General features: G+C 57.2%; 62 protein-coding genes (2 of these 62 only partly in view). 24 read left to right on the top strand and 38 right to left on the bottom strand.

All coding sequences use genetic code 11. The features are described from left to right. The 5 genes from NUH87_RS06435 to NUH87_RS06415 all read left to right on the top strand — a co-directional run. On the top strand, positions 1 to 832 hold the 3' portion of the coding sequence (locus tag NUH87_RS06435) for a LysR family transcriptional regulator (RefSeq protein ID WP_338525275.1). The gene continues 71 nt to the left of window position 1, outside the view; the window shows 832 of its 903 coding nt (coding positions 72-903); the start codon falls outside the window, past its left edge; it ends in the stop codon at positions 830 to 832. Positions 833 to 901: 69 nt separating this feature from the next. Then, positions 902 to 1,453 carry a DUF4174 domain-containing protein gene (locus NUH87_RS06430; RefSeq protein ID WP_338525274.1) on the top strand — a complete coding sequence of 184 codons (552 nt, stop codon included), beginning with the start codon at positions 902 to 904 and terminating at the stop codon, positions 1,451 to 1,453. A gap of 44 nt (positions 1,454 to 1,497) precedes the next feature. Beyond that, positions 1,498 to 2,268: a class I SAM-dependent methyltransferase gene (locus NUH87_RS06425; protein ID WP_338525273.1), complete on the top strand. Its 771-nt coding sequence runs from the start codon at positions 1,498 to 1,500 to the stop codon at positions 2,266 to 2,268. 79 nt (positions 2,269 to 2,347) lie between these two features. Beyond that, positions 2,348 to 2,743, top strand: coding sequence for a GFA family protein (locus tag NUH87_RS06420; RefSeq protein WP_338525272.1), 396 nt, complete (start codon positions 2,348 to 2,350; stop codon positions 2,741 to 2,743). Positions 2,744 to 2,902: 159 nt separating this feature from the next. Continuing rightward, on the top strand, positions 2,903 to 3,688 hold the full coding sequence (locus tag NUH87_RS06415; RefSeq protein WP_040066526.1) for a sulfite exporter TauE/SafE family protein: 786 nt from the start codon (positions 2,903 to 2,905) through the stop codon (positions 3,686 to 3,688). A 3-nt stretch (positions 3,689 to 3,691) separates the two neighbouring features. Here NUH87_RS06415 and NUH87_RS06410 read toward each other — a convergent pair whose 3' ends face one another. Next, positions 3,692 to 4,588 (bottom strand): LysR family transcriptional regulator, encoded by an 897-nt coding sequence (locus NUH87_RS06410; RefSeq protein WP_338525271.1) that lies wholly within the window; start codon positions 4,586 to 4,588, stop codon positions 3,692 to 3,694. A 128-nt stretch (positions 4,589 to 4,716) separates the two neighbouring features. Between NUH87_RS06410 and NUH87_RS06405 the strand changes: the two genes are divergently transcribed. Both NUH87_RS06405 and NUH87_RS06400 read left to right on the top strand, forming a co-directional pair. Continuing rightward, a complete protein-coding gene (locus tag NUH87_RS06405; RefSeq protein WP_338525270.1) occupies positions 4,717 to 5,415 on the top strand; it encodes a pirin family protein in 699 nt (232 codons plus the stop codon). A gap of 2 nt (positions 5,416 to 5,417) precedes the next feature. Then, positions 5,418 to 6,284 carry an SDR family NAD(P)-dependent oxidoreductase gene (locus tag NUH87_RS06400; RefSeq protein WP_338525269.1) on the top strand — a complete coding sequence of 289 codons (867 nt, stop codon included), beginning with the start codon at positions 5,418 to 5,420 and terminating at the stop codon, positions 6,282 to 6,284. Positions 6,285 to 6,380: 96 nt separating this feature from the next. On the opposite strand, the gene NUH87_RS06395 is transcribed toward NUH87_RS06400, so the two are convergent. From NUH87_RS06395 to NUH87_RS06385, 3 genes are all read right to left on the bottom strand, one after another. Further along, positions 6,381 to 6,581: a hypothetical protein gene (locus NUH87_RS06395; protein ID WP_338525268.1), complete on the bottom strand. Its 201-nt coding sequence runs from the start codon at positions 6,579 to 6,581 to the stop codon at positions 6,381 to 6,383. Positions 6,582 to 6,694: 113 nt separating this feature from the next. Beyond that, positions 6,695 to 6,886: a hypothetical protein gene (locus NUH87_RS06390; protein WP_338525267.1), complete on the bottom strand. Its 192-nt coding sequence runs from the start codon at positions 6,884 to 6,886 to the stop codon at positions 6,695 to 6,697. Between the two features lie 223 nt (positions 6,887 to 7,109). Continuing rightward, on the bottom strand, positions 7,110 to 8,114 hold the full coding sequence (locus NUH87_RS06385; protein ID WP_338525266.1) for a GlxA family transcriptional regulator: 1,005 nt from the start codon (positions 8,112 to 8,114) through the stop codon (positions 7,110 to 7,112). A gap of 89 nt (positions 8,115 to 8,203) precedes the next feature. On the opposite strand from NUH87_RS06385, the gene NUH87_RS06380 reads away from it, so the two are divergent. Next, on the top strand, positions 8,204 to 9,313 hold the full coding sequence (locus tag NUH87_RS06380; protein WP_338525265.1) for a DJ-1/PfpI family protein: 1,110 nt from the start codon (positions 8,204 to 8,206) through the stop codon (positions 9,311 to 9,313). 57 nt (positions 9,314 to 9,370) lie between these two features. Here the strand turns inward: NUH87_RS06380 and NUH87_RS06375 are convergent, their stop codons facing one another. The 4 genes from NUH87_RS06375 to NUH87_RS06360 form a co-directional block, all read right to left on the bottom strand. Continuing rightward, on the bottom strand, positions 9,371 to 9,772 hold the full coding sequence (locus NUH87_RS06375; protein ID WP_338525264.1) for a nuclear transport factor 2 family protein: 402 nt from the start codon (positions 9,770 to 9,772) through the stop codon (positions 9,371 to 9,373). A gap of 58 nt (positions 9,773 to 9,830) precedes the next feature. Then, positions 9,831 to 10,589: an SDR family oxidoreductase gene (locus NUH87_RS06370; RefSeq protein WP_338525263.1), complete on the bottom strand. Its 759-nt coding sequence runs from the start codon at positions 10,587 to 10,589 to the stop codon at positions 9,831 to 9,833. A 184-nt stretch (positions 10,590 to 10,773) separates the two neighbouring features. Beyond that, complete coding sequence (locus tag NUH87_RS06365; RefSeq protein WP_338525262.1) at positions 10,774 to 11,679, bottom strand: LysR family transcriptional regulator; 906 nt, start codon at positions 11,677 to 11,679, stop codon at positions 10,774 to 10,776. An 82-nt stretch (positions 11,680 to 11,761) separates the two neighbouring features. Further along, entirely contained in the window at positions 11,762 to 12,859 is a 1,098-nt protein-coding gene (locus NUH87_RS06360; protein ID WP_338525261.1) for an alkene reductase, read from the bottom strand. A 150-nt stretch (positions 12,860 to 13,009) separates the two neighbouring features. On the opposite strand from NUH87_RS06360, the gene NUH87_RS06355 reads away from it, so the two are divergent. Beyond that, positions 13,010 to 13,894 (top strand): LysR family transcriptional regulator, encoded by an 885-nt coding sequence (locus tag NUH87_RS06355; RefSeq protein WP_338525260.1) that lies wholly within the window; start codon positions 13,010 to 13,012, stop codon positions 13,892 to 13,894. A gap of 4 nt (positions 13,895 to 13,898) precedes the next feature. Here the strand turns inward: NUH87_RS06355 and NUH87_RS06350 are convergent, their stop codons facing one another. The 7 genes from NUH87_RS06350 to NUH87_RS06320 form a co-directional block, all read right to left on the bottom strand. Beyond that, positions 13,899 to 14,993, bottom strand: a complete 1,095-nt coding sequence (locus NUH87_RS06350; RefSeq protein WP_338525259.1) for a Gfo/Idh/MocA family oxidoreductase — start codon at positions 14,991 to 14,993, stop codon at positions 13,899 to 13,901. A 19-nt stretch (positions 14,994 to 15,012) separates the two neighbouring features. Further along, a complete protein-coding gene (locus NUH87_RS06345) occupies positions 15,013 to 16,224 on the bottom strand; it encodes an MFS transporter (RefSeq protein WP_338525258.1) in 1,212 nt (403 codons plus the stop codon). 118 nt (positions 16,225 to 16,342) lie between these two features. Then, positions 16,343 to 17,263, bottom strand: a complete 921-nt coding sequence (locus tag NUH87_RS06340; RefSeq protein ID WP_338525257.1) for a LysR family transcriptional regulator — start codon at positions 17,261 to 17,263, stop codon at positions 16,343 to 16,345. A 21-nt stretch (positions 17,264 to 17,284) separates the two neighbouring features. Beyond that, positions 17,285 to 18,037, bottom strand: a complete 753-nt coding sequence (locus tag NUH87_RS06335; protein WP_040066464.1) for a maleate cis-trans isomerase family protein — start codon at positions 18,035 to 18,037, stop codon at positions 17,285 to 17,287. Positions 18,038 to 18,062: 25 nt separating this feature from the next. Further along, the gene (locus NUH87_RS06330) at positions 18,063 to 19,382 is read right to left on the bottom strand and encodes an MFS transporter (RefSeq protein ID WP_338525256.1); all 1,320 of its coding nucleotides are present in this window, start codon (positions 19,380 to 19,382) and stop codon (positions 18,063 to 18,065) included. Between the two features lie 516 nt (positions 19,383 to 19,898). Continuing rightward, positions 19,899 to 20,195 (bottom strand): DUF3144 domain-containing protein, encoded by a 297-nt coding sequence (locus NUH87_RS06325; protein WP_338525255.1) that lies wholly within the window; start codon positions 20,193 to 20,195, stop codon positions 19,899 to 19,901. Positions 20,196 to 20,356: 161 nt separating this feature from the next. Continuing rightward, the gene (locus NUH87_RS06320) at positions 20,357 to 20,824 is read right to left on the bottom strand and encodes a hypothetical protein (RefSeq protein ID WP_338525254.1); all 468 of its coding nucleotides are present in this window, start codon (positions 20,822 to 20,824) and stop codon (positions 20,357 to 20,359) included. A 695-nt stretch (positions 20,825 to 21,519) separates the two neighbouring features. On the opposite strand from NUH87_RS06320, the gene NUH87_RS06315 reads away from it, so the two are divergent. From NUH87_RS06315 to NUH87_RS06305, 3 genes are all read left to right on the top strand, one after another. Continuing rightward, on the top strand, positions 21,520 to 22,512 hold the full coding sequence (locus NUH87_RS06315) for a lipase family protein (RefSeq protein WP_338525253.1): 993 nt from the start codon (positions 21,520 to 21,522) through the stop codon (positions 22,510 to 22,512). Positions 22,513 to 22,790: 278 nt separating this feature from the next. Continuing rightward, a complete protein-coding gene (locus NUH87_RS06310) occupies positions 22,791 to 24,602 on the top strand; it encodes a pentapeptide repeat-containing protein (RefSeq protein WP_338525252.1) in 1,812 nt (603 codons plus the stop codon). Between the two features lie 66 nt (positions 24,603 to 24,668). Next, on the top strand, positions 24,669 to 27,842 hold the full coding sequence (locus NUH87_RS06305; protein WP_338525251.1) for a hypothetical protein: 3,174 nt from the start codon (positions 24,669 to 24,671) through the stop codon (positions 27,840 to 27,842). A gap of 621 nt (positions 27,843 to 28,463) precedes the next feature. Here the strand turns inward: NUH87_RS06305 and NUH87_RS06300 are convergent. The 4 genes from NUH87_RS06300 to NUH87_RS06285 form a co-directional block, all read right to left on the bottom strand. Continuing rightward, positions 28,464 to 28,844, bottom strand: coding sequence for a hypothetical protein (locus NUH87_RS06300; RefSeq protein WP_338525249.1), 381 nt, complete (start codon positions 28,842 to 28,844; stop codon positions 28,464 to 28,466). Between the two features lie 227 nt (positions 28,845 to 29,071). Beyond that, positions 29,072 to 29,776, bottom strand: a complete 705-nt coding sequence (locus NUH87_RS06295; RefSeq protein ID WP_338525248.1) for a hypothetical protein — start codon at positions 29,774 to 29,776, stop codon at positions 29,072 to 29,074. A 346-nt stretch (positions 29,777 to 30,122) separates the two neighbouring features. After that, positions 30,123 to 30,602, bottom strand: a complete 480-nt coding sequence (locus tag NUH87_RS06290) for a DUF6882 domain-containing protein (RefSeq protein ID WP_338525247.1) — start codon at positions 30,600 to 30,602, stop codon at positions 30,123 to 30,125. A 521-nt stretch (positions 30,603 to 31,123) separates the two neighbouring features. Then, entirely contained in the window at positions 31,124 to 31,405 is a 282-nt protein-coding gene (locus NUH87_RS06285; RefSeq protein WP_338525246.1) for a DUF6124 family protein, read from the bottom strand. Here NUH87_RS06285 and NUH87_RS06280 point away from each other — a divergent pair. The 10 genes from NUH87_RS06280 to NUH87_RS06235 all read left to right on the top strand — a co-directional run bounded on the left by NUH87_RS06280 (position 31,310) and on the right by NUH87_RS06235 (position 36,759). Next, a complete protein-coding gene (locus NUH87_RS06280; protein WP_338525245.1) occupies positions 31,310 to 31,747 on the top strand; it encodes a DUF3158 family protein in 438 nt (145 codons plus the stop codon). The genes NUH87_RS06285 and NUH87_RS06280 overlap by 96 nt on opposite strands. A gap of 43 nt (positions 31,748 to 31,790) precedes the next feature. After that, entirely contained in the window at positions 31,791 to 32,162 is a 372-nt protein-coding gene (locus tag NUH87_RS06275; protein ID WP_338525244.1) for a hypothetical protein, read from the top strand. Between the two features lie 53 nt (positions 32,163 to 32,215). Beyond that, positions 32,216 to 32,413 (top strand): DUF1737 domain-containing protein, encoded by a 198-nt coding sequence (locus NUH87_RS06270; RefSeq protein ID WP_338525243.1) that lies wholly within the window; start codon positions 32,216 to 32,218, stop codon positions 32,411 to 32,413. Between the two features lie 228 nt (positions 32,414 to 32,641). Continuing rightward, on the top strand, positions 32,642 to 32,932 hold the full coding sequence (locus tag NUH87_RS06265) for a hypothetical protein (RefSeq protein WP_338526741.1): 291 nt from the start codon (positions 32,642 to 32,644) through the stop codon (positions 32,930 to 32,932). Between the two features lie 355 nt (positions 32,933 to 33,287). Continuing rightward, positions 33,288 to 33,572 (top strand): hypothetical protein, encoded by a 285-nt coding sequence (locus NUH87_RS06260; protein ID WP_338525242.1) that lies wholly within the window; start codon positions 33,288 to 33,290, stop codon positions 33,570 to 33,572. Between the two features lie 174 nt (positions 33,573 to 33,746). Continuing rightward, positions 33,747 to 34,232 carry a hypothetical protein gene (locus tag NUH87_RS06255; RefSeq protein ID WP_338525241.1) on the top strand — a complete coding sequence of 162 codons (486 nt, stop codon included), beginning with the start codon at positions 33,747 to 33,749 and terminating at the stop codon, positions 34,230 to 34,232. Between the two features lie 566 nt (positions 34,233 to 34,798). After that, a complete protein-coding gene (locus NUH87_RS06250; RefSeq protein ID WP_338525240.1) occupies positions 34,799 to 35,419 on the top strand; it encodes a hypothetical protein in 621 nt (206 codons plus the stop codon). Positions 35,420 to 35,621: 202 nt separating this feature from the next. Beyond that, positions 35,622 to 36,035 carry a hypothetical protein gene (locus NUH87_RS06245; RefSeq protein WP_338525239.1) on the top strand — a complete coding sequence of 138 codons (414 nt, stop codon included), beginning with the start codon at positions 35,622 to 35,624 and terminating at the stop codon, positions 36,033 to 36,035. A gap of 78 nt (positions 36,036 to 36,113) precedes the next feature. After that, complete coding sequence (locus NUH87_RS06240; protein ID WP_338525238.1) at positions 36,114 to 36,533, top strand: DUF6896 domain-containing protein; 420 nt, start codon at positions 36,114 to 36,116, stop codon at positions 36,531 to 36,533. Between the two features lie 7 nt (positions 36,534 to 36,540). Further along, positions 36,541 to 36,759 (top strand): hypothetical protein, encoded by a 219-nt coding sequence (locus tag NUH87_RS06235; protein ID WP_338525237.1) that lies wholly within the window; start codon positions 36,541 to 36,543, stop codon positions 36,757 to 36,759. Here the strand turns inward: NUH87_RS06235 and NUH87_RS06230 are convergent. Continuing rightward, positions 36,747 to 37,127, bottom strand: coding sequence for a hypothetical protein (locus tag NUH87_RS06230; RefSeq protein ID WP_338525236.1), 381 nt, complete (start codon positions 37,125 to 37,127; stop codon positions 36,747 to 36,749). The genes NUH87_RS06235 and NUH87_RS06230 overlap by 13 nt on opposite strands. Before the next feature lie 123 nt (positions 37,128 to 37,250). On the opposite strand from NUH87_RS06230, the gene NUH87_RS06225 reads away from it, so the two are divergent. Then, positions 37,251 to 37,490, top strand: coding sequence for a hypothetical protein (locus NUH87_RS06225; RefSeq protein WP_338525235.1), 240 nt, complete (start codon positions 37,251 to 37,253; stop codon positions 37,488 to 37,490). A gap of 121 nt (positions 37,491 to 37,611) precedes the next feature. After that, complete coding sequence (locus NUH87_RS06220) at positions 37,612 to 38,073, top strand: hypothetical protein (RefSeq protein ID WP_338525234.1); 462 nt, start codon at positions 37,612 to 37,614, stop codon at positions 38,071 to 38,073. A gap of 200 nt (positions 38,074 to 38,273) precedes the next feature. Here NUH87_RS06220 and NUH87_RS06215 read toward each other — a convergent pair whose 3' ends face one another. The 18 genes from NUH87_RS06215 to NUH87_RS06135 all read right to left on the bottom strand — a co-directional run. Beyond that, positions 38,274 to 38,603, bottom strand: a complete 330-nt coding sequence (locus NUH87_RS06215; RefSeq protein WP_338525233.1) for a hypothetical protein — start codon at positions 38,601 to 38,603, stop codon at positions 38,274 to 38,276. A gap of 89 nt (positions 38,604 to 38,692) precedes the next feature. Beyond that, positions 38,693 to 39,322 (bottom strand): hypothetical protein, encoded by a 630-nt coding sequence (locus tag NUH87_RS06210; RefSeq protein WP_338525232.1) that lies wholly within the window; start codon positions 39,320 to 39,322, stop codon positions 38,693 to 38,695. A 470-nt stretch (positions 39,323 to 39,792) separates the two neighbouring features. Further along, positions 39,793 to 40,128 (bottom strand): hypothetical protein, encoded by a 336-nt coding sequence (locus tag NUH87_RS06205; RefSeq protein ID WP_338525231.1) that lies wholly within the window; start codon positions 40,126 to 40,128, stop codon positions 39,793 to 39,795. Positions 40,129 to 40,546: 418 nt separating this feature from the next. Then, positions 40,547 to 40,855 (bottom strand): type II toxin-antitoxin system ParD family antitoxin, encoded by a 309-nt coding sequence (locus NUH87_RS06200; protein WP_338526740.1) that lies wholly within the window; start codon positions 40,853 to 40,855, stop codon positions 40,547 to 40,549. Between the two features lie 165 nt (positions 40,856 to 41,020). Next, on the bottom strand, positions 41,021 to 41,305 hold the full coding sequence (locus NUH87_RS06195) for a hypothetical protein (RefSeq protein WP_338525230.1): 285 nt from the start codon (positions 41,303 to 41,305) through the stop codon (positions 41,021 to 41,023). Positions 41,306 to 41,596: 291 nt separating this feature from the next. Then, on the bottom strand, positions 41,597 to 41,836 hold the full coding sequence (locus NUH87_RS06190; RefSeq protein ID WP_338525229.1) for a hypothetical protein: 240 nt from the start codon (positions 41,834 to 41,836) through the stop codon (positions 41,597 to 41,599). 5 nt (positions 41,837 to 41,841) lie between these two features. Continuing rightward, complete coding sequence (locus NUH87_RS06185) at positions 41,842 to 42,159, bottom strand: hypothetical protein (protein ID WP_338525228.1); 318 nt, start codon at positions 42,157 to 42,159, stop codon at positions 41,842 to 41,844. Positions 42,160 to 42,236: 77 nt separating this feature from the next. Continuing rightward, the gene (locus NUH87_RS06180; RefSeq protein ID WP_338525227.1) at positions 42,237 to 42,785 is read right to left on the bottom strand and encodes a hypothetical protein; all 549 of its coding nucleotides are present in this window, start codon (positions 42,783 to 42,785) and stop codon (positions 42,237 to 42,239) included. A gap of 21 nt (positions 42,786 to 42,806) precedes the next feature. Then, positions 42,807 to 43,307: a hypothetical protein gene (locus tag NUH87_RS06175; protein WP_338525226.1), complete on the bottom strand. Its 501-nt coding sequence runs from the start codon at positions 43,305 to 43,307 to the stop codon at positions 42,807 to 42,809. Then, positions 43,304 to 45,238: an RHS repeat-associated core domain-containing protein gene (locus NUH87_RS06170; protein WP_338525225.1), complete on the bottom strand. Its 1,935-nt coding sequence runs from the start codon at positions 45,236 to 45,238 to the stop codon at positions 43,304 to 43,306. The genes NUH87_RS06175 and NUH87_RS06170 overlap by 4 nt, the downstream gene beginning before the upstream one ends. Positions 45,239 to 45,790: 552 nt before the next feature. Continuing rightward, positions 45,791 to 46,363: a hypothetical protein gene (locus NUH87_RS06165; protein WP_338525224.1), complete on the bottom strand. Its 573-nt coding sequence runs from the start codon at positions 46,361 to 46,363 to the stop codon at positions 45,791 to 45,793. Further along, entirely contained in the window at positions 46,320 to 47,495 is a 1,176-nt protein-coding gene (locus NUH87_RS06160; RefSeq protein ID WP_338525223.1) for an RHS repeat-associated core domain-containing protein, read from the bottom strand. The genes NUH87_RS06165 and NUH87_RS06160 overlap by 44 nt, the downstream gene beginning before the upstream one ends. A gap of 241 nt (positions 47,496 to 47,736) precedes the next feature. Then, complete coding sequence (locus tag NUH87_RS06155) at positions 47,737 to 48,588, bottom strand: RHS repeat-associated core domain-containing protein (protein ID WP_338525222.1); 852 nt, start codon at positions 48,586 to 48,588, stop codon at positions 47,737 to 47,739. 452 nt (positions 48,589 to 49,040) lie between these two features. Then, a complete protein-coding gene (locus NUH87_RS06150; protein ID WP_338525221.1) occupies positions 49,041 to 50,135 on the bottom strand; it encodes an RHS repeat-associated core domain-containing protein in 1,095 nt (364 codons plus the stop codon). A gap of 74 nt (positions 50,136 to 50,209) precedes the next feature. Further along, entirely contained in the window at positions 50,210 to 50,623 is a 414-nt protein-coding gene (locus NUH87_RS06145) for a hypothetical protein (protein WP_338525220.1), read from the bottom strand. A gap of 56 nt (positions 50,624 to 50,679) precedes the next feature. Further along, on the bottom strand, positions 50,680 to 54,738 hold the full coding sequence (locus NUH87_RS06140) for an RHS repeat-associated core domain-containing protein (RefSeq protein WP_338525219.1): 4,059 nt from the start codon (positions 54,736 to 54,738) through the stop codon (positions 50,680 to 50,682). After that, entirely contained in the window at positions 54,735 to 55,265 is a 531-nt protein-coding gene (locus tag NUH87_RS31230) for an Ig-like domain-containing protein (RefSeq protein WP_422393926.1), read from the bottom strand. The genes NUH87_RS06140 and NUH87_RS31230 overlap by 4 nt, the downstream gene beginning before the upstream one ends. Before the next feature lie 116 nt (positions 55,266 to 55,381). Continuing rightward, a protein-coding gene (locus NUH87_RS06135; RefSeq protein ID WP_338525218.1) for an Ig-like domain-containing protein crosses the window boundary here: on the bottom strand, positions 55,382 to 55,838 show its 3' portion. It continues 3,251 nt past the right edge of the window; the window shows 457 of its 3,708 coding nt (coding positions 3,252-3,708); the start codon falls outside the window, past its right edge — the gene reads right to left on this strand; it ends in the stop codon at positions 55,382 to 55,384.

Here is a 55,838-nt window from a genome sequence, read left to right as displayed (position 1 = left end):
CCTGTATTTGTCGCAGTCGGCCCTGAGCCTGACGATCAAGGCCCTCGAAGAAGGTTTGGGCGGGCGGCTGTTCAGCCGCAACACCCGCAACGTTGCCCTGACCCCGGAGGGCGAGGTGCTGGTGCCCCTGGCCCGGCGCCTGATCGCCGATTGGGACAATGTCGAGGACGAACTGCGCCAGCGTTTCACCTTGCAGCGCGGCCGCGTGACCCTGGCGGCCATGCCGTCGTTCGCCGGCAACCTGCTGCCGCCGATCCTCAAGACCTTCCGTGCACGCTATCCCCAGGTCAATGTCACGGTCAACGACGTGATCAACGAACAGGTCCTGGAGATGGTGCGTGAGGGCCTGGTGGAGCTGGGCGTGGCCTTCGAACCGCAGCAGGGTTCGTCGCTGGCCTTCACGCCGTTGTATATCGACCGCTTCGTTGCCGTGGTGCCGACGGATTCGCCCTGGGTCGATCAGGCGGAGATCGATTGGCACACCTTGCTCACGCAGCCTTTCATCACCTTGCAGCGTCCGTCCACGGTGCGGGTGATGCTGGAAGAGCACCTGCGGGCCCGGGACATGAGCTTGCCGGTGGAGTTCGAGAGCCATCAATTGGCAACGGTGGGGCGGATGGTCGCCAGCGGGCTGGGGGTGAGTGCGGTGCCGGCGCTGTGTATCGGGCAGATGCGCGAGTTGGGCGCGCGTTGCATCACCTTGCGTGATCCGGTGGTCGAGCGGGCCATCGGCGTGCTGACCAAACCCGGCCATGAGCTGTCGGCGGCGGCCCAGGCGTTGTTCGATGTCTTGCTGGGAGAAAGATCGAGTTACCTGAATTTTGAAAAATAACTGCGTTGCTGGTGGACCTTTTGCTGCGATGCGCAATCATTAGCCCATGGATATCCGAAGGAGGTGTGTATGTTCATCCGGTCTTTGACCCTCGCCGTACTGTCCGTCGTTGCTGCCAGTCCTCTCTGGGCGGCCGATGAGGCGTCTCCGCTGGCCCAGGATCTGGGGAGAAGCCGCGCGTTGATCGTGATCGCGCCGAGTACGGCGGATCCCACGTTGGTCAGCCTGAAGAAGGCCATCGAAGACCCGGCCAACAAGAAAGACGTCGACGAGCGTCAACTGGTGCTCTACGAAGTGGCCCAGACCGTCGGCAAGCGCGCGGGCAAATGGATGGAACAGCCGAGCACCATGGCGCTGATTCGCGGGCTCAAGCTGGGGGTCACGCCGGAGGGCAAGTCCACGGTGATCCTGGTGGGCAAGGATGGCGAGCAGAAGATCCTGGAGCACGATGGGCCGATGGCGCTCAAGGATGTGTTCAGTGCGGTCGATGCCTTGCCGGCCTCGGAGAAAGCCGCCGTTCCACCTCCACCCCCAGCGGTGCCGGAGGCCAAACCGGAGAAGGGCGCGAAAGGCGCCAAGGCCGGCAAGGCGGCAGCGCCGCCCAAGGATCTGGATGACTGAGGCGGGGCGGTATTCATCGGGATCAATCCATGGAGGTCATTGCAATGTCGGGTGTTCACAAGGCTGCACAAGTCGGTTTCAGCGCTGAAGCCAAAACCTATGCCCATGGGCGTCCTGACTATCCTGCCGAACTGCTGCCTTGGCTGCGCGACACCCTGGGTGTCGCGCCGGGCGGGCAGGTTATCGACCTCGGTGCCGGCACCGGCAAGTTCACCCGATTGCTGGCGGAGACCGGAGCCACGGTAACGGCCATCGAACCGGTCGATGCGATGCGTGCCGAGCTGGTCGCGCGGCTGCCGACGGTCCGGGCACTGTCAGGTACGGCCGACGACATACCGCTGGAATCCCAGGTGTGCGACGCGCTGCTGTGTGCCCAGGCCTTTCACTGGTTCGCTTACGAGGCGGCGCTGGCCGAGATGCACCGGGTGCTCAAGCCGGGCGGGCGGCTCGGGCTGGTGTGGAATGTGCGGGATGAGTCGGTCGACTGGGTAGCGGCCATTACCCGGATCATTACCCCCTACGAGGGCGATACGCCGCGTTTTCATACGGGCGCCTGGCGCCAGGCGTTCAACGGCCGCTACTTCTCGGCGCCGGAGCTGAGTCGTTTTGAGTACACACATGTGGGTACGCCCCAGGAAGTCATCATCGACCGCTTTCTGTCGGTCAGCTTCATTGCGGCATTGCCGGCGACCGAGAAGGCAGTGGTCACCGAGCAACTTCAGGCGCTGATTCAAACCCATCCGGCATTGCGCGACCGGCCGACCATCGACTTCCCTTACCGGACCGAGGCCTATCGCTGCATTCGCCTGGACTGATGCCCATTGGCCAGCTTAACTCCCACTACCGAGCAGGTTAGGATGCGGCCCTGAAGTGGGCCACGGCCAAGGAGCGGATATGAAAGGCAGCTGTGCTTGCGGGGCCGTCGAGTATGAAATCGACGGTATCGACATGCCGATCGGGCATTGTCATTGCCATACCTGTCGCAAAACCCATGCGGCGGCGTTTGCCTCCACCGCGGGGGTCAAGCGCGAGCATTTTCGCTGGCTCAAGGGCCAGCAAACACTGGCGACCTACGAGTCCTCGCCGGGCAAGCTGCGCCATTTCTGTTCGCGGTGCGGCTCGCATCTGATGGCCGAGAGGCCGAACCTGCCCCTGGTGATTGTGCGTGTCGCGACCCTGGATGACGATCCGGGCGTGGCGGCCGAGCATCACATCTGGGTCTCCCATGACGTGCCGTGGCTGCAATATGAAGGAATGGCCGAGCATCCGGAATGGCAGCCGGGGCGCTGACTGAATGGCTTTGCACCAATAGGCAAGTGGTTTCCCATACAGCTCGCATACCACGATGAGTTATAACGTTAGATTATAATTATATAAAGAGTCATAACGTTAGGCGCTATGCTGCCCGCCATATTGTTTGTGGTTGTGCTGAATTCGCAGGGTTTGCTAATGGATGTCGCTAATTTCGGTTTTGTCGTCGCGGGCCTGGTGGTCGGCTTTATCGTCGGAATGACCGGCGTGGGTGGCGGTTCGTTGATGACACCGATCCTGCTGTGGTTCGGTATCAACCCGGCCACTGCCGTGGGCACGGACCTGCTCTACGCGGCGATCACCAAGTCCGGTGGCGTGCTCGTGCACCGGAAGAACAGCAATATCGATTGGAAAATTACCGGCTGGCTGACCCTGGGCAGCGTGCCAGCGGTGATGTTGACCTTGTGGTTCCTGCACAGCCTGCACACCGCGCCCGAAGCCTTGAACAGCATCATCAAGCAGTCGCTGGGTTTCGTGCTGTTGCTGACGGCGCTGGCGGTGCTGTTCAAGAACAAGTTGCTGGCGTTTGCCCATCGGCGTGGTGTCGATCACTCGCAGATCAGTGACTCGAAGCTGAACGGGCTGACGCTGGTGACCGGCCTGATCCTCGGCACCATGGTGGCCTTGACCTCCATCGGCGCCGGCGCTCTGGGCACGGTGGCCTTGTTTATCCTGTATCCGTTCCTGCCGACCCGGCGCCTGGTGGGCACGGAAATCGCCCACGCGGTGCCGCTGACCCTGGTCGCGGGCCTGGGGCATGCGAGCATGGGCAACATGAACTGGGAGCTGCTGGGCTTCCTGTTGATGGGCTCGCTGCCGGGGATCTACATCGGCAGCCATCTGGCCGGGCGGGTGTCCGACAGAGTCCTGCGGCCTTGCCTGGCGCTCATGCTGTTTTCCATCGGCTACAAGCTGGTGTTCTGACCGTTACCGGTTGAACCCCGCCAGCAAGGCGTCCAGCACACCGCGCACGGCCGGAACCATGCCTCGCCGGGAGGGGAAGATGGCGTGCAGACTGCCCTCGGGCGATGCCCAGTCGGGCAGGACTTGCTGGAGGCGGCCCTGCAGCAGATCGTCCTGCACCAGGTTGGCCGGTAACCGCGCGACACCTATTCCCTTCAATGCCGCTTCACGCAGGGTCTCCAGATCATCGGTGGCCAGCCTTGGCTGGTGGCTGAACACGACCGGGTGCGGCGCCAGGAAATGCCATTGATGTTTATCGTTGGTGTTGGCCATCGCCAGGGTCGGCATCAGCGCCAGGTCATCCAGATGCGTGAGCGTTGCATGTTGTGCCAACAAGGCCGGGCTCGCGACCAGGATGTGCTGGGACGTCAGCAGGGGCAGCAGGGTCAACTCGGAGTCCTCAAGGGGTGGCATCCGTACGCGCAGGGCGATGTCCAGTCCTTCCTCGATGACATCGACGCGTCGGTTGGTCGCATCGAGCATGATCCGCACTGACGGGTTGTCCACCAGATACTGCGACAGAATGGCCCTGGCGCCCATCTGCAAGACGCCCAATGGACAGCTGATCCGCACCACGCCCTGGGGAGAGGCGCGGGTCTGCTCGATGGCGGTCTTCGCCGCCCGGGCTTCCTCCACCAGGGCCACGCAATGCTGGTAGAACAATCGACCGGCGTCGGTCATGGACACCCGTCGCGTGTTGCGATTGAGCAGGCGTACGCCCAGTTCCGCTTCGAGTGCCCCGACGCGACGGCTGAGCTTGGACGTTTGCAACCCCATCGCCTTCGCCGCCGAGGTAAATCCGCCGTGATCCACCACCTTGGCGAAGAGGTACATATTGTTCAAATCGGTCAGAGGGTCCATGGCCAGTCTCGCGCTGATTCAATCGTTCTATTTTCTACAACGTAGCATTGTTTTTTAGGCCGTTCTTCTTTGTTCGTTTCAAATTTATGCTCTTTACGCGGCAATCGGCCGCTTTTTCAGGAGCTGAAATGTTAGAGCATCGATTAAAGGCCGATCTTGGCGGCGGCGACTATGGCTGGCTCAAGGCCCGTCATCACTTCATGGCCACGGCCGACGGCAATCCCGCCCACCGTCCGCTGGGGGCGCTGGTGGTCTGGAACGACGACGAGATCGCGCCCGGCACCGGTTTCCCGATGCACGGTCATGAAAACATGGAGATCGTTTCCTACGTGCTGGAAGGCGCGGTGAGCCATCGGGACAGTGTCGGCGGGCAAGGCCGCACCGAGGCCGGTGACGTGCAGGCGATGAGTGCCGGGACCGGCATTCGGCATGAAGAGCGCAACGCGGGCAGTGTTCCGTTACGGCTGTTCCAGATCTGGTTGCGGCCGCGGGAAAACGGCGGGCGCCCCAACTGGGGCACGCGTCCTTTTCCCAAGTCTGATCGGGCCGGTCAATGGGTCGTGTTGGCCAGTGGGATGCCTGACGATGAAAACGCCTTGCCGATCCGCGCCAACGCCCGTGTGCTCGGCGCGACGCTCAAGGCCGGGCAGTCCTTGAGCGAGTGTTGTTCGGACACTCGCCAGGGTTATCTGGTGCCGGTGCTCGGCGCGGTGAGGGTCAATGGCGAAAGGGTCGAGGCGGGGGATGGGGTCGCCATGACTCGGGAGTCGATGCTCGTTGTCGAGGCCATCGACGATACCGAAGTGGTACTGGTCGAGGTGTTCTGAGCATGAAGACGATCATCATGACCGGCGGGACTTTCGGGCTGGGGGAGGCGACGGCACAGCAACTGGGTGCTGCCCCTGACACCCGGCTCATCCTGGGGGGGCGAGCCACCCGCTTGCCGCTGGAGCTGGCGAGCCTGGGCAGTGTCAGGCAATTCGCCAGGCAGGTGCTCGACACCTTGGGCAAGACGAAGATCAATGCCCTGGTGCTCAATGCCGGGCTCAGCTTTCCCACGGCGGCGCGTACGGTGGACGGTTACGAGACGACCTTTGCGGTTAATCACCTGGGGCATTATCTGCTGTTGCGTCTGCTGGCGCCTGCGTTGGCCCGCGATGCAATCGTGGTGCTGACCACCAGCAATACCCATGACCCCCAGTTCAGTCCGGTTGCGCCATTTCCATTTGTCGATGCGCAACAACTGGCGCATCTGGAGCTTGGGAAAGGCGCGCAGGGCAATGTGGCATTCGAGTCCGGGTTTCGGGCCTACGCCACCTCGAAGCTGTGCAATCTGCTGACGGCGCGTGCCTTTGCGGCTTCAGCCGAGGTCAAGGTGCGGCGCTTGCGGGTCATCGCCTATAACCCGGGCTATATCCCCGGCACTGGCCTGGGGCGCAATTTGCCTGCCGGCGCGCTCACGGCACCACCCATGGCATTGAGTCCCTATTTCGCGGATGTCATGCGGATACAAGCCGGGGAAGCCCTGGCCGATCTGGCGTTGGGGCGGATTGTCCCGCCGAGAGGGCGACTTTATGCGTCCCTGGTGAGAGGGGAGCTGACTTGGCCGGAACCGTCCGAACTCGCTCGTCGTGATGATGTGGCACAGCAATTGTGGAGTGACAGTGCAGTGTTGACGGGGATGGAGGGCGATTAACCGCAGTGAGAGGCCCCGACTTCCCCCCAGTTACCTTCGGGAAAGAGAAGGTCGAGGCCGGTAATGCTTCAAGGCGCGTTGCACGTTCGTAGACGGTCAGCCCAGGTGCTTCATTAGCGAGACGATGATAAACACGGCCAGCGCCATGCCGGCGCCTAGTCCGAAAGACAACCAAACCTTTCGAGGATCATAGGGGGGCGTGTTTCTTGCTTCTTGGTGGAACGCGGCCACGTCGGCACGCAGTTGTATCAGGTCCTCAGACAGACTGCGGGGCTCTTCGGTACGTGGGGTTTGCATGATGTTTATCCTCATTCAAGGGCGTGGTTGGGGGCATGGTCGTCCGACCGCACAACCCCTCGACTAACGGTGATTTGGCACCGACGAATGCTCAAGTCTTTGACCGCTTTTGCCTACTTGTCCAGAAATGTGAGTAGTGTGACCAAGGCGGTGATCAGGCCTGCTCCAACGACGTAGGGGTAAAGCGCGGTTTCACGCTTTATTTTTTCTTTTTCGGTGTTCAGCTTGCTCATTTCTGCCATGAGCTTGCGGGTCTCGACCGAAAGGTTTTCCAGCTCGAGGTGTTCGCGCTCTTCTCTCAACATGGGGTCATCCATCGTCGGGATGGGGGTATAGGTTTGTGGTGCTGACAGGCGGATTTTGTACCCGTGGCGTCCATTTTTTGAAGCGTGGTGATGTTTCAGCTCGTGACCATCGCCACCTTGCGGTTAGAACCGGTCTGGTTGTCGGCGTGCTGATAGGCCGTTGCTGCCGTGGATCGCAGAGTCGAGTAGAGCTGCTAAAGGACAGGGGGAAGCCTTACACAGATCAGGACGTGCAATCGGAATGCGGCCCAAATCTCTTCCGGTAGAAGCCGGGTGTCGCCCCGACGCGCTTGAGAAAGGCCCTGTGCAACGCATCCATACTGCCGAAACCTGCACGTTCAGCGACGCGTGCAAGCGGCCAGTCGGAAGTTTCTAGCAGTATCTTCGCGCGATCGACACGGGCCGCTTCAATGAAATATCCAGGGGTATGGCCCGTCTCCTTACGGAACACCCGCGACAGTGTCCTCTCGCTCATGCCTGCGCGCTCGGCAAGCGCCGCACCGCTGAGGTCCCCGCTTGGATCGTCGATGATGCTTGCAATCAGAGAACGCAGGCGCGGAGTAGCACTTGCAGGGACTTCCAGCCCGGCGCTGAACTGCGATTGCCCGCCCGGCCGACGCATATAGAGAACCAGTTCGCGCGCGACTGCAAGGGCAACGGCTGAGCCGCAATCGGCCTCCACCAACGACAAACACAAGTCTATTCCGGCGGTGACGCCTGCCGAGGTGTAGAAAGGTGGCTGTGCAATGAAGATCGCGTCGGGCTCAACCTGAATGGCCGGCCTGAGCGCCTGTAGCAATGCGCATGCGTTCCAGTGTGTCGTCGCCCGACGTCCATCGAGAAATCCTCCCGCCGCCAGCACGAAGGCACCGGTGCAGACGCTGGCGATTCGAGGCGTCCGTGTGACACGCGCTCGCAACCACGGCAGGACGCCATCCTCGGAGGCGGCGTGACGCAACGCAGCCTCGCTGCCACCTGCGATGACGATCGTGTCCAGTTCATCAGGGAGGTCGTCGAGTGCGACCGCTCCGGCGAGCCGCAAACCGGCATGGGTGGCAATCTCGCCACCCGTGTGCGAGGCCAGCGTGATCCTGTAAGGCATGACGCCGGCGGGGCTATGGAGATTCGCTACGGCGAACACTTCCATCGGTCCGACGATATCCAGAGACTGAACGCCATCGAAGCCGATCACGGCGATCTCACGTGTCCCACGTTGCAAGTAAGTCATGGCGGAAAATGCGACTAGATTGACCTTTCAGTCATCGCATGATGCGTTTAATTTTCCCGGCAGGCAATTCAGCTAAGAAGAGACCGTTCATGCGGCAGGCTTTCCGGATCACGATCGCAACACTGGCGTTGGCGTTTTTTGCATTGACGGCATGCTCCGTGCAATCGACGCCCGGCACGACGCCCGGCCCCGACAGTCAGGCAGCGAGCGCACTGCGGATCCCGACGCCTAAAGCCGGGCGAACGCGTCCCCTGATCGTCGTGCTGGCTGACAACGCCGGGACTGAAACCACCGATTTCGTGATTCCATATGGAGTCCTCAAGGAGTCGCGGGTAGCGGACGTACTGGCGGTGTCGACCGAACCGGGCACGATAAAACTCATGCCGGCACTTCAGGTCCGTGCGGATACGACCATCACCGAGTTCGATACATCGACCCCGGACGGCGCAGACATCCTGATCGTGCCGGCCATGCATCAAACGGATAGCCCCTCCTTGCTTGCGTGGGTTCGTGCCCAGTCGGCCAAGGGGGCCCTGGTGGTTTCGATCTGCGACGGTGCGTGGATTCTTGCCAACGCCGGACTTCTGCGGGACAGGATGGCGACTTCGCACTGGTATTCGGTGAGTGAACTCAAAAAGCAGAACCCGAACACCACATGGGTCCGAAACCGCCGCTATGTCATTGACCGAAACGTGATGACGACGACAGGCGTGAGCGCTTCGATTCCCGCGTCGCTGGCGCTTGTTGAGGCCATCGCCGGGCGGACCGCGGCCGATGCGACGGCCAAGCGGTTGGGTGTGGCCACGTGGGGCCCCGAGCATGACAGCGCGCCCTTCGGATTGAGCGCCGGTCGCGTCGCCGTCGCGGTCGCAAACCTGCTCTCGTTCTGGGGACACGAGACCGTCGAGGTGCCGGTCGAAGATGGCTTCGACGAAATTGGCGTGGCACTGACCGCCGACGCCTGGTCCCGAACCTATCGATCCGAAGCGGCAGCAACCAGTACCGCCGCAATGGTCAGGTCCCGGCGCGGCTTGCTCCTGATTCCCGCCGTCGCGTCGCGCTCGGGTCAACAGGTTCTAACGTCTTACACCGGTGCGTCGGCAACCGCACTGGATGTCGCACTGGAAAACATTGCCAGTCGGTATGGTGTCGCAACCGCCGACTTTGTGGCACTCCAGCTTGAGTATCCTGAACGATGATCCATCCCAGGCAGGTGCTGATCGCTGCAAGGACGACCGGGTGGTTGAGCAGGACCGTCAGCCTGGAAACTGATCGCCGAACATCGGATGGCCGCCAACGGAGTTTTCGCGCGTCACCTCGTCCTGGATGACATCCCAGTGTTCGACCATCACGCCGTCCTCGAGGCGCAGGACATCGACCACGACCCAGTTCGTCGGTTGGCCGAGGCCGGAGAAGCGGCCGTGAAGCATGACGAAATCGCCTTCCGCTACCGCGAGCTGGCATTCGTAACGCATGTCGGGTGACGCCGTGGCGACCAGCTCGAACAGGCCATCGCGCCCTGGGGGCACATGAGCACTGTGTTGGGTATAGACGGACGACCAGAAGCGTTCAGCCGCAACCAGGTCTTTGCGATTGAAGAGGGTTTCGAAGCCTTCGAGAACGATGGCCTTGTTCTCGGCAGGGGTACGTGCGGTCATGGTCTTGGTCCTGTTGGCGATGTGAGAGGCAGGCGACCGCTGGGGCCGCCCGGCGAGGTCAGCCGAAAGCCGGCCCGTTGGCGATCATGTCGTTGAACTGATTGACCCAGGCATGCTCGTTCGGACCCGGGTTGGCGCGCATGGCCTCGGCGGGTGAGACGAGGATTTCGTCCAGGCCGCTCTCGAACTGCTCCATGGTGCCCGCAATGAACTGGTCGAGAGGAATGGCACGCTCTTCTTCGCTGCTGTCGAGCAGTTCGGTGCGTACCCAAGGCGGCGCGATTTCGACCAGTTGGATGCCCTGTTCCCGCAGCAGGTAGCGCTGCGACAAGGTGTAGGAGTGGAGCGCCGCCTTGGTCGCCGAATAGACCGCCGTCACTGCCATCGGCACGAAGCCGAGCACGGAGGAGACGTTGACGATCACCGCATCGGGCTTCGCCTTCAGATGCTCGATCAATGCCGAGGTCATGCGGATCGGGCCGAGCAGGTTGGTGGTGACGGTCGACAACGCGAGTGCATCGTCCACGGGCTTGTCCGCGTGATCGAGCATCATCACGCCGGCATTGTTGATCAGCACATTCAGGTCCGGGTAATCGGCGATAAGCGTCTTCGCGGCCGCCTGGATGCTGTCCGGGTCGGTGATGTCGAGCTCGATGGCGACCATGCCGGGATTGGCGTCGAGCGTCTGCTGCAGCCGCTCTTTGCGCCGGCCGGAGATGATCACCTGATTGCCGAGTTTGTGGAACGCTTCGGCCAGGCCTTGGCCAATGCCGGAACCGCCGCCGGTGATGAAGATCGTATTGCCAGTCATACGCATGACGTTTCTCCTGGAAGAGGGAAAATAAAGGCCGTTCAGCGCGACGCCCGGGTGAACAGGTCGACCGATGCGTCGTGCAGGGTGCTGGCACTAAATTGGCAATTTCGGCGGGATCTGAGTAGTCACGCTTTTTCGCTATCTTCTATGCACGGGATGCATAGGCAATGCGGCAAGCGTCATCGACCTAGAGGTTCGAAGTGTTAGCGTCCTCACCCTGGAGGCTGGCTACAAGGTGCTCGATCAAGGCGCGGCCGGCACTGCGGGTACGCGAGCCATGGGGGAAGTAGGCATGCACCGGTACGGGTTGGGTCTCCCAATCGGTGAGCAGTGCGACGAGTTCACCGCTTTCAAGCTCACGCCGGCAGGCCCAGGCCGTTGTCGAGGTGATCCCCAATCCCGCGGTGGCGGCGGCGACAGCGCCTTCATTTTCGTCGGTGGAGAAGTGAGCCTCGAGCGCAATGACCCGGGTCTCTCCATTGCGCGTGAACATCCAGCCGCTGGGGACAGTCGAGGCAGGCCCCGCGATGATTCGATGGGATTGCAGGTCTTCCGGTATCCGCGGCTCTCCGGCGGCGCGCAGGTAGGCGGGGGAGGCGAGAATGAATCGGGAGATGGTCATGATCTGACGGCTCGTTGCCGTGGAATCCAATAGATGCCCCAGCCTTATCGCGACATCGATATTTTCGCGGACCAGATCCTGCCAGTGATCGGCGAGCATGACCTGGATATGCAGGTTGGGGTGCATCGCCGCGAACGGCGCGATACGCGGAATGATTTCCCTCACGCCGATGCTCGTCGGCATGCTGATCCGCACGACGCCGCGCAGCTCTCCACCGCCGCGAACGCTCTGCTCGGCTTCCTCCATCGCGGCCAGAAGGGGCTCTATGCGCGACAGAAAGTCCGCCCCCGCTTCAGTCGGTACAACCGCGCGTGTCGATCGCGCCAAGAGCAGGGTGCCGAGATCGGCTTCGAGCTCGGCAACACTCCTGGAGACCTGGGATTGAGAAAGACCCACTTCGCGTGCTGCGGCCGAAAAGCTGCCCAGTCGCGCCACCCTGGTGAAAAGTCTGTAGGTGAAAAGGTCCTTCATGTGGCACCTCTTTGGAAACGAAACAGGTGCCCAGGGGCAGCTGAGGGCACAGATGACCCCCAGTTGCCGGCGGTGCAGCGTATCAGGCCACTTCGGTGTACAAGGGATAATCAGTGTAGCCCACCTCGGTGCCACCGAAGAACGACTCGCGGTCGTACGGGTTCAGCGGCCAGCCGTTGCGCAGGCGCTCCGGCAAGTCGGGGTTGGCGATGAAGTGGCGGCCAAAAGCGATCAGGTCGGCATCGCCGGCCTCCAGGATGGCCTTCGCCGAATCAGCGGAGAAGCCGCCCGCGGCGATCAGGGTGCCCTTGTAGTGCTGGCGGATGAGTTGGGACGCCACCGGATTCTGGTCCCGGCGCTCGTCCTCGGCGACACCCAGGATGCGCGGCTCGATCAGATGCAGATAGGCGAGGTCCAGCTTGTTCAGCTCGCGTGCGACATAGGTGAACAGGCCAACGGGGTCGCTGTCGGACATATCGCCGAAATTGCCGCTCGGCCCCAGGCGCACCGCCACCCGATTGCTGCCCCAGACCGAGATCACTGCCTCTACCGCTTCCAGCAGGAAGCGGCTGCGGTTCTCGAACGAGCCGCCGTAGCTATCCGTACGTTGGTTGCTGCCGTCCTGCAGGAATTGATCGAACAGGTAGCCGTTGGCCGAGTGCAGCTCCACGCCGTCGAAGCCGGCAGCGATACCGCGTTCGGCGGCAGCGCGGAAACTTTCCACCAATTGGCGGATTTCCGCGACGGTCAGCTCGCGCGGCGGGGAGACGGGGGTCCAGCCGGACTCGGTGAAGGACAGGCCGCCGGCCACGACGGAAGGGGCCACCGGCTGGCCGCCGTCTGGCTGCAGCAGGCTATTGGACTGGCGCCCCGCATGGTAAAGCTGCAGGAAGATTTTTCCGCCCTTGGCATGGACGGCGTCGGTCACGAGCTTCCAGCCCTCGATCTGGCTATCGTCATACAGGCCGGGAGCACCGAGGTAACCGTTACCATTGGCGGCGGCGATGGTGGCTTCGCCGATCAGCAGCCCACCCTCAGTGGTACGCTGGGCGTAGTATTCAGCCATCAACGGGCCGGGAATGGCGCCCGGTTCGGCGCGCATGCGGGTCAGCGGCGCCAGGACGATGCGGTGGGCAATTTGATAAGGGCCTACTTCGATACTCGTATGCAGTTTGGACATGAAATCGATTCCTGTCAGGAGTGAGATGATGGACGTAATATAGGTGCGCGATGGTTGAGGAAAAATAGCTCGCGAGGCCGAACATTTCGGACCGTTTTTCCGCAATCCAGCGTTGTGGGCGGGGTACTACCAGGGCAGACAGGAAAGGTGATGGAAAGTCTGAATGGCATTTCAATGTTCGTGCAGGTTGCCGAAACACGCAGCTTTACCGAGGCCGGCCGGCAGTTGGGGGTGTCGTCCTCGACCGTGGGCAAGACCATCGCCCGGATGGAAGAGCGTTTGCGTGTACGACTGTTTCATCGCAGCACACGGAGCATCACGCTGACGGCCGAGGGGACCGTGTTCCTTGAGCGCTGCCGCCGCATCCTCAGCGAGGTTTCCGCCGCCGAGTCCGAGCTGTCGGGCCTGGCGGGCAGCCCGCGTGGGCGGCTTCGCGTGGGCACGCCGCTACTGGGCAACCTGATGATGCCGGCCTTTGACGGGTTCATGGAGCGCTATCCGGAAGTCGAGCTGGATATCGATTTTTGCGACCGTATGGTCGATGTGATCGAGGAGGGGTTCGACGCGGTGATTCGGACCGGCGAGCAAGCCGATTCCCGCTTGGCCGCGCGCCGCTTGGGCTCCTGCGCGCATGTGCTGGTGGCGTCGCCCGCGTATCTCAAGCGCCAGGGCGTGCCTGCCTATCCGCGTGAACTGGAACGCCATTTCTGCCTGCAGCACAAGTTTCCCTCAACGGGAAAGCTGGAGCGTTGGCCGCTGCGGCTCGAAGCCTCCGAGGCTGAATTGGTGCTACCCGCCACGATGACGTCGAACACCATCGAGCCCCTGGCCTATGCCGCCATCCAGGGCAGGGGCATTGCCTTCCTGCCCGTTTTCCTGGTGCGCGAAGCCTTGGAAAGCGGCCAACTGGTCACCTTGCTGGACGACTACCTGGACCGCCAGGTCGTCTTCTGGATGCTATGGCCGGCCAGCCGCTATGCCTCGCCCAAGCTGCGGGTGTTCATTGACTACATGAGTGCGCACTTGCGGATCTGATGGTTCACGCCTTCAGCGTCAGGCGCACGCCTTCGCGGTTGGATGTCTCGATAGCCTCGATCAAGTCGTGCATACACAAGGCGTCTGCGAAGGTGGGAGCCTGGTGCGTGCCATCGCGCACATCCTGCGCGTAGGCGGCATACAGGTTGGCTATTTCCTGCTGGCTGTTGTCCAGGTTGTTCTCCGACAGCCAGTTGTAGCGTGGCGGCACCTTGAGCCGTTGCAGGGGTTGAGCATCTCCCTGGGCGGCCTCGAGGGTGTAGAACCCGCTGCCGAAGGCGGTGGTGTTACTGATCCTGATATCACCTTTGGTGCCGGTCAGATCCAATTGAATGCCGTAGTTGTTGCGTTTTCCTGCCTCGATATGGGCCGTCAGCACCGCGCCGTTGGAGAAGGTACCGTTGAGCACGATTTGGTCGGCCGTCGTATGTTTCAGGACCTCGCCCGTCTCGATCAGCGTCACTTCCGGGAACTGGTTGACCGTGAGAGCGCTGATGCTGTCCGGATGGCCCAGCATGCTGAACACGGCATCGAAATAGTGACCGCCATAGATGGAGAGCAGGCTGGAGAAATTCTCCGGCGGGATGGTGAAGTGCAGGGCGGCTATGCGTTCCCGCTGGAAGTATTCGACGCTGATATGCAGCCGTACCGAACGCAGTTCCCCGATATAGCCGTCCTTTAACAGGTCGCGCACGTAGCGATAGTCCGGGTTCAGTCGACGCTGCAATCCGACGATATGGCGAACGCCAGCTTGCTCGGCAAGCTCCATCAGTTCCTGCGACACGGCCTTGCTGGGTGTCAGCGGCCATTCGCAGTACACATCCTTGCCGGCGGCGATGGCGGCCCGCACGGTGATCTCGTGCTGGGGTGCCGTGTTAAGCACGACCACCAGGTCCACTTCCGGATGGTTCACCAAGGCTTCCATGGAGTCGAGCGCAAAGCGAATGCCGTGGCGCTGCGCCAGCTCGGCGGCCTTACCCAGGTCGCGACTGTGGACGGCCGTCAGCTCATAGTCGACAAGCAGCTTGAGGGCAGGCAGGTGGCCGTACTCGGCCCAATTACCGACGCCAATGAGACCCACTCGAATTTTAGAGGGCATGGTCATGAAGCTCCTGAACTTAGTTTGAAGGGCAAAGTTGCGGTGCAGGTCGGCGGCCGGAGGCATAGGCCAGGCTCAAGGCCGCCGCCGCGCAGAGGGCACTGACGAAGCCAAGGTGGGTCAACGCGCTGTAGCGCAACGTCAGGGAGCCGAGACCCGCACCCAGTGAGAAGCCGAGGTACATGAAGGAGGCATTGAGCGACAGCGCCACCGGCGCGCTCGCCACACCCGCCAGACCGACCAGCGTGGTTTGCTGGGCTGGATAAAAAGCCCAGTGCGCCACGCCCCAGGCCGCGATGGCGAGGACAATCGGCACCACCGCGATCTGCTGGCCGGCAAAGTGCGGCGCCAGTGACAGGACGATGAAGGCCGTGGTGGAGGTCGCCAACGCCGGTAGGATCACTGCGCGTGGACCTTTGCGGTCGACCGCCGGGCCGCTGATGGCCAGGCCGATGGCGGCGGCAACGCCCCAGCCGAACAGCACGAAACCTATCGCCGGCCCATTGATGGGGGTGGTGGCTTCCAGAAGCGGGGCGAGGTAGGTGTAGGTGGTGTAGCTGGCCATCGCCCACAACGTGGTGATCAGCAGCGTACGCAACACCGCTGGCTGGGCCGCGGTTGCAACGCGTTGGCGCAGGCTCGCGGTGGCAAGGCCAGCGCCTATTTCCCGTGGCAGTCCCATGAGCAAGCCGGCGACGGCCAGCGCGGAAAGGATCGCGACGCTGGCGAAGGTGGCGCGCCAGCCCATGGCCGCACCCAACACGGTGCCCGCCGGAACACCGAGGGCGATGGCGAGCGACAGGCCGCCGTTGACGATGGCGATAGCGCGGCCACGCTGCTCGGGTGACACCACCACACTGGCCAGCGCATTCGCACCGGGTACATATACCGCCGCAGTGAGTGCCAGCAGCACCCGCGCGGCCATCAACGACCAGTAGCCGCTGGCGGCAAAGGCCAGCAGATTGGCCACTGCAAATAACGCCATGGCCCCGATCAGCAGCTTGCGCCGATTCAGGTGCCCGGTCAGCGCGGCGAGGATCGGAGAGCCCAGTGCATAGGCCAGCGCAAATACACTGACCAGTTGGCCCGCCACGCCGACGCTGACGTCAAGATCCTTCGCCATGCCGGGCAGCAGGCCGGCGATCATGAAGCTTTCGGTACCGACGGCAAAGGTGCCCAAGGCCAGCCAATAAAGCGGCCGTTTGCCCTTGATAAACGGGGTTGAGTCCATGGTATTCCCACTGAGAGAAAGTTGATGGACCCCAGTGTAGGAACAGATGCCGTCGGGAAAAATACGCCAGGGGTCCGAACATTTCGGACGTGGATGTCCGTAATCAGTCAGCTGAGACTCACGGCCTTTCGAGCAAGTGCTCAAGAAACAATCTTGCAGCGCCCGACAGCGCCTCCCGCGATCTCACGCACACGCTCAGTTCGCGCGATGCCCAGGTCTCGTCCAGCCTGACCACCTTTGCCCCGTCCATCTTGTAAATACCCGCAGTTCCCTCGGGCATGATGCCAATGCCCAGTCCGGCCTGAACCATCAGGTAGAGAGCGTCGTAGCTGGAGACTTCCATGCGGATTTTCAGTGAGCGTCCCTGGTCGTTGGCGGCCTTGATCAGCTGGAAATTCAGATGGGTGCCGCTGCGCAAGGCGATGTATTCGTGCTCAAGGGTTTCGCTGAATCTGACCGATTGACGTTTGGCCAGCGGATCGCCATCGGGCACCAGCAACACCAGGCGATCCGTGCGAAACGGGAACACCTCGATGTCGGCGCCATGGGGCAGACGGGTGAAGATGCCGATGTCGGTGCGGTTTTCGGCCACGGCCTTGGTAATGGCCAGGCTTTGCCTTTCTTCGAGGCTGACGTGAATCAGTGGGTACAGGTCCATGAACGACTTGATCAAGCCGGGCAGGAACTGGGTGATGGCCGAGATATTGGCCAGGACATGCACCGAGCCACGACGACCGTGGGAGTAGTCGCGCATCTGCACGACAATTTCATTGAGGTTGTTCAGCGCACTGCGCGCCATGAACAGCAACGACAGACCGGCGTCGGTCGGGGCGATGCCTTTGTTGGTGCGGTTGAGCAGTTTCGAGTCGAGCAGTTCTTCCAGCTCACTGAGTCGCTTGCTGACCGCCGCCGCCGCGATGTGTTCGCGCTTGGCGGCGGCCGCAATGGTGCCTTCTTCGACGACGCTGACGAAAAGTCGCAACGAGACCGGATCGAGTTTCATGAGAGGTACCGGTGGGCTGGCCTGAATGGCCAGCATAGTACCTCCCCGGGCATCGGCTCAGAATGCTCCGGACAACAGATGGCCAGCGTTCGGCACCTTGGCCTCGAGGCCGAGGGTTTTCAGCATCTGGTAAACGGTGGCGACCGATGCGGAGAGCACCGGCTTGTCGAGGCGATCCTGGACGATCTGGATCGCTGGCAGCGACGGCATCTGCACACAGCAGGACAACACCACGCCATCGGCTTGCCCGATGTTCAGCTTGTCGGCATGGGCTACCAGATTCATCGGGTCCAGACGACCGACTTCGAGGTTGTCGGACACTTCCAGGCTGATGGAGTCGACCACTTCGATGCCGGCCGCCTCGATGTAGTCGATCACCTGCTGGGTCAGCGGCTTCATGTAGGGGGTGATGATCGAGATCTTCTTGTAGTCGAGCATATTCAGGCTGTCGATCAGCGCACCGGCGGAGCTGAGAACCGGGGCGTTCGACTGGTTGGAGGCCACGGTTTTGCTGAGTCGCTCCTGCGAGACTTTGTGATAACCCGGGCCCTGGCACATGATCGCCACCAGGCAGGCGTAGGCCATCACATCCACTCGCGCGTCGCTCAGCTCCAGCGCGCAGCGGTCACTGTCGATGTCCATCTTTTTCAGCTCTTCGGGGCTGACGTGCATCATGCGCATGCGTGAGGAGTGAAAGGTAAAGCGCTCTTCCGGAAACAGCTCGTAGCGTGAGGTCAGCATGGCCGGGATTTCGGTTTCCATCGTCGTGTTGGAGCTGGGAACGATTTGGCCGATGCGAAAATTTTTCATGGGATTTTCCTTTGAACAGTACGGGTCAATTGCCGCTGGTGAGTTGAACGCCTTTGGTTTCCTGCAGCGTGAACACCATGACGGCGGCGATGACGTAGGAAACGGAGGCAAGGGAAATGGTGGCGGTGAAGCCGATGAGTGGGATCAGCACCGGCACCAGCTTGATGCCGGCAATCGCGCCAACCCGCCCGAAGTTGAAGCAGAAACCCGACGCGGTAGAACGGATGCTGGTGGGGAACAACTCCGAGTACCAGGCGCCGAAACCACTGAAGTAGCCGGTGAAGAAGCCCAGCAGCGCCGCCAGCGAACCGAGGGTGATGACGTTCTGGGGGGTGAAAAGCAGCTTGCCGTCGGTCAAGGGCATCAAGGTCGCCGAGTAGGCAAACACCGGCACCATGATCGCCATGCCAGTGAAGAAGACCGCAAACGACAAGCGACGACCGATGCTTTCGGCCAGGTAGCCGTAGGTCAGATAGCCGAGGGTGGCGCCGATACCGATCCAGATGACAAACACCGGTGCCTGGTCGATATGCACATTCAGAATGTTCTGCAGGTACGCCGGCATGAAAGTGGTGATGATCCAGTAGCCGTACATGCCCAGTACCGAAATGCCCAGGCCCAGCAGGGTCACTTTCAGGTACTGCGGGCGGAAGATTTCCATCAGCCGGCCTTTGTCGGTGTGATGGCGCATGAATTCGCGGTTGGCCAGCCACACCGGCGATTCCTTGACGAACAGCCAGATGAACACCAGGGTGAGATAGGCCGGGATCGAGGCATAGATGAACAGCGTCCGCCAGGACTCGGGGTTGCCGCCGTCGAGGACGCTCCAGGCGAAAATCGCCGCCAGAAGACCACCCCCCGACCAACCAGTCTGCATCACCGCAAAGGCCTTGGCGCGCCCGGCCGCCGGCCAGATCTCCGACACCAGCGCTGCGGCGGCAGACCACAAGCCACCGACGGCAATGCCGACGCAGAAGCGGAACACATTGAGCTGCCAGAGACTGTCGGCAAAAGCGCAGAGCAAGGTGCCGGAGCCGTAGACGAACACCGACAGCATCATGGTTTTCTTGCGGCCGATCTTGTCGGAGATATTGCCGAGGAAGAAACCGCCGATACCGGTGGCCAGCAGAAACCAGGCAACGGTGGAGACCACGTCGCCCAGGCCCACGGAAAAGGTCTTGGCGACGGCGAGCAGGACAAAGCCAAAGATGGTGGCATCCAGGGCATCGAACAACCAGGCGGCCCAGGAGCCGCCCAATGTGACGTAGCGCTGGTTGGCGCTGAGTTGACCGACGCCATCGACTAAAGACGCACTGGCCGTGGAACTGGCCTCTAGGGTTTTCATGATTGAACCTCGTGGGTCTGAACTTATTATTTTTGGAAACTCGTGCGCCGACGAAGATGATCGGCGGACGAACGCTCATCTGCGACCGATGTTAGGAGGGGAGGGAGGCGTCGTATATCAGGCATTCACGAGCTTGCCATCGCCAATGGCGATGGTGGGGGAGAGGGTTAGCCGAGACCGCTCGGGAGATGCTGTTGCGTCTGCTTGAGGGCTATTGCGGGTATTTGATGGGCGACGACTATGCGACCACTACAGCTAAGCTGTGATGATCTTTTATCAGGTGTGTTTTGATGGCCGTCGTTCACTCGATGCAGGTTTTCGTCAGCGTCATCGAAACCGGCAGTTGGTGGCCGGATGCCGCCGCGTGATAGATGCCATGTGGCTGGGCACAGGAAGCTGCGCCGAGGTTCATACGCAGACGTAGCTTTCGCTGCCTTGCTGAATGCCTTTGAGCATCCACCACGTTTTCACACAGCCTGGGCCAAAAGCGGACGAGTGCCGAAGGTGATGGATCAATTAAGCGTCTGTCGCGCTCATGTAGTGAGTGAAGTTGTTGATATGGTCGTCGAGATTATCCTCGAGCATCATCCGGTACTGCTCACAGAAATAGTTCAGCATCGCCTCGCGAGCCTGGGCCATCTCCTCGCCAGACTTGAAGCTGCGAGCGCTTACCCAAGCATTGAATCGGGTGGTGCCAAACATCATCGACGCGCTTACCTTGCCAAGGTTTTCGAACGCCTTAAGCTGTTCGTTCGATAAATTTATATGCGCGTCTGCACGGTCGTAGAACGATTCGTCAGTGCTTTCTACCATTGCTCGATACCTTTTTGATCATTTTTAGATTGTTCCGTAGTGGGGCGACTTCGTCCTGTCGTGACCGGCAGAAGTCTACCCGAAGCTGCCGTTCGCCAGGGGGCGCTCGGCCACATACGGCCGTTTGGTGAATGGAAAAAAGTCTGGCCGCTAACGGGCCATCATTGGCCGGCCTGTTCCTTAAGCAAGTTGTCAAACCCCTCCAGCGCTGCGCGGAAGTCCTCCAGGGCAAAGCTCACCGGCTGGCTTTCGGTGATCCAGCGGGTGGAAATACCCACTTCCAGCTTGCCGGAAGTGCTCCAGCCGAAACGGCGCCAGTGCAGGGTGTCGCCGTCGATGACCTGTTCGGCCATCAGCACGGTGCAGTTGAGATCCATGTCGTCGCTGCACACGAGCAGCGGTACGAGGGTGGAGGTGCCGTCCTCTCCAGGGCTGAAGCGACGTTTCACGAGCGCCTCTTCGTCCTCATGCACCAGCCAAATGAGCGAAAGGCCGAGCTTGGCAACCAGGGGATCATTGAGGTGTGAGGCCAGCCATTGCTCGATGCCCACGTCGTCGATGGTCAGCCAGGCGCAGGGGCTGCGAGAGAAGACTGCCTGATGGCGAGCGGCATGGATGCGGTGGTGCATGGGAAAAGTCCTTTAGATTGGGTGAGCGCTTCGCGAGCCCGGGTGTAACGAACGCTCAGTGAATAGGCCGTTGAGCGCTGGGTACACCCTGAGCCGATAGCGGTTATTGAGCTTCATTGCTCTTCGTTCGCTATTCAGCGGCGCCTGTAAATGATCACTTCTCCTGAAGCCGCGACAACCAGGGTGAGCCCCGTGTACGAAAACCCGAATGCCCGTAAGTCGGACTCTATGGCCAGCTTGTGAAAAGTCGAGGGTCGATTGCATTCGGCCCCATGAAGCCATGAACCAGGTTCGAGTAAAAGCAGGTGATGGTCAGGCCATTGCAGACAGATTGTCTCGATCGTCCAACCGTCGCGAGAAAAGGTGACAGATTTATTTTCTGCCCTGGACATCGGCTTTTGGCTGAAGGCCACCTGCGGGGAGGCCGCGTTTAGCTGAGGTCGGATACTGCCGAAGGTCAGCTCGTTGACACGGCGACCATCATGACATTGCGGCGATGCATTCGTTCAGCGCATTGCACTCACGCTTCCAAAAACTGCGACTACACTCGGTCTTGCTGGCCCAGAAGGATCGACGGCTGCCATAGGTTTTCGTTGGTCCCTGGTGACCTGTATGGTTAATTCGTGCCCTCAACTTCGGCGTCCGGATTAACCACACAGGCCACTGGAAAACTTTCTTCGAGACAAGGAGCAGTCATGACTTCGCTAGACTCACTTCAGCAAAGGCAAATCAGTCTTACACACGCTTTTGTGGTCAACAATGCGGCGTTGTATTCGCAGTCCTGGAAAAACATGAAGAACCCTACGCCGAGTCAGGTTAAAGACAATATTCATTCGCGTCTCAATGCCTCCAAGGTAGGCGGCGGTTATGGCGTGGCCTGGGGCCCCGCTCTGGTGATGGATGGCGAACACGTAGCGCACATCACAGCGGTGCTGATCGGCGGAAAAAATGAGAACGACATCGTCGTGGTGACGAGCGGGACACTTAAGGATTCTCTAAAAGATCAGGTGGACGATCTAGATATTTTTCCAATGGTGCCATTGCAGAGCGTTATCACGAGCTGCCAAGTCACGGCGAACATCGCGCAGGGAACTTCAGATGGGGTGAGCCAGATATTGAAAACGGCCTCCACTATCGGTTCTCAGGGCACGCTGTGCGATTTTCTAGGGAAGCTGCAAAGTGGGGCGACGATCCGATTGGTTGGACATAGCCTTGGCGGTGCGCTCATGTCGGTGGTCGCGCTTTATCTGAAAGACAAATTTCCGGGCTTTAAATTTTATTGCGAAACGTTTGCTGCGCCCACGGCTGGCGATGGTTTTTTTGCGAGTTACTTTAATCAGCAAATGGCCGGTAATGCGCTACGCATCTACAACACTTTGGATGTTGTTCCGATGGCGTGGTGCGCAACTTCTCTCGATTACTCCCTGACGCTATATGATGCCGACCCCATTGATGAAGCCATGAGGTACATGGTTTGTTCCAAAATGGATAAAATTGTAACCCACAACTTGAACTATACGCAATGGGGAATGGGCAACGCGAACATGGAGCTGCGGCTCTGCGGGCAACCTCAATCCAAGTGCACAGGCTATGAGTCTCAATCCGGCTATCAGCACATCTACGAATACATGACACTGTTGGGTTTGCAGCTCAGCGATATACCGATGCCGCCACCGTTTGGCAGCTAGTGCGATAATCTCTCGTTCAGATGTTCGAGTGGCGGTTGTCGAGAGTTCTTCCGGGAAGTCTACACAACTGCAACTCGCTTATCTGGAAGTCTTTTTGCTCGCAACAGTGCTTAAGCAGACGCGATGTGGTCGGTGATTTCATCTCTCGCCAGGAACCGCAGTTTTTTCGCGCTCATCAATCGGCTATTTAATTAGGGAGCACCTATGTCTGACTACGAAGCCGAATCAGCTTTGCTGTATTTTCTCATCACGACGGACCAGCGGACGAGGAAACTGAAATGACCAACCCGAACGCCGTAAAAACTTACATCGGCTGTTACTACCTCACCATAGTCATCAGTAATGTGTTCTCCACCAGTACCTGGTTCGCGTACCGTCAGGGTGACTCGCTGGCGTGCAAGCTATCGGACAACGGCGACTTGAAAGACGCGACCTTGTTCGCTTTCTACCTGGGAGATAGTTTCACCCCCGACACCGTAAGCCTGGGCGCCCACAACTGGCTTCAGGTTCAGTCGGTGCACGACGGGGCGTGGTTGGACTTTGGTAGCTCGATTCCGGGCGGCGCCAAAGGTGATTTTTATATCGCGCTCACCTCTCCAGACACGCCCGCGACGCTCGCTCTGTCGAGCGGCGGTACCACGTACGGCATCCCGCCGGCAAACAACACCATCTGGATGGAGCTCGTCCAAGGCAACTCGGTTGTATCCGTATTCTATATCGATATCCTGGATAAGACGGTCGTCTGGACAGATGTGGAAAAGGCATTGATGTTTGCCAACGTGTCTGCGCCCCTCACTACGAAACAGCTACTCCCTGCTGCGTGGAACCTGAACAAGCAGTCTTATGACCGGACCGACTTCGGGTATCTCTTCCTGGACAATGCGGATTTCTCCGAGACTCGGGCGACGAACAGCAATTTCAGCAATGTCACCTTTTCGGGCGTCGCGAACTTCCCGGGTACGGTGCTTGATGGCAGCAGTTTTCGCGGCTGTAAATTGGATGGCGCGAGCTTTTGCAACGCCTCGCTCAAGGACGTCGATTTCAGCAACGCCAGCCTGAAAGGGTGCGACTTCGCGGGGGCGGTGCTCGACAACTGCAACTTCGAAGGCGCTGATCTGGAAAGCGCCGATCTGTCCCTGGCGACCCTCTCGGATCTTGCCAAACCCATCCTCATTACCCGAGACGTCAACAACCGAACCATTTTCTCGAACGCCCGCGTGAACAAGATCCTCACGCACGCGCTCGACAGTCAGGATAATGACCTCTACATCTGGAGCTACGCACAGATGGACGGTGTCCAGTTCATGACAAACGACCCCGACCATCCAGGCTGCGCGATCCTCGATGGGACGCTCGATAATCTGATCGCACAGTATGCCGTTCTGACTGGTGTGCAGTTCGGCGCCGTGGACTCTCCGAGCATTCGCTTCGTGGATTTTTCCAATGCTCAGCTCGGCGGTGCCAATCTGGTGAAAGCGAACCTGGAGTACGCCAAGTTCGACAATGCAACCTTCTCGACAGCAGACGGCAAGCACCGCTGTAATCTGAGTGGGGCGTATCTGCTCAATGCCACATTCAGTAACGCGGATCTGTCGTATGCCTTGATGCCGAACTGCTATTTGTATGGCAACAAGGCGACGCTGGTTGGTGCGACTATCATGCAGGTGGACTTCTCGGGTGCGTACCTTGTTGCGACGGATTTCTCGGGCCTAGGAGGAAAGAATGCGGCGGGTGTCACCTTCGACGGAGCGTGCCTCATCAATGCCAGATTCAACGGCGTCGATCTGACGACCATACAGGATCAACGCGCATGCTCGTTCGCGAACGCATGTCTCCAGGGCGTCGATTTTTCAGGCGCGAAGACGAATGGGGTTAATTTTGTGGGAGCTGCCGTCAGCACGGTTAGCGGTACGTTGACCGTCCATGGCGGCCGGCAGGATAAGAGCACGATCACGTACCACGTCACAGTGACGCCGACTGACACCACTGGCGCGACGTGCCCGAACGGTCAGACAGGGCCTTGCGCCGGCACCCAGTGGCACGCCAACGACGCTCCCATGACCGACTGGAATTACGGCGACCACAGTTGACGGTGAGACGCCGCCCAACCTGCGCGGACAATCGCATCCTATACAGCTAACGACAGGGAAAGAACCATGAATCAAGGGAATGATGGATCGGCCAACCGGCGCGCGGACAAACTGCCTGGACCGACCGAGACGCGCACACTGCACTTCAACCTCAAGCACTGCAAGAACCCGGACGACGTGCTCCTGCACGCGAATCTGAGGGAATACCGGCTCGAACGTCACACGGCACAAACCCTCGCAAGGGCCAGTCAGGACACGCCCTTCCTGGCCCTGCTTGCGCAGGAGCACGTCACGCATTACATCGAAGAACTTCCCGTCCCGTCAAACCGCCCGGCACTGATCACAGTGTCCACGGGGACAGGCGATGGATCGGTTCGCAAGACCCTTACCATGTACCTGCACGTCCCCAAGGCCGGCAGAGCAGCTGCACGGGAAGAAATGAGAAAGCGCGGCAAGGACCCACTTGCCTCGGCTCGCTACAAGCTCGCCAGATACGGCGTGACGTCGGAGCATCTCAAACCGCTGATCCTGGATGGCGACTTCCCGGATCACGTGGAAGGTTACAGCGAAGCCTTGGAGGCCGCGGTCGCGGTGCTTTTCCATCACCCGAGCTTGCTGAACCTTAGTAGCGACAACGGCGGCGCCATCCCGGCGTATATCAAGGAAAGCTGCATCAAGACTGCGATCGCGAATGATGGACACACCCTGGTGGACACCATCGAGGGGGCCGGTGATGAGTGGCAAATAAAGGTACCGCTGCTCGACTGGAACAAGAAACAGGTGTACGACGGCAACAAACCGCTCTATACGTCCAAGCTCGATCAGGGCGTGAGTCTGGCCGTGTCGAGCACGCTGCCCCTGGTGATCCAGTTATCCCGGCAGGATGAGTACCTTCGTGGCGCGCTGTGGAAAGTGCTCGATGGTGTCGTATCGAGCGAGTACCAGGGCACTGCGGGCTCCCACTCAATGCGCCGGCGTGACCAGGACTCCCAATGGCAATTGAAAAACCTCACACCGGGCCTGGGCGTCGTGGTTGATCCTGCCAGCGTGACGTACGACGACAATAATATGTCCGTGATGGTGGAGAACCAGTGGCTCAGGCACCTGGGGGCCTACATCGAATTCCTGGATGCCAGCGGCACCCCTGTCGCGCCGCCGGACTCATGGCCGGCGGCTTCGATCCCCAGTATGTTCAACGGCACCGCCACAACGAAGTACCTCGACCGGGTCGGGCCCATCGATGAGATCGCCGGTATTCCCATTGACGTTAAGGACGTGACACTGACATTCCCGGTGCCGGCTGCGGCCAACGCAGTGAACATCCATCTCGCAGGACTCGGCATTTTCGGTCCTGGGCATACCGACCGGCACATCTGTCTTCTTGGCATCTTCATGACTGCGACCTTCGAGTATGCGATCCCGGTGATCGTCCTCGTCGCGGGGGCAGCGGTGATGAAAACGGAGTTCGTCACCAACCTCCTGAAGGATTACAAGGTCTACATTGGCATCCTGGGCGTCCTGGCGACGATCGACGCCGCGATCCTCGACTATGCATTGACGGGCGGAGTCAAGGAAGTCCTCCTCAAGCTGGCCAACATCATCGGGCCCTTGTTATGGAAAACGGGCTTGAAGGCGATGTTGCTGGAATATATCGCACAAGGTGCCCTGGAGGAGTCGATTCCGTTCGTGGACCTTGCCCTGGAAGCGGTCAACCTTGCGATCACCGCAGCGCAGGTCGGTCAGACGACGCTCGAGGTGTTTGAGGCTGCGCCGATCTATACGTCAACGGTGACGAGGACAATCGATCTGGATATCACCCTCTTCCCGGACTCGCAGTTTCATTACTTCCCGATGCAGGCGACGCATTACGTGGTGACCGTGGCGTACGACAGCCAGGTGACGGTACCTTCCAAGACGTTTTCGCTGCCTCAGGGGACGAACAGCAACTCCATCCCGATCAGCTTCAAGGGCGTCCCGGGCGGAGGGAAGCTGAAGGTGACCGCGATCTTCTACGCCGACAATGGATGGGTTGCAGGCAGAGGGGCCACTGACTGGACACCTGCGCTGGGCACGGACGGCAGCACGCTCGTGATTCCGAGCCTGGAGATCAAGAACAGCCTGCCTGCGCTTACCAAAAGCTCGGTCTACGAGCATGTGGAGAAGCTGGCGTACGAGGGCGGTGCGCACGTCTGGGCCAAGGGGGCTCCACCTCCGACGGCCACGGTGAGCTCAGGCTCGGATCTCATGAGCCTGACGAGCATCACCCTGGCGCAGGGCCCCGCGTCGATCGGCTACAGTTGGCAGGCCTCCCACCTGAACATTCCGGAGAACCTCTCGACCAATCCCCGGTCGGTCGACGCCATGTACACGGTGCAGAACGTGTCACTTCTCCCTCCACCGGAGCAGGCCTGCCAACCGCTCGACGTCGGCTACAACAACAAGTCAGGCATCTGCTACGACCTAGTGAGCCCGTCGGACGGATCGGGGAGAAACCTCTTCCTCGACAGCTACCCGGTTGCAACCAGCAACGACTATGACGCACCGTCGTACGTTCATCTTCGCAAGGTCACGCTGAGCTACGACAACGGGTCGAAATGCGCGCCCCTTCACGCTGGAACGGGGCAAAGCTATGGTCGGTTCCCGGCGGGTATCCCACTGGACGATTTCGTCCTGCACCCGCAGGGTTACGTATTTGCCATCAGTACCGGGCGAAGCAAACTGCTCCGATGCGAGCTGTCGAGTACGCCCGTCGCGGATGCCGAAGCCCCCGACGCCTGCTTGCTCTCCGGCAAGGGGACGCGGGAGGGCCTGGTGTCAGAGCCGGTAGCGATTGCGATTGGCCTGGACGGAGTGGTGATGGTCCTCGAGTCCGATAACGCAAGGGTTCAGGCGTTCGACATCAACGGTAATCCGGTCAAGTACTTCCAGAACAAAACCTCGCCGACGTTACCGCTGACCGCTCGCGGGAATTCGACATATCTCGACCTGGACGTGGAGGCCAAGGGGTATGTCTACGTGCTTTCCTATACCGACGATGGCGACTCGCCGGACGACTACAGCATGGATATCTACACCCCGCAGGGTGACCTGCTGGTGTCAACGCAAGGCGTCGTATCCGGCAAGCTCACCGTGAGCCTGGACCGGAACGTATATGCCCTCAACTACGAGCTGATCCACAGCGCGGACGGAAGGCCAGAGCCATCGATCAGCCATTGGATGCCGCCGGCTCCGTCGAACTGAAAATGAGCTTGCGCCAACCGGCGCATTCCCGGTCGCCGTGAAGATACACGGCGACCATTGCTGTCCACATTGCGCGTGCCACGTGATATTTTGATCTGCGATGACACGTTGATCGGGAAGCTAACGATCAAGGCTTGGGGCTATGCAGAGACGGAACGTGAGGTGTTGGATTTCACAAAAGCGAATTGTCCGCCGGGCGGGTGAATAGCTCGTAGAGATACGTTAACGATCTCGAACAACGGTCGTCCTCAAGGCGCTGTTTTCAGGGGCGAAGATCTGATGACGCCAACTACTTCTGGCTGACCGCTGTCCATGCCGACCATGACTGCCAAACGGTTGCGCGTTATCCTGGATGAAACATCCGTCGATACTACTCCACGCGGTCGTTCAAGCCCCTGTGAGGGCGGCCTGCTTTCCTACAGTCTGAGGCCTCATGAACAACCACCTTGCCCGTTTGATTTCTGACTACCAGGCAAGCGTCCAAATAGCCGTGGAGCTCATGCAACGGTTTGGGATCCTGCGGCCTTCTACGTGCACCTTACATGGAGAAGGCTAACACCGAAATGTCAGCCTTCATTTCCGCGCGTGTTAAGCGAAGGAATCTTTGCCTACTTCGAAGAGCTAGCCTGCCGTAGCGGCGTTGGTGATCATCACCTGCATGGTGACATGATTGGTCGGTGTGTTAACCAGTTGGCTGGTGACTATAAAGTCGTCAGCGACGGTGGTGTTCACACTGCCAGAGACGGGGCCGCCGGCAGGCCAGGACCAGCTCGAGTTGATGGTGCCACCGCTAGTCGGTGTCAGCATAAGCTGGCCGCCAAGAGCGCTGAAAGTGTCAGGAACACCGTTCACATAGCTCTGCTGGCCTGTCGACGGGATCAGGGTGCCGGGGACAGGGGCTGTTGCCCAACTGCCGCCCGTCAGCACGGCATAGTTCACTATCATATCGGCACCGCTGGCATTGGTGATCAGGATGGTGAGTGAGCGCGGAAAATCATCCATTTTTTGCCTCTCCTACATAGCATTGCCGCTTCAAGTGAGCAGGTTCGCAGAGCGTAGTCCGGTTCCATGTAGGCGCAAAGCTTTGCTCTGCTGGCCGTTTGTAGCTCACAGGTTGAAGAAGAGGAGGGGGCTGACATCCTGAAGGGGGAGGCCGCTCCGACATCATTGATGTGTTGCACCGAGGCCGCCGAAACGGCGCAGCGGTACAAGATCGGAAAATGTGTTGGCTAATCCGGAATAACCCGGTCCTCGTCGTAACCCATCCGACCGCCGCCATGCTGAATGAGCAAGTTCACGCCGTTGCTCTGTACCGAAGCCTCGACGTTCATATAGATCGGTGTCATTAACAAGCCGGCCATGTCATCTGTGTCCAGAGTCCGTAGCAGTCTGCCTGTTTTGATCTCAATCTCCTTGATCGACTTCATCGTGACGTAGGGCTCTTGGTATGTTTCTGCTGGGGCCTGAACGCCGTACACGCCCAGGAACATGCGATCCTTGGTGTGGGACCACATCGGGATTTCAACGTTGCCTTCAAGCAACTGGTTGTTCTCGCCGGTGTTATCCAGGCGGCCCACCTGTTGCAGGTTGATCGGCAAGGTCCGCTTACCGTCACTCCAGGTCCCGCTCGCACCCTGCTCAGTCACAGTCAGTGTGATGGGGCACTTTTTGTCAGGCTCTTCGCAGAGCGCCAGTTGGTTTTCAGCCTGTTGCTTGCCATGCAAGGCAATCGGAATGCGATGCTCATCATAGTAATAACTGCCATCGACCTTACCGGGATTACTCTGTAGCAACCACACATACGTCTGCAGCGACATATGCACCGAATGGCTGCCCAGGGTTCCGGTGTAGTTGCGAACCTCGTACCAGCCTGCCCACCCTGGCAATGGCAGGCAGGTCAGGAGCAGGAACGACAGTGAGGTGATTTTTTTCATGAGGGCGATTCATTCCGAGTGTCCATACAAGGCGTCGGCAGTTTAACCAGATTGTTGTCAGTACCGATGAAAATCTGACCCGGCCTACCGGCTGAAAACTGAACCGCTTGGGCCAAATGTGGATTGTGCGAGTAGAGGCTTGCGGCCGCCCGGGGATACGTAGCAGTCACTCATGAGTGGTTTGTTTCTACTGGATGCCCAAGGTGGGAAACTACACAGACTCGCCCACCTTTTTGCATTCGACCTGACCAGCCATTTGATCGGATTTGACCACCACGCTTCCTGGCCATGACCGGCAGAGAACGATCCATAGCGGCCCTTGGTGATAGGCAGCTAACCAAAGACTTCAGTCGCCAAGAACCTTTATAGACGTGATTGCCAGATAGGTGTTGGGGCCCTCAGATGAAGTTGGTGCCCGGTAGCACCCTGCGGCCTTTAAGTAATGAACCGCCGAGGCTGCCAGCTCCCATGCCATCGTTTCGTCTTGAATTGAAAATGCATGTTCGTTCCCGAATAGATCAAGCCCCGTAATGGCTTGGAGCTGCTTCAGCGGGAGCGCTGCTTGGCGCAATGCAGGTTCAATCGAGGGATTGCTCCATGCCCATTTCCAACTACACGTTTTGACCGAGAAGCTTCCTATGCTCACGACTTCTGCCTCGACTACCAGCCTGTCACTGTTATCGAAAAATTGGACTGTGCCAGTGCCTTGCTCGAACCACCAGCGCGCCATCTCTCCAAGTGCATAAATCCGGTTTAGCTCCGCTTGTTTCAGTAACAGCTCATCCGTCACCATTACTAGAAACGCTTCAAATTCATCGTCTGTCATAGTTTCCCTCAGGTGAATTTTTCCGAGTTTGGACTAGATTTCAGGTAGCGCTCGCCCTTGGTCAGTCACCGTCAGCAGAATGGGGCACTTTTTGTCAGGCTCTTCGCAGAGAGCCAGTTGGTTTTCAGCCTGTCGCTTGCCATGCAAGGCAATCGGAATACGGTGCTCATCATAGTAATAGCTGCCATCGACCTTACCGGGATTACTCTCTAGCAACCACACATACGTCTGCAACGACATATGCACCGAATGGCTGCCCAGGGTTCCGGTGTAATTGCGAACCTCGTACCTGAAGACCGCCGATGGAACACCGGCAGACGATTTGATGAATACGCCGTGAGAAACCTCACGGGCATCTTCAGCATCATGAGTCTCTTTGGCGGGCGGCTCTATCGTCGGCAGGTTTGCAAACGGTCAGCTCATGACCATTGTGATGTAGCGTCGAAGATCATGTGCTGTCAACGGGCATGATCTTCGACGGAGCGGGAAGGCACAGCTTCCCGTTCAACTGCTGAGTCCTGTCAGCTGCTAGAGTTGATGGGCTGTTCATCCAGCACCGAGTCCATTTTCAGCTGTGCCAGCTCAATCAGGTGCACCACACCCATTGCCACCTTGCGGTTCGAACCGGTTTGGTTGTCGGCGTGCTCGTAGGCTGTGGCCGCAGCGGATTGCAGAATCGAGTAGACGTTGACCAGAGTGCCTTCCTGATGCCTGGGGTCGGGCACTCGACGGCGCCGGGTGTTGAGGCAAAACACATTGCCTTCCAGCCGCTGCAACACACTGCCTTCCAGGCATTGGAACACACAGCCTTCCTTAAAAGGCTTTTAAAGCCTTTTAAGGGTAAGGGGGAGCTACTCGAATTCGGGGACGAGTACAGTCAACTGACGGACAGTCTGGTCGAGTTGGCTATCCAGGGCGTATTGGCCCAGGCGGAGCGTTACCCGTTCACGTTGTTGCCCATTCGATTGACGAGACAGTCTACTGGAGCAGGCACGGTGTTCCTGCATTGGAGCCGGGTGGACCGCAGCAAGATGGGCTTGGATCTGTGGGCGGAGTTGATTCGCGATGAGCGCACATCCATCAACCTAGGTGTGTTGGCCGAACGTACATGGGACGAAAAAATGGCTCAATACTCCGATGTTTAGGACAGAATGAGATCTTCCCTTGGACTCTTCGGCCCTACCCAGCATGGACGACTCTCGTTTCACACCGGAGCAGGTGGCTTCACGATCTGGTATTGCTCAGACGGATAAGCAGGTGAGGCAATGGCTCGTGGGCCTTCCAATCGCTGAGAGAATCGACTTTCTGAAGCGACTGTGGCCCCTGAACTATCGGTACTCACTCAAACTGCTCCAAGCGGCACAGCTGCCGAGGCAAGAAAACGAGTACCTCTTCAGGCACTGGCTGTGTACGGGTCATCACAATACGGCGCAGGAGCTCATCAAGCGGTTGTCGCCAGTTCTGGGGGAAACAAAGTTCTGGCAGATCGCTGCGCAAGAGAAGCTTTCACCCACCATGCGAGAGTTCATGAACTACCATAGCCATGGGCGCCTGACCTGACGCGCACCCCGTGTGCCAGGGGAACTCCACCCATTATCGAAGGAAATTGATGTATGAGCCTACCCCCAGAAGGTCTTCCCATTTATCGAGTACTGACTGGCCCTGATGACGCCGCCTTTTGCCACCGCGTCAGCGACGCCTTGAGCATGGGGTACGTGCTGCATGGTTCTCCTGCACTCACGTTCAATGGGCAACAGGTGATCGTTGCGCAGGCAATAATTTGGTCCGCAAGCGCTACCTCCGCCAAATAGTCAGCGTCTATCTCCTGGCAACTTATTGGGCTACCCACCGTCCTGATCGAATTGTCCTTCAGGGTATAGGCGAGGGCAGCAATGGGTCCGGGGTGTGTAAAAAGCGTTCGGACGTCGCCGGGGCAGAGTCCCCATGTTTGTTGACTGAGTGATAACCTGGGTACGACTTGGTTGCCCGAATACCGACATTGCAGCTAGTCAATGTTAACGAGGACGACCTTGAAGATAGTGAAAACCACTCGTTTTGATGATGTCGATCATAACTTGGGATATGCGTACCATGGCTGTAGCTACGTCATTCAAGACGCGGAACATGTGTTTCACATCAGAATTTACGATGACGAACCCGGCAAGGCAACGGTCATACGCCCGACCCAAATACCCGAGAAAAACAGCCTCGGGAAGCTGGTTGAGTTCCTACAGTCCGAACTAGGTGTGTCCAGAGTTTCTTTCTATAAGGGCGACCAGGGGCGCTACGCCGACATTGATCTCGTTAGCTTGGCATTTCGTCCTGCTTGAATCTGGCTGCGACGTGCGGCAAGAGGTTTACGCACTCTGAGTCAATAACAGCCATCCCACGGACAACCTGGCTAGAATCTGCGACTCCGTATAAAACGCGTCAAAGGTACCGCTCGATGTTTAACCGCTATGTCGCCTCCCGCGAAAGGATGGTCCAGGATCTGGACAATGCTCGTTTGCTGCTGGGTCAGCGACTTTCCGAGCTGTTGCATGACCAGTACTACTTCAACGATGAGAAGTGTGCGGGAGACATAGGATCGTTAATGTGGCGATGTGACGGCGATCAGGCCGTTGCGATGTACTTGCTGAGCGATGGGGAAAGCGTCGGTGCTGATCTATTAGATCTAGACCCCCTGTGCCCTTCGAGCTTGATGCAGCTAGCAGCTGCTCTTGGCGTAGAGAAAATCTGCTTACTGGCTTATCCGTCTCCCTTTTTGAAGGCAAGATCATCACGGAGGTTCAAGGGATCGTCGACAAGGGATGGGACCAGGAGGCTCGGCTAGTCGCCTTCAAAATCACCTTCGAGACAGGCGACTACCTGATCTACCTGAACCAGGGGGACAATGCAGTTGTGCTGATCAACGAGCCTCCCCAAAATGTGGTAGGTGTCGAAACCAGCTTGGTGACTTCGTTGGGGTAACCGCCTGAGGTCGATTGCAGCCTTTTGCGACAGGTTGCAAGCTGCCAAGGGCGACTGTTTGTGCCAAAAGATCGATTGGCATCCCTGTCAGGCTGGCTCGCCTGTGCACCTCCTTGGCCCGCTACGTCATCGTCTGATTAAGTCACACCATCCCTGTTTTCGAGAAGTGCTGAGGTGAAGATGCTCATCGAAAGTCGTCAGTTCCGCTTGGTGGTATCCCTTGTGGATCTGTTCCATTGGCCGGATGACGACATCCCCGTTCTACTGGACGGCTGGAGGCGGGTGATCGAGTTGTTGGGATTTGATGAGGCTGAGATAGCGGCGCTGTATGATCTTTATTTCGATGGGACGCCGATTGGGCAAGGTGACGTTCACGCCTTCATCAATAACACCCAGCCAGAGAATATGATGGCCTTCGATTTGTACCGAGGCCTGACAGATCAGTTGGATGTTATCGCCGTTGTCATCAGCGTTTCACGGGAGCGAGTTACCCAGGTAAAGCCGCTATTGCGGCAAGTATTCGATTTGGCCTCCTGTCAGATTCACTATGAGGAGGGGAGCCTTTTGCAAGCCTTCAAGGAGATGACCAATGTTGAGGGCTATCCAAAAGTGATTGAGGAAAGCGGCTATCGTCAACAGTTTCTGATCAAGCACGGCTAACGCATCTGGCATTTGGTCGACTTATCCGGCAACACTCAAGCGCGATCACACTATTCGTATGGGGCGAGAGGGAGCAGTCACGAGTAATCGAAGCTGACTCAAAGCAGCCGAGTGTGAGGATTTCCCTCTACCTGAAGCGAACGACCCAATGCAGATTTACACCGATCACAGCAGTCCACAACCAAGACTGATAAAACCTGTTAGCCTCCCAAATAGACAACGATGAGACACCCACAACGAGTAACGAACTGAGCGAGGAGGAGATGCGCTTGGCGCTGTTTGGTCCCTCCAGCCCAAGCGCCGATCCTGTAACTCCAGCACCGGATGATTCCGATCTGCAAGCAGAAAGTCGCCCATTGCTCATTCTGCGGCGGACAGCTGAGAACCTGGAAAGCTCGGCAATGCATGCACTGCTTTAAGGATTGGCATTGATAGTCAGTGTTGCCGAGCAACCGAAGACCTGAAGCGTGATCAATAAAACGGGAAGCCAGGCTTCCCGTTCACACGTAAGCCCTCGATGCTTTGAGACTTACAAGCATGACGCAATTAACGGAGTAGTCATAACGATGATTTTGGTTGTTGAGGGTATCAGCGCCAGCGGGAAAACCACTTGGTGCGCTAAGCATGGAGGGCAACATGTCATTCCTGAAAACGGCCGTTTTGAAAACGAGCCGGATCGGATAAAGGATCCAGCAGGAGCGGCAGCTTTTTGGGCAGAGCGAAACGTGGATCGCTGGCAAACGGCGCTGGCTATGGAAGACAGTTCTTCGTGGGCCTTGTGTGACAGTGACCCCCTCAAGCTCCACTACATTTGGAGTCTTTGGCAGATCGGCGAGGCGAGCGAACACGACTGGCGATTAGAGTTGGATGCCACAAGAGAAACGATCGCACAAGGACGTATTGGCTTTGCTGACTGTTACATCGCTGGCCGCATAGATCCTCAGCTCGCGCGGGAGCGAGCCAAAGCCGACACCACCCGCCGACGGAGTAGATTCGAGCTACACGTGCGCCTCCAACAAGCTCTGCTGACCTGGTACTCGGCTATAGATGAAGTGCTTCCCGGTAGAGTGCGATTCGGTTTTCCTTCAGAAATGCCAACCTTGAAAAGCCTTGATGGCAGATATGCGGTGGCGGCCTTTGATCAAATGATCGCATCGCTCCCACGACCTACTCACACCTCTTGGTGAAACGGAGCCCTATGTGGCGCCAGCTTGGGAGTGAAGCGACAGACGAAGTCTTCATTGGAGTCGCTATGAGCGCTTCGATATGCTTTGTCACGTGAGTCTGGTCGTGCCGACAAAAGATCACGTTAGCCAAGGAGCTCCAAGCATGCGAGTGCACTCTCTCACGATCGGATGGATGCTGATGCTTTCAAGGAAGTCATGACGTATGAAAATACTTTTCTCGCTTGTCACCGCCAGCGTGATAGCTGGCGCCATGTTGTCGCCAGCGTTCTCGCAAGCACAACAACCCTCCTTCAAGGTGAGTCAATCTGAAGCCCGTGTTATCAGTGATACGGGGCAGGTCGAGCAAATTCGAGGGGAATGGCAGAAAGCAATTCACATGCTTGGAATAGGAGGGACCATTTCAGACTGTAGGCTGATGCTTCAGCCCCTCTATGACTATCAGAGGGATGAATCCTACGGCGCGGTGTGCAAGTTCAGCGGAGAGGGGAAACCGCGTGATATTTTGATCTGCGATGACACGCTGATCGGGAAGCTAACGATCAAAGCCTGGGGGTATGCACAGACGGAGCGCGAGGTGTTGGATTTCACAAAGGCGAATTGTCCGCCGGGCGGGTGAAACATCCGTCGATACTCCTCCACGCGGTCGCTTGACCTCCTGCAAGAGCGGCCTGCTTTCCCTAGAGTCCGAGGCTTCATGAACAACCAACTTGCCCGTTTGATTTCTGACTACCAGGCCAGCGTCCGAACGGCCGTGGACCTCATGCAACGCTCAGGCATCCCGCTGCCTTTGACCTGCATGGATTGGGTTAAAACTGGCATTCCCAACCGCGGTGTGCTTGAGGGGGGTATTCATTACTACAAGCATGGCTACGGCTGCGCAGTCAGTCTCTCTACGGGCAAAGTCGATTTTGATTTCGGGAGGCATGGTGAGATCGGGGGATTTGACGTATGGCGTCTCACTGACTTTGCAGACTCCAGGTTGCCGGAATACGGCTTTGCCACAGAGGATGCACTCAAGGCGTGTTTCAACGAGGAGGTAGCGGTGGGCTCGCTGGTGTACTCGGGGTACATCCTTTACTACGTTGCAGACGCAGATCATTCACGATCGGTTTGAGGCGGGCATGAGCAGCACACCACCGTTGGAAATCGAGAGTCCCAGATACGACGAGTTTCTCGAACTATGGGAACGAGGGGCGTTTGATGGGCAGCGACTGGGCCAGGCTTTCTACGATCATTTTCGTCTACATCGACTCAATGACCAGGCTGTCCTCCAGGGGCTGTATGAGGCCGATGGCGAAAAAGCTCGTGCCATGGTTTCCCGTGTTTTTCAGATCAGGTAGCTTTCGATATCCACCGTCCGCTCGACACATGAGTGATCATTGGGGAGAACGCGGGCGTTGAAGAAAAGATTTCTGCGCTCGCTTGTACCTTCTTTCCAGCAGCCACTCACGGTACAACGGCAATGCGTTCCCAAAGGATTGGACCCATGACTCGCCAGCTTGGTCATCGCATCTGTGATCGGTGTGGAGACACGATCACCAATTACTGCCCCACCGTCGAAACGTTTTCGGCCATAGGGGTGTTTCACGAGCAGGGCGAACAGGCTGTGGTCAATGAGATAGTCAGGCGCGAAGGCATCGACCCAGCCATCGTTTGGGAGTACTTCCGGCACCGGATGATTCCACTCTGCAAACAGAAAGTCGCCCATTGCTCATTCTGCGGCGGGCAACTGAGAACCTGGAAAGCTCGACAGTGCATGCACTGCTTTAAGGATTGGCACTGATACTCAATGTTTCCCAGTAACCGAAGACCTGAATCGTGATCAACAAAAATGAAGCATGAACTTTGGCTGGAACCTGATGGCTGTCAGACCTTCTGTTTAGCCGGCGCTCATGGTGACGGTGCACGTGCACTTCTTCCTGAAGGATCGAAGCTTGTCTGGGAGGTCGAAGCTGAAAGCTATTTCGAAGCGATGACCCGATACTATTCGTACATGGACTGGGGGGAATACCAGACGGATTTCCCTGAACAAGACAAGATGTCCTACCGGGAGCTCGGTTGGGATAGTTAGTCGAGAGCTCTCGAGAAAATGCAGCCCCTACTCATCAGCCATGGGGCTACAGGACATGACAGGCGGGGCGGCCAAACAGAGGACGCTCGAACCTAAGGTAACGCGATGAAGAGAAAAGCGAATGACTGCACTTGTGGCCAGCAAAGCAGCCGCTCAGCCTGAGCCTGGCTGGAAGTTTGACCCTGATCGTATGACCCGAATACCCGATTGCCAATCGATCATCGAAGTACTTCGCCACATCAAACACGGAGGGCCGGAATGGGCGCATCGTACCGTCACCCTGTGGTTTCCTGGCCCATCAAATGCTTGGGCTCAGGTGTACTCGCTTCAGGACACCAGTGCCCCGTACTTTGACTTCATGTACACCCGCAATGAGTCGCCTCAGGAAGCCTTGTCCGCGCTGCTAGGGAAGTACCCACAGTGCACTGTTATCGATTGGTCGCGCGGCCGCTTGGCCTGCATCAGGGCCCTTGGTGTGGATATTGAGACGCTGGCCGAAATCATCCGAGATGTCGCTGAAACTGCTTGGGATGAGCGCATCACGGTCGTTGATGCTTCGTATGAGGAAATGGGTAGAGCGTGACCCAAGAGCAGACGGTCGACCTTAGCTCCCGAAGCACGTGCGCGCAGACCACGTCTCGGGCAACAACCGGCCATTATCGGTCACTCCATGTGTCTCGAAAATTAGGGGCAATTCATTGTCGTCATGGACGCTTGTCGCAGCAATAAAAAAGCCCGACAGCGTCGGGCTTGTGTGAGGTGTTGCAGCGGGGTGAGTCCAGGTCATGAATCAACCCGTTCGTCCTTGAGCGACAGGAGCAGATACGGCACTTCTGTGTCCGTTTCCACCAGGTGGAGTGTCAGCTCCAGCGAGCACTGTTTCGTACGCTGTCCTGTATGCAGCCGCTGGTAGAGCCCGAAATGAATCTGCCGAGCATCGGGCTGCCGGTTATGGGCTTTGCTCACGGCGTGCAACAGATCCAGCAGCCGACTCTCGTAGGTTGAACCACACCGGTGCTGGTTGCTCTGCACCGCTTTGTCCCAGGCCAGTGGCGTGACGGACAGTGAGTACTTCATCGCGTTGGCGCGAGCTTGGTTCGGTTGTGGGGACATGAGTTTTCTCCAGTTCAGAGAAACCACCTTCCCCGGCCGGGAGGTGATTTCCCGGTGACGGTTGCTGAGGCTTGATCAAGCCTTGAAGATCAGTGAGTGCAGCAGGTGACGCCTGTGTTGTTGAGCGCCATTAAGGCAAACGCTCGCCACCTGGGTGAGATCAAAAAGCCTTTCAGTTCCCTGGCTTTTTGACGGGCAAACCTCGCCGAGTCGTAGGAGTCCGAGCGCATGCCCTCGTTGGCTTGTGCGAGCAGTCCCTTTATCCGCGTCTCAATTGCACGCGCCTCATCATCTGTGCGACAGGGGCGTCGCCAAACGATCTCAGAAGGGCCGACAACACCTGAGAGCACCTGTTGAACATCAGCGCTGTCATGGACCGCAGCGCGTGGTCTGGCGGGCTCTGAGAGGGTGTAGTAAACCTCGACCGTGCGCGGATCGAACGAAGCCGCCGCACTCAGTTTCGGATACGCATGCAATTCGTCGAATCGCGAGATACAGAGCGCAATGGCGTCCTCAATCAGGCCGCAATGCCCCACCTCGTACGCGCAGGCGATCTGGTGGTAACCAAACCGTGGCTCTTCTTCCGGCAAGCTCATCACGCCGGTGCATTTGATCGTGAATTGCCGCTGGAACGCGTCCAGACGCAGGAACGAATCGGGGGTGTAGGGATTCCGAATGAACGGAAAAGGTAGACGCAAAACATTCAGAGGTTTTTCCATGATGCTCTCCTGGGGCGGGACGGATCTCGCCCCACAGGGCAAGGATCCCTATGGATGGATGTAAGGTTGAAGCAGTGCTCAGGCGCCGAAGAGGGCTCCCAAGATCAATGAAGCCGCGTGACGACGATCAACAGCGCGAGTGCGTATGACTTGTTCGTAGCCGGAGCCGCAGAGTGGGGTATCCGTCTTGCCGGCCTGACGACAGATCAGTGGCTTGACTGAGGGTGTTGGGTGGGCGTGGCCGACCAGCACCACGCCCATGAAGTGAAGGCCGATCAGCAGCGGGCATCGCAGGGAGCCGATGTTCGATCAACGTGTCAGCTTCTGCGCTGACGCGGTAGCGGGTGAGCCGTTGAGGCTCTTTGCAGATATTGGGCATGGTGACTCTCCAGATTCATGAAGCAGAACGCGGAGAACACTTCGCCCGGCGGGGAAGGATTCCCCGCGTGGGTGGGTACAGCTCTGACCGTTTAGATCAGGTACTTCATACTGCCAAGCACTATGCCAGTAAAGGCGGACAGCATGATGCCCATACGCACGGTGAGTTTGACCTCCAGTTGAGAGCAAGCAGCGACCAGCTCACTGCGAAGTAATGCGACATCATTCTTGGTAGCGAGGCTTGAACTCATCTCTTCCTCCAGTGCATCTATCACAGCAGTAGCGTTTTCTTCCGAGACATTGACTGAAACCAACGCTTTGTAAAAGGCCGTTTCCAACTTCATCAGACCTCCAAATTTCAGGGAGGGCCTGCCCATACGGGCAAGGCCCGTATGGGGTGAAACAGTGAACAGCAGCAGAGCTTCCATCGACAGCAGTCGATTGGTCGCGCTACCGGAAGCGTTGCGACCTGGGGGGTGGATCATGCGCAATGGCGCATCGTAGCTTCCCGGATCCAAGCTACATGGCATGGTGCTGACAACGTCAGCGGTACGCACCGATACAATGAATAACGCCGCAGGGGGCTGTCAAAACCCGAACTGCTACAAGCTTTTTCAGGTCGTTGGTGTAGCTGCAGTGCGGAGAAGGGGGACTACAAATTGGGTTCCAGTACCCGAGTAGGAACCTTGCTAGTCGACGGGTCAGGCTTTGCCAAACGGTGCATGCGCAAGCGTAGGGTGGCTGCGTAGTTCCTCGCGATGTACACGTTTTGCATGACGCTCTCATCGTGCAACAGCAGATCCAAAACGATGTGTCCGTCCGGCGAAGTCATCGACTTCCCCAGGATCAACGGATCTTGGTTAGGGAGAGGGTCGCTCGTTCGCCGATGTCAGTCAGAAGCTCTCCCAACTGGTCACCGCCAATCTCGATGAAACGACCTTGCTCCAGGTCCATCAGTCCTCCTGAAGTGGCCTGACGCAAAGCCTCGGGCTTGGCCCGTTCTTCAGCCTCACGCTGCTCCAACAGACGAAGCCCTTCGCGCATGACTTCGCTGGCATTCGGGTACCGGCAGGAGACCACTAGGTCATTGATGACCGGGGCCAGGTGACCAGTGAGAACGATACTTCCTGTCGGTGGAGAAACCGTGCGGGCCAGGGCACGCTCGTTAGCTTCTGTGCTGACGGAGTAAGGAGGGTGTTGTGGAAACTCATTGCAGCAGATGTTGGGCATAGCGGCTCTCCAGGCTCATGAAACGGAACGCGGAGAACACCTCGCCCGACGGGGAAGGATTCCCCACATGGGAGGGGCAAGCTGACGGGGTTAGCGCAGCGACTTAAAGCCGATAAGAAGCGCGACGATGATGATGGTGCCCATGACGATTGCCAGCTGGGCGATCCGTAGTTCAAGCCTGTAGAACAGGGCTCTCATTTCAGTGCGAAGCAGAGCGATCTCCGCTTGCAGCTCGGTATGGCCTCCCGAGGCATTGGCTTCGGGACCAGGGTTTGAACTCATTTTTTTCTCCAGCGCATCGATGACGGCGATAGCGTTTTCTTCTGAGACGTTGGCCGCGACCAACGCTTTGTACAAAGCCGTTTCCAGCTTCATCGGACCTCCAGGTTCAGGGAAGGGCAAGGCCCGTATGGGGAGACACAGTGAGCAGCAGTGCTTCCAGCGACAGAGGTCGATCAGTCGCGCTACTGGAAGCGTTGCGACCTGGGGAGTGGATCATGCGCAATGGCGCATCGTAGCTTCCCGGATCCAGGCTGTATGGGCATGGTGCTGACAACGTCAGCGGTACGCCCCGACACAATGAATAACGCCGCAGGGGACTGTCAAAACCCCAACTGCTACAAGCTTTTTCATGTCGTTGGCGTAGGTACAGAACGGGGAAAGGGACTACAAAACGGGCTCCACGATTAGCGTGGGAATATTGCTTTCGGTCTGGTAAGTCTTTGCCATGGTGGTTATTGCCATGACGCGCCCCACGTTATAGGTGGAGTCGCTGGTGGTTCGCCCGCCGGGCGCAACAAAGCGCAACGAGATATCAACAAGGCCAGAATAAAGCGGAACGGCCGGACGCCAGAAACGACGACGTCCATCGAATGGGAAGACGTCACAATCAAGCGGCAGGCTCAAAGAATTTACTCTTCAATGCGTAGCACTTGCCTCACGGTTTTGGGCTTCGTTTCATAGCAACGGACCATGTGGTTGCAATAGTCTTCAACCGTTCGGATAACCAGCGCGCCAGCGGCAATCTCCTTGGCCACCTTACGATCAATAACGTCGTATATGTCGTCGTTAATTAGATCGAATTCGTTCCTTTTGAAATCCGAAACGAAGCTGCTTTTCAAATCCTCGCCGAATTTTTGGTCGGGGCTTAAGGCATCGAGAGCGATTCCAAACACCGCTGCGACTCGCCTCATCGCTGCATCCCATACCCGCTTTTCAATATCGTTCATAGGTGCCTCATCATTTCTGACAACCACAGTCGTCTGATGATGTCGCGTCCCACGCGGCCTCACCTATGACGTACCAGTCATAGAGCCCCTCGAAAATGACGGAGCCCGTCGCAACCGCCCCAGCGGTGACACCCGCTGTCGTTCTCCCTGCGACTAAAGCCTAGAGAGTAATATCGTGCCCGATAATAATAGAGGCCCGTGCCATCATTTTCCCGCCCGGTGTACTGCTGGCTGTTAGCACTGGCGGAGCCGCTGCTGCTGGTCTGGCCGTAAGGGTCATAGGTGTACTGCGTGGTGGACGCTCCGGTGCTGTCGGTGAGTGCTTGGGTTGAACCCAGTGCATCAACCAGGTAGCTGTAGGTGCTGCCACCGGCCTCGGTGCGGCTGAATATTTCATCAATGCTGCCCGTGAGGAGGTTGGCCTGTACCGTGGGGGTGACGGCACCGATCAGCTCTTGCACCAGGTTGATACCGTCGAAGACGTAACCAGTGGTCTGGCCTGCAATCGTTTTCTGGCTGCGTCTGTTGACCGCGTCATAGCTGAAGCTACCGGACATGGTGCCCGTGAGTGTGCTCAGACGCTGGCGCGAATCCGAGGTGTAGGTGTTGCTGCCGTCGCTGGTCATGTTGCTGTTGACGTCGTACAGTTAATTACTCAAGTGATTGAAGGCGAAAGTTGTTTCCTCCCATGCCTCTTTTGGGAACTCGCCACTCACAACCTTTCTGCGAAAAATTTCGTTTTTCTTGAAGTCTAGCATTGCGCTGTATGAACCAGCAGCATCACCCCCGTTAATAATTAATCGAAACCCGTGCGCAGGAAGTTTTTCTAGAAGCAAGTTTCTGGGGTTGGCGAGATCGGCATATGTGGAAAGTGGAATAAAAAACGCTTGACCGTTTCTCGATATTGTAATTGTCTTGATAATTCTCTTTGGTGGAGATGTCTCATCACCTCCCCACGTGTACGCTTTGCTGTAGGCATAATCGTTTGGCAGTACAATTGTTTCGACTGAAGCATTCACTACATCCGAAATGCCTAGAACTATACTGGCTTTTGCTACACCTTTTTCAAAGCTCGTATTGTCCGCAAAAGATGACTCAGTGGAAAAAGAGATCAGGAGAGTAAGGGTGTATATAAAAAATTTACTCATGGCACCACCCGCAATATGTGATCAGAGCTGTTATTTATTTGATTTCTAATTTGGGGGGCGGCAACAACGCAGCCGTGTGAAGCATTGTTTGTAGCATTGTTCCCGTGAATGCGAAAGAGGTCCCGTCCCAAGGTGTCTGTTCCTTGTTGTGGCGTTAAATTCATAGTGTTTGGCCCCGTGGTAGGGCTGTAATGACCGGGTCCTATATCGTATGTCCCTTGGGGAATTGGCCCCACATCTGTAATATCTTGCATCGCAGGGTTATTTCGACCGTCACCGTTTCCTGCGTAACCAGTGCCGATCATGGTAGTTGCGCTTGCATTGTTACCGATCTGGTAGATATTTCCGGTGCTCTGCTGATAGATCCAATCGAGCCCCAGTGGATCAATGCGGTTTATCGGGTTTCCGCCAACATAACCATACATATTAATCCCCCCCGCAAGGCCAATCGGATCTCCCGAAATAAACCGGCCAAATCCCGGAGAGTAATACCGGGCCCGATAATAATAGAGGCCCGTGCCATCATTTTCCCGGCCGGTGTACTGCTGGCTGTTCGCGCTGGCAGAGCCGCTGCTGCTGGTCTGGCCGTAAGGGTCATAGGTGTATTGCGTGGTGGACGCTCCGGTGCTGTCGGTGAGTGCTTGGGTTGAACCCAGTGCATCAACCAGGTAGCTGTAGGTGCTGCCACCGGCCTCGGTGCGGCTGAAGACTTCATCGATGCCTCCGGTGAGGAGGTTGGCCTGTACCGTCGGGGTGACGGCACCGGTCAGCTCCTGCACCAGGTTGATACCGTCGAAGACATAGCTGGTGGTCTGCCCGGCAATCGTCTTCTGGCTGCGTCTGTTAGCCGCGTCATAACTGAAGCTGCCGGACGTGGTACCGGTGAGTGTGCTCAGGCGCTGACGCGAATCCCAGGTGTAGGTGTTGCTGCCGTCGCTGGTCATATTGCCGTTGGCGTCATACAGCAAGGTGGCACCGCCCCATGCCGTCAGTTGGTTAGCGGCGTTGTAGCTGGTAGTGCTCACGGCGCTGGGGAGGGTGGTACTAGCCAGGCTGCCGCCAAGCTGCACTCGCTGACCGGCGTTGTCATAGCCGTAACTCAAATTGCCCAAGCTGGTACCGCCCTTGGCGTAACTGAGGTTGATCAGTTGGCCGGCGTTATCGTAACCGTAGCTGACGACGACCCCGTTGGTCAGGGTCAAGGTGGCACGACGGTTGTCCGCATCATAGGTGAAGGCCGCACTCTGACTGCCGTTGCCGAGACTCGTCAGGCGATTGCCGACGTCGTAGGTGTAATTCACGGCGGGCTGCCCCGTCACCGTCATGCTGGTGCGACGATCAGCTGCATCGTAGGTGTAGGAGACGGTGCCCAGGGAGGTCGTCTCGCTGAGCAGGTGATCCAGATTGTCAAAGCTGCGAGTAATCGTGCCACCTTGAGTGTCCACGATCTGTGTCAGACGGTTTCCACCATCGAAGGTGTAAACCACGGTGGCGTCGGGTGTGGTCAACGAGGGGCCACTGCCAATCAAGGTTTGCCCGAAGGCCGATTGCGTGCGCCGATTCAACGCGTCATAGGTGTAGGTGGCGATGACGCCATTGCGGGCGGTCCACTGTGTCACATTATCCAGGGCATCGAGGCCATAGCTTTGTGTAGCGTTCAACGGATCGGTGTAAGACACCTGGCGATCGCGAGCATCATAGCCAAAGGCGTGCACTCCGCTCTTGGCGTCAGTGACGCTCAGGAGATTGCTATTCGTGTCGTAAGCAAAACTGGTAACGCTTCCCAGTGGGTCCGTAACCTTGGTTTTGCGATCCAGCACGTCGTACTCCATCAAGGTGCGGCGCCCCACGGAGTCAGTCATTGACATGATGTGTCCCACGTTATCGGTGAAGTAGCTGGTGACCCCAAGAGCCGAGATGGCGCTGACCAAAATCGATAGGCACCATCACTTTGAGTACTTCTGCGCGCTTTCTCGTGCGTCACTGATTTAGATCACCGAACCCAACTTGGACGAACAAACTATGTTCGTTTGCTCCCAGCAAAATAAAAACAATGGTGAGCAGGAAGAGCACTATACTAGTGAGGGTCAATCCGTACAGAAAATAATGCTCATGGTCCGTTAGATATACAACCGATCCGTGCGTATCCAACGGGTAGATTTTTCGACGTTGAGGGTCCGGCGTTCTCAGCCCGTGAGCATCAAGGTACTTCCAGACAAAAGATGAAGAGAACCAAGAGCCTAAGGTCTGTACTCTCATGATGAGTTTAAGTGAATTAATTTCTCAAGCTCCCTGATTTTTGGTTACTTTTTTTTACCATGGTTTTATCAAGGTATGTTTTACGTTGGTCGAAACATTGCCGAGTTGTGACTCGCCCGCACCAACTCCGTTCCAGATAATTGTTTCCGTATAAAGCGCGCGGATCAATATGTCGAACTCAATCCTCGCAAGCATATGTATTAATGCTCCGGTGATGTCGTAATTTATCTTTCCAGAAGATTCTTCAGTGATGCATGACTGTCAATATATGTGATATCTGCAATTCTCCATCCTTTCGGAGAATCAATCATTACATACGAAAGCTTGATTATTTCATGATTTGATGGATAAACAAATTGCACGTCAACGCGCCTTGGATTGATGCTCTTTATGCTTAGTTCTGATGCGGAAGCATCTTGTGAGGCAAATATTGGATTAAACTCTAACTTGCAAAGCTTGCCGGGGTTTTTTGCAATACAATCTGCCTCCTTTAAAATGAGGTGCACAAGGTTGTCATCAAAATATTTCTCGAGTTCTTCCTTTGGTTGCATTAGAAGAGGGTCTCCAATGCTCTTCTTGGCATCATCTGGAGATGAGAATAGCGCCTCCCAACCATAATTCTTATATAGTTGATATACAATATCTGTCGATTCGACATCTTGTGCGTAGGCAGATTGTGCAAGTAGAAGTGGCACTCCAGCGATATGCAGGAATACCAGGTTCCGCAAATAGACTAATATTATAGATTTTATATTATTGATTTGGTGCTCGATATATTTGATACGTTGAATTTTCATATCCTATACCTGGTAAGAAATGATTTTGGTTGAAGTCCGATACCCATCGATCACCATTGAACATTTCAATATGTCCAGACGGATTTCCGCCAGGATATGGTTGAAATACTACGGTATCACCTGCTTGAGGAGTGTAATTTTCTGAAGGAATAGGCGTAAACCCATTATTTGTCAACGTTAGCCCATAATTTTTCGCATCACTAGGGTGCCCAGTAGTATCTGCATCTCCAGCTTCGAGACCTCGCCGAACATACTTCGCACATTGATGCTGAGAACTTGTATGTGCGTGATCATTCATCCATTGGCTATAAGCGAGGATATCGAAAAGACCTAATGGATCAATTCCACTCAACGGATTCCCACGAACATATGCATAGATATTAAGCCCTCCAGCCAAGCCAATCGGATCTCCCGAGATAAAACGGCCAAAGCCCGGAGAGTAATACCGGGCCCGATAATAATAGAGGCCCGTGCCATCATTTTCCCGGCCGGTGTACTGCTGGCTGTTAGCGCTGGCGGAGCCGCTGCTGCTGGTCTGGCCGTAAGGGTCATAGGTGTACTGCGTGGTGGACGCTCCGGTGCTGTCGGTGAGTGCTTGGGTTGAACCCAGCGCATCTGCCAAGTAGCTGTAGGTGCTGCCACCAGCCTCAGTACGGCTGAAGACTTCATCGATGCCTCCGGTGAGGAGGTTGGCCTGTACCGTCGGGGTGACGGCACCGGTCAGCTCCTGCACCAGGTTGATACCGTCGAAGACATAGCTGGTGGTCTGCCCGGCAATCGTCTTCTGGCTGCGTCTGTTGGCCGCGTCATAACTGAAGCTGCCGGACGTGGTACCGGTGAGTGTGCTCAGGCGCTGACGCGAATCCCAGGTGTAGGTGTTGCTGCCGTCGCTGGTCATATTGCCGTTGGCGTCATACAGCAAGGTGGCGCCACCCCATGCCGTCAGTTGATTAGCGGCGTTGTAGCTGGTAGTGCTCACAGCGCTGGGGAGGGTGGTGCTAGCCAGGCTGCCGCCAAGCTGCACTCGCTGACCAGCGTTGTCATAGCCATAGCTCAAATTGCCCAGGCTGGTGCCACCCGTGGCGTAACTGAGGCTGATCAGCTGGCCGGCGTAATCGTAACTGACGGTCACACCGTTTGATCCCTCGCGCATCCTAAGCGACCTGAAACCAACTTTCACAAGGATAGGGATAGCAGTCTTTTTAGATGAACATAGTATTCAAAATTCTTCCCTTGAAGCTCCGTCTGCTGTTGTTTAACATGTGCCGATCCAGTTTTACTTGCGATCAAAATCATCGATTTTCTTGTAAAAGTTAAATAAGATAACAATGAAGCAAGCGCCGTTAATTAAGAAAAACCCCCATATAGCCAATTTAGTTGGTTGTGTTAATTGATCCGCAGATGCGAACTTTATTGAAGCCATCAAGACTAAGATAGCCCACAAGCACATGGCCAATGATGCCTGGATGATGTATGAGCGCTTTTGTTTGTTCATGTTGGATCTCCTTGGCGCTATTTTTTTGAATGCCTTTTGTATAGTCAAAGGCTCCGACAGTTCCGCCAAGAATCCCCATGCTTAAGGTCTTTATACCTACCATCTGACCTACTAAGCCGAGGTCATTTAGGGCCGGTGAGGGGCTTATGAACATATATGGGGCAGGCGACTTTCCACCGATAACACCACCTACCGCACCACTAATCGCTGAAGTGCTGGCTCCAGCGACTGAGTAGTCGCTGGGAGTTGTAGTTAAACCATAGTTTAGCAGGTTTGTAGTTGCACCGACTCCGGCAACTCCAAGGACACTCCCTCCGAGAGAAGTAGTGAGTAGAAAGCCGGCAGCACCACCAGTAACTGCGGACCAACCTACATTCTCCCAATTAACGCATGACCAATTCCCTCCGTTCTGCACAACCTGTACGACTAGACTTGTGGTTGCTCCGACAACTACACCGACTCCAGTTCCCACAAGACCAACCAGAAACGTACCCTGCGGATCTGTATTACTTACTGGATTTCCAGTGACATACGCATACGTATTAATCCCTCCCGCAAGTCCAATCGGATCTCCCGAGATAAACCGGCCAAAGCCCGGAGAGTAATACCGGGCCCGATAATAATAGAGGCCCGTGCCATCATTTTCCCGCCCGGTGTACTGCTGGCTGTTGGCACTGGCGGAGCCGCTGCTGCTGCTGGTCTGGCCGTAAGGGTCATAGGTGTACTGCATGGTGAATGCTCCGGTGCTGTCGGTGAGCGCTTGGGTTGAGCCCAGCGCATCAACCAGGTAGCTGTACGTGCTGCCACCGGCCTCGGTGCGGCTAAGTATTTCATCGACATTTACGTTAGTTTTATAAGTTTAAAGCGCTTGGGTGTCAACCATGTTCGCAGACATTAATTTGTGAGCTTAATGCAAATACTTTCGTCGCAAAAAGTTGACGATTACCATTAGAAAAAATAAAGACACAGACAAAAAAACTAATAAATTAAGATGATCTGATTGCATTAAGGTTATATATGATAAAGATCCGTGGTTATTAACCAAAATCTGATGTGTTGCATCGGAGTTTTTCGTACCTTCCCGTGCATATCGGGCAAACAAATTATTTCGATAAAAAAATAATGAAATACCAAAAAATCCGGCGGTAAATTCAAATGTTATGATAACAATTCTCATGTTCATCACCATAAATGTCCGATAGGGCCCAGAATCGTATTCGTTTGCCCAGCAAAAGCCCCCCCACCAACCCCAACACCTAGCGTCCATCCCGCGCCGGTCACCATTTGACCTTCAGACCCAGCCCCCCAGAATGCATCGCCAGTCGCGTCTGGACCCCAACCACCACCCAAACTTACATTGCTGAAAGGCCCCGCCAAATCACAAACGCTATTGCCATTAGACATTGCGACTTGCACGCCAGAGGAAACCCCTGGCGTGCCAAGTGTTCCCCCGCCACCATAAAATCCATATGCAGTTATATTTCCATTTCCATCAATGGCGCCCCCAAATCCAGCCGTGCCACCTAAGCCTGCGGAAAATATCGTATATGATAACGAATATGAGAGCCCAATCTGCAATGTCCAAAGCCCAAGAGGATCACGCGAATTGATTGGATTACTCTTCACATAGGTGTATGTATTAACTCCTCCAGCAAGGCCAATCGGATCTCCCGAGATAAAACGGCCAAAGCCCGGAGAGTAATACCGTGCCCGATAATAATAGAGGCCCGTGCCATCATTTTCCCGCCCGGTGTACTGCTGGCTGTTAGCGCTGGCGGAGCCGCTGCTGCTGGTCTGGCCATAAGGGTCGTAGGTGTACTGCGTGGTGGACGCTCCAGTGCTGTCGGTGAGTGCTTGGGTTGAACCCAGCGCATCTGCCAAGTAGCTGTAGGTGCTGCCACCGGCTTCGGTGCGGCTGAAGACTTCATCGATGCCGCCCGTGAGGAGGTTGGCCTGTACCGTCGGGGTGCCGGCACCGGTCAGCTCTTGCACCAGGTTGATACCGTCGAAGACATAGCTGGTGGTCTGCCCGGCAATCGTCTTCTGGCTGCGTCTGTTGACCGCGTCATAACTGAAACTGCCAGACGTGGTGCCGGTGAGTGTGCTCAGACGCTGACGCGAATCCCAGGTGTAGGTATTGCTGCCGTCACTGGTCAGGTTGCCGTTGGCGTCATACAGCAAGGTGGCACCGCCCCATGCCGTCAGTTGGTTAGCGGCGTTGTAGCTGGTAGTGCTCACGGCGCTGGGGAGTTTAGACGCTAAGGAAGTGCCATTCAAGTCTGTCCCCTTTTCATTGTTCAGCACCAGCGCTGGCTGATGATATGACAACTCCCCCAGCGCGTCGTTTCTATTTATTTTTCGGGAGGCTTGGGCATAGTGCCAACAGCGGGTGAATTGGAAATCTGCACAATAGGGCAAGACATGCCGTCGATTTTTTTGGAAATTTGCACCCAGTCATTTTCCTTGTCTTGATAATTGACAGTCAAGGCCCCGTCAAAGCAATTTATTCTAAACTTGGGGGAGGAATATAAATATTCTGGCGCGTATGTTGTCATGTCGTAACGCCAACCCTGCTTCTCTTTTTTTAGCAATGCATACAAGTGCGTATATGCATTTTGTCCTTTTTGAACAAAGGCTTTTCCTAGCTCGTGACCTTGTTTGTATTCAATGTATTCCATCTTGTCTGGCATCAAATCCAATGGGAGGCTCACCCTGTAGAAGGGCAAGAATCCCATTAAAAAAGCCTTCACAAGAAACATATTCATTTTTTCTCATGCCCATTATTGTAAATTAATTTTACTTTAACACACCCTAATCACCATCAAGGACCGTCAGGCTGCCAAAGTTGTGCGGAAGGAGTCCCTCGCATTTTATTGACAAGTTGTGTAATGGCATCAAACTGAGCATTTGAATATGTTCGGCAGCTATTCGTCACTACATTGTATGGCCCAGTATTGCCAAGCTGGTTCTTAAGATACTGCACAATAACGGCATCTTCCTCTGGAGTGGTGTGCAAGGTTTTCTGGATTTGTGTTGTCGGATCGCTATCCGGATATACAATACCACTACCAGCTTGCCCGGGCGCTGGCGCAACGTTGGCTGCCTCGAACATCCCTTGTTGCGGGTCGGTGCGACTGTTCATCCCATAACTTTGACCATACTGCCCGTTAGGTGTATCCACAATAATTTTTTGATGGAGGCCCGCTACCTGACTTGTGTTGCCGACATAAACATCCAAACCTCTCGAGTCGGTGTACCGAATAGGATTTCCATTCGCATAGGCATACGTATTAATCCCTCCCGCAAGACCAATCGGATCTCCCGAGATAAACCGGCCAAAGCCCGGAGAGTAATACCGTGCCCGATAATAATAGAGGCCCGTGCCATCATTTTCCCGCCCGGTGTACTGCTGGCTGTTAGCGCTGGCGGAGCCGCTGCTGCTGGTCTGGCCGTAAGGGTCATAGGTGTATTGCGTGGTGGACGCTCCGGTGCTGTCGGTGAGTGCTTGGGTTGAACCCAGTGCATCAACCAGGTAGCTGTAGGTGCTGCCACCGGCCTCGGTGCGGCTGAAGACTTCATCGACGCCACCTGTGAGGAGGTTGGCCTGTACGGTGGGGGTGACGGCACCGGCCAGCTCTTGCACCAGGTTGATACCGTCGAAGACATAGCTGGTGGTCTGCCCGGCAATCGTCTTCTGGCTGCGTCTGTCGGCCGCGTCATAACTGAAGCTGCCGGACGTGGTGCCCGTGAGTGTGCTCAGGCGCTGACGCGAATCCCAGGTGTAGGTGTTGCTGCCGTCGCTGGTCATATTGCCGTTGGCGTCATACAGCAAGGTGGCGCCACCCCATGCCGTCAGTTGGTTAGCGGCGTTGTAGCTGGTAGTGCTCACGGCGCTGGGGAGGGTGGTGCTAGCCAGGCTGCCGCCAAGCTGCACTCGCTGGCCAGCGTTGTCATAGCCATAGCTCAAATTGCCCAGGCTGGTACCGCCCTTGGCGTAACTGAGGTTGATCAGTTGGCCGGCGTTATCGTAACCGTAGCTGACGACGACCCCGTTGGGCAGGGTCAAGGTGGCACGACGGTTGTTCGCATCATAGGTGAAGGCCGCACTCTGGCTCCCGTTACCGAGACTCGTCAGGCGATTGCCGACGTCGTAGGTGTAATTCACGGCGGGCTGCCCCGTCACCGTCATGCTGGTGCGACGATCAGCTGCATCGTAAGCGTAGGAGACGGTGCCCAGGGAGGTCGTCTCGCTGAGCAGGTGATCCAGATTGTCAAAGCTGCGAGTAATCGTGCCACCTTGAGTGTCCACGATCTGCGTCAGACGGTTACCACCATCGTAGGTGTAGCCCACGGTGGCATCGGGTGTGGTCAACGAGGGGCCACCGCCAATCAAGGTTTGTCCGAAGGCCGATTGCGTGCGCCGATTCAAAGCATCATAGGTGTAGGTGGCGATGACGCCATTGCGGGCGGTCCACTGTGTCACATTACCCAGGCCGTCGAGGCCATAGCTTTGCGTGGCGTTCAACGGATCGGTGTAAGTCACGCGGCGATCGCGAGCATCGTAGCTATACGCATGCACTCCGCTCTTGGCGTCAGTGACGCTCAGAAGATTGCTATTCGCGTCGTAGGCAAAACTGGTAACGCTTCCCAGTGGGTCTGTCACCTTGGTTTTACGGTCCAGCGGATCATAATCCATCATGGTGTGGCGCCCCACGGCATCAGTAATTGCCAGGATCCGCCCCGCGCTATCGGTGAGGTAGCTGGTGGTTCGCCCCAAAGGGTCGCTGACGCTGGCGAGATCGCCAAGAGAATAGCTGAGAGTGGTATTCGCGCCGATGGGGTCGGTGATCTGCGTCACCCGCCCTTGGCCGTCGGAAGTGAATTTCACGGCATTGCCCAAGGGATCGGTGATCTGCGTCAGATGTCCAAAACTGTCATAGCTGTAGCTGGTCGTGTGACTCAGACCATCGGTGTGGCTGGCCAGCTGATTGAAGGTGGGGTCGTAGGTATAGCTGTCCGTCACGGCCTGCGATGTCCCTTGCAGTCGGGTCACGCTGGTGAGGTTGCCGACACCGTCGTGTGCGTATCCGGTCACTCGTCCCAGGGCATCGGTGACGGAGGTCACCATGTTGGTGGTGGTGTCGCGTTGGACGCTATAGCTTTGCTGCTCGGGCAGACCGACACCGTAGGTGTTTGTTGTGACGTAACCCGCCCCATTGAACACCAAGCGCTCGATGTTGCCGCGAGGATCGGTCACATCCGTCTGGGTCACTTGGCTGCCGCTGAGTGTGTAGGCGAATTGATAGGTACCCGCCACAGGGCTGCCATAGCCCAGGGTTTGCTGGGAGACCCGGCCATTGGCATCGTAACTGTTGCTGAGCAGCACATTGCCGTTGGGTCGAGTGATGGTCAGCATCTGGTGGGAGCTGTCGTAGGTATAGGTTTCCACGCCGCCATTGGCATCGGTTACGGTCGAAAGATTTCCGTTGCTGTCATAGGTGTAGCTGACCGTACGACCCATATTGTCGTTGGCCTGAGTAATGCGGTTGCTTGAGTCATAGGTGAGGCTTATCCAGTGCCCATTGGGCGATGTCACCTGCTGCAGGTTGCCGCCGGAGTCTCGTGTCAGTGTGATCGTATTACCAAAGCGATCCATGGCCTGGGTCATGGCTGCCTTTGCTAGCGTGGTGTTGTCTTCGGCGTCCGGGAACCACATTTTCGAGCCATCTTTTAGCTTGAGCAGCCACGGCCAAGTGCCGCCGACCCACGAGATGGTTGCCCCCTGAAATCGATCCAATGGGGAGCTGTTGTGTTGATACACCGCATCCGCGTAACCCGTACCTGACGAAGTCCGGTTGAAGTGGATACGCTCGCCATTCGAGAGAATCAGGTCCTGATAGGTCCAAGGGCTGGTATCGCCGACCATGAAAATGTCATACACGTGGTTGGTACCAATGCCGAAGGCGCGCGACCGCGTATCCTCGGAAAGGTAGGTGCGAGTCAAGGTCAGTGGAATAGTGTCAGCGACGGTCAGATCGGTGTGCGGATAGGTGAACAACCCCGTGGACGTATCCACCGGCTCGGCTTTGTCGCTCGAGGCAACCTCTGGCCATTGATTGCCGCCGCCGGCGGTGGGGTTTTTGGCGGGCGCCAGGGAGGGCACGCTGACCATGGCTCCGGTGAACTCATAAATACCCACACCGTTCCCTGGAATCACCTGTTTGCCGTTCGCGGAAACGATCCCTTCGCCATAAACGTACCAGCCTTTGTAGACGGGATCGTAAGTCCAGAAGTCCATCGCCGAGCCGATCGGGCGGCTGTTGTAATTGGGATAAATGATCCGTGCCGCCTGAAAGCTCTTGGGGTCAATGGCCTGTAGATTCGCGCTGCCTGGCTGAATGGTGAAGTACACCGGGATATCGTGTGTGGGGAGCGGGAATGGTGTCCGATCAATAGGGATAGGCGTGATACTGACGGAGGTAACCACCTTACCGTCGATATCACGAATGACCGTCCCTTGGGGAATGTGCAATTCCAAACCTGGGATATAGGGTGTGGTGACAGTCACTTCACTGGTTGTCGGCGAGGGCAGGCTCACAGCGTGTTGCGTATCCGTACGGGGCAACCAAATGGTGTATGGCAGGGTTTGTGTTTTGCCGCCCTGAGAAATCACGACCAGGTCATCAAAAAATCCATAGTGACGGCCCGGCTTGTCGGCGCCGGAGCCATCGATTCTCAGCGTTTGATTTCCGGTGTTGAGACCACTCAGCAAAAAGCGGCCGGTCGCGTCCGTGGTAGCGATTTGTGCGCCCACTTTCAATTTCACACCCACAGCCGCATTGCCGTTCATCAACAGGACTTGGCCCGCCAGTGCAGTCACCCCCGAGGGTGCCTGCAAAGGCGGTAAATCCTGCAGGGGGGAGGGGGGCGTTTGGCGCGCCAATCTCCAGTGAAATGTTCCGGGCCCGGGATCCAGTCTTCAGGCCCCGTGCTGCTCGTAACGGCGGAGGGGGGCGTCGCTGACGGCGCAGCGTGGCCACTGAGGGCGCCAGGAGGAGGGGTGTTAGCGCCGGTTGACGCGGTGTTGGCGGCCAGCGCTTGTGTAGTAAAACTGTGCCCTGTGAGTGGGAGTTGATTGCCACTTTCATCGGTGGACCCGCTGACAAAGACGCTGTAGTGCGTGTCCGGCAATAGCTCCTGCGTCGGCACAAAGAGCACCTCTCGCCCATCCTTCACGGGGGTTACCGCGCCGGCAATTTGGCCGGTCGGACCGATCACGGTCACGGTGTCATTGTTCAGTGACGCCGCCGCCATTGGTGTGGAAAAGCGCAGGCTGATCCGGCGGCTGGAGGATTCGATCGTACTGCTGCCAATTGCCGGCGCTGCAATCGTCTGGGAGGCGGCCATGATCAGCGCAAACCAGGCGATTGACTGTAGCAAGCAATGCCTTACTCGCCGTGACCAAATCTCAGAATGTGAGGAGGCATCGCAACCGAAATAATTCCTTTCCATGGCGAGTTACCTCAAGGATTGGTCACGCTGACATTAATGGAGCCCACATTGGCCGCCGACGGATCGATATAGATCGTATAGGTGCCGGTGGTGGGAAGGGTCTGGGACGACAGGTTAAAACTGGCACTGCTGGACGAATTCGACGTCAAGGTCGTGTTGTCGGGCTTTCTCAGGGTCACTAAGACGGAGCCCATGCTGTTGCTGGCCAAATGAACCGTTGCCGTCTGGCCCGAGGTTCCACTGAACGTCACGCTCGCATTTTGCCCCTCAGCCGTTGTGGTGACGGTCAAGGCAGAGCCATTGATCGTGACCGTCCCCGTCACATCGGCCGGCACGCTGGTCAGGTGGAACGTCATGCCGCCGGTGTCGCTGCTAGTCGGGTTGAGATAGATCGTGTAGGTGCCCGTGGCCGGTAGTGTCAGGGTGTTTGTGTAGTCTCCGGTCGACCACAGGGCGGAATAAATATTG

The sequence above is a fragment of the Pseudomonas batumici genome (genome assembly GCF_036585405.1).
GTDB lineage: Bacteria > Pseudomonadota > Gammaproteobacteria > Pseudomonadales > Pseudomonadaceae > Aquipseudomonas > Aquipseudomonas batumici.
The sequence above is the reverse complement of the archived record's forward strand: the minus strand, read 5'-3'. Positions and strand labels throughout refer to the sequence as shown.

Coding starts and splice junctions, on each gene's coding strand:
- NUH87_RS06240 (WP_338525238.1), top strand. CDS start 36,114: ATGAACAACCAACTTGCCCGTTTGATTTCTGACTACCAGGCCAGCGTC.
- NUH87_RS06145 (WP_338525220.1), bottom strand. CDS start 50,623: ATGAATATGTTTCTTGTGAAGGCTTTTTTAATGGGATTCTTGCCCTTC.
- NUH87_RS06195 (WP_338525230.1), bottom strand. CDS start 41,305: ATGAAGCTGGAAACGGCTTTGTACAAAGCGTTGGTCGCGGCCAACGTC.
- NUH87_RS06185 (WP_338525228.1), bottom strand. CDS start 42,159: ATGAACGATATTGAAAAGCGGGTATGGGATGCAGCGATGAGGCGAGTC.
- NUH87_RS06355 (WP_338525260.1), top strand. CDS start 13,010: ATGGAAAGTCTGAATGGCATTTCAATGTTCGTGCAGGTTGCCGAAACA.
- NUH87_RS06400 (WP_338525269.1), top strand. CDS start 5,418: ATGAAGACGATCATCATGACCGGCGGGACTTTCGGGCTGGGGGAGGCG.
- NUH87_RS06280 (WP_338525245.1), top strand. CDS start 31,310: ATGCCTGGGGTCGGGCACTCGACGGCGCCGGGTGTTGAGGCAAAACAC.
- NUH87_RS06315 (WP_338525253.1), top strand. CDS start 21,520: ATGACTTCGCTAGACTCACTTCAGCAAAGGCAAATCAGTCTTACACAC.
- NUH87_RS06375 (WP_338525264.1), bottom strand. CDS start 9,772: ATGACCGCACGTACCCCTGCCGAGAACAAGGCCATCGTTCTCGAAGGC.
- NUH87_RS06350 (WP_338525259.1), bottom strand. CDS start 14,993: ATGCCCTCTAAAATTCGAGTGGGTCTCATTGGCGTCGGTAATTGGGCC.
- NUH87_RS06275 (WP_338525244.1), top strand. CDS start 31,791: ATGGACGACTCTCGTTTCACACCGGAGCAGGTGGCTTCACGATCTGGT.
- NUH87_RS06430 (WP_338525274.1), top strand. CDS start 902: ATGTTCATCCGGTCTTTGACCCTCGCCGTACTGTCCGTCGTTGCTGCC.
- NUH87_RS06385 (WP_338525266.1), bottom strand. CDS start 8,114: ATGACTTACTTGCAACGTGGGACACGTGAGATCGCCGTGATCGGCTTC.
- NUH87_RS06155 (WP_338525222.1), bottom strand. CDS start 48,588: ATGCAGTACACCTATGACCCTTACGGCCAGACCAGCAGCAGCAGCGGC.
- NUH87_RS06310 (WP_338525252.1), top strand. CDS start 22,791: ATGACCAACCCGAACGCCGTAAAAACTTACATCGGCTGTTACTACCTC.
- NUH87_RS06270 (WP_338525243.1), top strand. CDS start 32,216: ATGAGCCTACCCCCAGAAGGTCTTCCCATTTATCGAGTACTGACTGGC.
- NUH87_RS06180 (WP_338525227.1), bottom strand. CDS start 42,785: ATGACCAGCGACGGCAGCAACACCTACACCTCGGATTCGCGCCAGCGT.
- NUH87_RS06320 (WP_338525254.1), bottom strand. CDS start 20,824: ATGCACCACCGCATCCATGCCGCTCGCCATCAGGCAGTCTTCTCTCGC.
- NUH87_RS06165 (WP_338525224.1), bottom strand. CDS start 46,363: ATGAAAATTCAACGTATCAAATATATCGAGCACCAAATCAATAATATA.
- NUH87_RS06395 (WP_338525268.1), bottom strand. CDS start 6,581: ATGCAAACCCCACGTACCGAAGAGCCCCGCAGTCTGTCTGAGGACCTG.
- NUH87_RS06380 (WP_338525265.1), top strand. CDS start 8,204: ATGCGGCAGGCTTTCCGGATCACGATCGCAACACTGGCGTTGGCGTTT.
- NUH87_RS06340 (WP_338525257.1), bottom strand. CDS start 17,263: ATGCTGGCCATTCAGGCCAGCCCACCGGTACCTCTCATGAAACTCGAT.
- NUH87_RS06230 (WP_338525236.1), bottom strand. CDS start 37,127: ATGGGCGACTTTCTGTTTGCAGAGTGGAATCATCCGGTGCCGGAAGTA.
- NUH87_RS06360 (WP_338525261.1), bottom strand. CDS start 12,859: ATGTCCAAACTGCATACGAGTATCGAAGTAGGCCCTTATCAAATTGCC.
- NUH87_RS06420 (WP_338525272.1), top strand. CDS start 2,348: ATGAAAGGCAGCTGTGCTTGCGGGGCCGTCGAGTATGAAATCGACGGT.
- NUH87_RS06290 (WP_338525247.1), bottom strand. CDS start 30,602: ATGACAGACGATGAATTTGAAGCGTTTCTAGTAATGGTGACGGATGAG.
- NUH87_RS06210 (WP_338525232.1), bottom strand. CDS start 39,322: ATGGAAAAACCTCTGAATGTTTTGCGTCTACCTTTTCCGTTCATTCGG.
- NUH87_RS06235 (WP_338525237.1), top strand. CDS start 36,541: ATGAGCAGCACACCACCGTTGGAAATCGAGAGTCCCAGATACGACGAG.
- NUH87_RS06205 (WP_338525231.1), bottom strand. CDS start 40,128: ATGGAAGCTCTGCTGCTGTTCACTGTTTCACCCCATACGGGCCTTGCC.
- NUH87_RS06425 (WP_338525273.1), top strand. CDS start 1,498: ATGTCGGGTGTTCACAAGGCTGCACAAGTCGGTTTCAGCGCTGAAGCC.
- NUH87_RS06405 (WP_338525270.1), top strand. CDS start 4,717: ATGTTAGAGCATCGATTAAAGGCCGATCTTGGCGGCGGCGACTATGGC.
- NUH87_RS06250 (WP_338525240.1), top strand. CDS start 34,799: ATGATTTTGGTTGTTGAGGGTATCAGCGCCAGCGGGAAAACCACTTGG.
- NUH87_RS06345 (WP_338525258.1), bottom strand. CDS start 16,224: ATGGACTCAACCCCGTTTATCAAGGGCAAACGGCCGCTTTATTGGCTG.
- NUH87_RS06415 (WP_040066526.1), top strand. CDS start 2,903: ATGGATGTCGCTAATTTCGGTTTTGTCGTCGCGGGCCTGGTGGTCGGC.
- NUH87_RS06245 (WP_338525239.1), top strand. CDS start 35,622: ATGAAAATACTTTTCTCGCTTGTCACCGCCAGCGTGATAGCTGGCGCC.
- NUH87_RS06305 (WP_338525251.1), top strand. CDS start 24,669: ATGAATCAAGGGAATGATGGATCGGCCAACCGGCGCGCGGACAAACTG.
- NUH87_RS31230 (WP_422393926.1), bottom strand. CDS start 55,265: ATGGCCGCCTCCCAGACGATTGCAGCGCCGGCAATTGGCAGCAGTACG.
- NUH87_RS06365 (WP_338525262.1), bottom strand. CDS start 11,679: ATGAAGGACCTTTTCACCTACAGACTTTTCACCAGGGTGGCGCGACTG.
- NUH87_RS06410 (WP_338525271.1), bottom strand. CDS start 4,588: ATGGACCCTCTGACCGATTTGAACAATATGTACCTCTTCGCCAAGGTG.
- NUH87_RS06370 (WP_338525263.1), bottom strand. CDS start 10,589: ATGCGTATGACTGGCAATACGATCTTCATCACCGGCGGCGGTTCCGGC.
- NUH87_RS06335 (WP_040066464.1), bottom strand. CDS start 18,037: ATGAAAAATTTTCGCATCGGCCAAATCGTTCCCAGCTCCAACACGACG.
- NUH87_RS06330 (WP_338525256.1), bottom strand. CDS start 19,382: ATGAAAACCCTAGAGGCCAGTTCCACGGCCAGTGCGTCTTTAGTCGAT.
- NUH87_RS06300 (WP_338525249.1), bottom strand. CDS start 28,844: ATGGATGATTTTCCGCGCTCACTCACCATCCTGATCACCAATGCCAGC.
- NUH87_RS06220 (WP_338525234.1), top strand. CDS start 37,612: ATGACTGCACTTGTGGCCAGCAAAGCAGCCGCTCAGCCTGAGCCTGGC.
- NUH87_RS06225 (WP_338525235.1), top strand. CDS start 37,251: ATGAAGCATGAACTTTGGCTGGAACCTGATGGCTGTCAGACCTTCTGT.
- NUH87_RS06215 (WP_338525233.1), bottom strand. CDS start 38,603: ATGTCCCCACAACCGAACCAAGCTCGCGCCAACGCGATGAAGTACTCA.
- NUH87_RS06390 (WP_338525267.1), bottom strand. CDS start 6,886: ATGTTGAGAGAAGAGCGCGAACACCTCGAGCTGGAAAACCTTTCGGTC.
- NUH87_RS06325 (WP_338525255.1), bottom strand. CDS start 20,195: ATGGTAGAAAGCACTGACGAATCGTTCTACGACCGTGCAGACGCGCAT.
- NUH87_RS06295 (WP_338525248.1), bottom strand. CDS start 29,776: ATGAAAAAAATCACCTCACTGTCGTTCCTGCTCCTGACCTGCCTGCCA.
- NUH87_RS06175 (WP_338525226.1), bottom strand. CDS start 43,307: ATGAGTAAATTTTTTATATACACCCTTACTCTCCTGATCTCTTTTTCC.